Origin of the sequence: Methanosarcina horonobensis HB-1 = JCM 15518 (assembly GCF_000970285.1) — an archaeon.
GTDB classification, from domain to species: Archaea; Halobacteriota; Methanosarcinia; order Methanosarcinales; family Methanosarcinaceae; genus Methanosarcina; species Methanosarcina horonobensis.
The window spans coordinates 3,975,288-4,032,958 of record NZ_CP009516.1; the positions used below are offsets into that span (position 1 = coordinate 3,975,288).

General features: G+C 43.0%; 49 protein-coding genes and 1 pseudogene (2 of these 50 cut by a window edge). 29 read left to right on the forward strand and 21 right to left on the reverse strand.

Going from position 1 to position 57,671, the window contains the following annotated elements; genetic code table 11:
- From MSHOH_RS17375 to MSHOH_RS17405, 7 genes and pseudogenes are all read right to left on the reverse strand, one after another.
- On the reverse strand, positions 1 to 417 hold the 5' portion of the coding sequence (locus MSHOH_RS17375; protein WP_048141560.1) for an indolepyruvate oxidoreductase subunit beta. Its footprint begins 186 nt before the window's first position; the window shows 417 of its 603 coding nt (coding positions 1-417); its start codon is at positions 415 to 417; its stop codon lies beyond the left edge, outside the window.
- On the reverse strand, positions 414 to 2,216 hold the full coding sequence (iorA, locus tag MSHOH_RS17380) for an indolepyruvate ferredoxin oxidoreductase subunit alpha (protein ID WP_048141562.1): 1,803 nt from the start codon (positions 2,214 to 2,216) through the stop codon (positions 414 to 416). The genes MSHOH_RS17375 and iorA overlap by 4 nt, the downstream gene beginning before the upstream one ends.
- A 387-nt stretch (positions 2,217 to 2,603) precedes the next feature.
- Positions 2,604 to 3,419: an ATP-binding protein gene (locus tag MSHOH_RS17385; RefSeq protein ID WP_048141565.1), complete on the reverse strand. Its 816-nt coding sequence runs from the start codon at positions 3,417 to 3,419 to the stop codon at positions 2,604 to 2,606.
- A gap of 162 nt (positions 3,420 to 3,581) precedes the next feature.
- Positions 3,582 to 6,563, reverse strand: a complete 2,982-nt coding sequence (locus tag MSHOH_RS22345) for a PAS domain S-box protein (RefSeq protein ID WP_082089403.1) — start codon at positions 6,561 to 6,563, stop codon at positions 3,582 to 3,584.
- Positions 6,564 to 7,006: 443 nt separating this feature from the next.
- The gene (locus tag MSHOH_RS17395) at positions 7,007 to 7,279 is read right to left on the reverse strand and encodes a hypothetical protein (protein WP_162197653.1); all 273 of its coding nucleotides are present in this window, start codon (positions 7,277 to 7,279) and stop codon (positions 7,007 to 7,009) included.
- 108 nt (positions 7,280 to 7,387) lie between these two features.
- Positions 7,388 to 7,963: a TetR/AcrR family transcriptional regulator gene (locus MSHOH_RS17400; protein WP_048141569.1), complete on the reverse strand. Its 576-nt coding sequence runs from the start codon at positions 7,961 to 7,963 to the stop codon at positions 7,388 to 7,390.
- A gap of 72 nt (positions 7,964 to 8,035) precedes the next feature.
- Positions 8,036 to 8,568: pseudogene (locus tag MSHOH_RS17405) on the reverse strand (TATA-box-binding protein).
- A 255-nt stretch (positions 8,569 to 8,823) separates the two neighbouring features.
- On the opposite strand from MSHOH_RS17405, the gene MSHOH_RS17410 reads away from it, so the two are divergent.
- The gene (locus MSHOH_RS17410) at positions 8,824 to 9,402 is read left to right on the forward strand and encodes a MarR family winged helix-turn-helix transcriptional regulator (protein ID WP_239451038.1); all 579 of its coding nucleotides are present in this window, start codon (positions 8,824 to 8,826) and stop codon (positions 9,400 to 9,402) included.
- A 71-nt stretch (positions 9,403 to 9,473) separates the two neighbouring features.
- Positions 9,474 to 10,658, forward strand: a complete 1,185-nt coding sequence (locus MSHOH_RS17415) for an MFS transporter (protein ID WP_239451039.1) — start codon at positions 9,474 to 9,476, stop codon at positions 10,656 to 10,658.
- Between the two features lie 339 nt (positions 10,659 to 10,997).
- On the opposite strand, the gene MSHOH_RS26090 is transcribed toward MSHOH_RS17415, so the two are convergent.
- On the reverse strand, positions 10,998 to 11,477 hold the full coding sequence (locus MSHOH_RS26090; protein ID WP_048141573.1) for a DUF134 domain-containing protein: 480 nt from the start codon (positions 11,475 to 11,477) through the stop codon (positions 10,998 to 11,000).
- Between the two features lie 1,742 nt (positions 11,478 to 13,219).
- Between MSHOH_RS26090 and cdhA the strand changes: the two genes are divergently transcribed.
- The 6 genes from cdhA to acsC all read left to right on the forward strand — a co-directional run bounded on the left by cdhA (position 13,220) and on the right by acsC (position 21,372).
- On the forward strand, positions 13,220 to 15,637 hold the full coding sequence (cdhA, locus tag MSHOH_RS17425; RefSeq protein ID WP_048141575.1) for a CO dehydrogenase/acetyl-CoA synthase complex subunit alpha: 2,418 nt from the start codon (positions 13,220 to 13,222) through the stop codon (positions 15,635 to 15,637).
- Between the two features lie 2 nt (positions 15,638 to 15,639).
- Positions 15,640 to 16,152 carry a CO dehydrogenase/acetyl-CoA synthase complex subunit epsilon gene (gene cdhB, locus MSHOH_RS17430; protein ID WP_048137532.1) on the forward strand — a complete coding sequence of 171 codons (513 nt, stop codon included), beginning with the start codon at positions 15,640 to 15,642 and terminating at the stop codon, positions 16,150 to 16,152.
- A 24-nt stretch (positions 16,153 to 16,176) separates the two neighbouring features.
- Positions 16,177 to 17,580 (forward strand): CO dehydrogenase/CO-methylating acetyl-CoA synthase complex subunit beta, encoded by a 1,404-nt coding sequence (gene cdhC, locus MSHOH_RS17435; RefSeq protein WP_048141577.1) that lies wholly within the window; start codon positions 16,177 to 16,179, stop codon positions 17,578 to 17,580.
- 55 nt (positions 17,581 to 17,635) lie between these two features.
- Positions 17,636 to 18,397: an ATP-binding protein gene (locus tag MSHOH_RS17440; RefSeq protein ID WP_048141579.1), complete on the forward strand. Its 762-nt coding sequence runs from the start codon at positions 17,636 to 17,638 to the stop codon at positions 18,395 to 18,397.
- 248 nt (positions 18,398 to 18,645) lie between these two features.
- A complete protein-coding gene (cdhD, locus tag MSHOH_RS17445) occupies positions 18,646 to 19,959 on the forward strand; it encodes a CO dehydrogenase/acetyl-CoA synthase subunit delta (RefSeq protein ID WP_048141581.1) in 1,314 nt (437 codons plus the stop codon).
- Positions 19,960 to 19,962: 3 nt separating this feature from the next.
- Positions 19,963 to 21,372: an acetyl-CoA decarbonylase/synthase complex subunit gamma gene (gene acsC, locus MSHOH_RS17450; RefSeq protein ID WP_048141583.1), complete on the forward strand. Its 1,410-nt coding sequence runs from the start codon at positions 19,963 to 19,965 to the stop codon at positions 21,370 to 21,372.
- Positions 21,373 to 21,902: 530 nt separating this feature from the next.
- On the opposite strand, the gene pyrF is transcribed toward acsC, so the two are convergent.
- Together pyrF and MSHOH_RS17460 are read right to left on the reverse strand one after the other, a co-directional pair.
- Positions 21,903 to 22,565 (reverse strand): orotidine-5'-phosphate decarboxylase, encoded by a 663-nt coding sequence (gene pyrF / locus MSHOH_RS17455; RefSeq protein ID WP_048141585.1) that lies wholly within the window; start codon positions 22,563 to 22,565, stop codon positions 21,903 to 21,905.
- 4 nt (positions 22,566 to 22,569) lie between these two features.
- Positions 22,570 to 23,523, reverse strand: coding sequence for a deoxyhypusine synthase (locus MSHOH_RS17460; protein WP_048141587.1), 954 nt, complete (start codon positions 23,521 to 23,523; stop codon positions 22,570 to 22,572).
- Between the two features lie 456 nt (positions 23,524 to 23,979).
- On the opposite strand from MSHOH_RS17460, the gene MSHOH_RS17465 reads away from it, so the two are divergent.
- Positions 23,980 to 24,621, forward strand: coding sequence for an ABC transporter ATP-binding protein (locus MSHOH_RS17465; protein WP_048141589.1), 642 nt, complete (start codon positions 23,980 to 23,982; stop codon positions 24,619 to 24,621).
- A 147-nt stretch (positions 24,622 to 24,768) separates the two neighbouring features.
- Positions 24,769 to 25,614 (forward strand): ABC transporter permease, encoded by an 846-nt coding sequence (locus MSHOH_RS17470; protein ID WP_048141590.1) that lies wholly within the window; start codon positions 24,769 to 24,771, stop codon positions 25,612 to 25,614.
- A gap of 48 nt (positions 25,615 to 25,662) precedes the next feature.
- Here MSHOH_RS17470 and MSHOH_RS17475 read toward each other — a convergent pair whose 3' ends face one another.
- Positions 25,663 to 26,055: a thioredoxin family protein gene (locus MSHOH_RS17475; protein WP_048141592.1), complete on the reverse strand. Its 393-nt coding sequence runs from the start codon at positions 26,053 to 26,055 to the stop codon at positions 25,663 to 25,665.
- A 421-nt stretch (positions 26,056 to 26,476) separates the two neighbouring features.
- Positions 26,477 to 26,911 carry a hypothetical protein gene (locus tag MSHOH_RS17480; protein ID WP_204245348.1) on the reverse strand — a complete coding sequence of 145 codons (435 nt, stop codon included), beginning with the start codon at positions 26,909 to 26,911 and terminating at the stop codon, positions 26,477 to 26,479.
- Positions 26,912 to 27,365: 454 nt separating this feature from the next.
- Between MSHOH_RS17480 and MSHOH_RS17485 the strand changes: the two genes are divergently transcribed.
- Together MSHOH_RS17485 and MSHOH_RS17490 are read left to right on the forward strand one after the other, a co-directional pair.
- Positions 27,366 to 28,109 carry an RNA ligase partner protein gene (locus MSHOH_RS17485; RefSeq protein ID WP_048141594.1) on the forward strand — a complete coding sequence of 248 codons (744 nt, stop codon included), beginning with the start codon at positions 27,366 to 27,368 and terminating at the stop codon, positions 28,107 to 28,109.
- A 149-nt stretch (positions 28,110 to 28,258) separates the two neighbouring features.
- Entirely contained in the window at positions 28,259 to 29,491 is a 1,233-nt protein-coding gene (locus MSHOH_RS17490; protein ID WP_048141596.1) for a methionine adenosyltransferase, read from the forward strand.
- Between the two features lie 278 nt (positions 29,492 to 29,769).
- On the opposite strand, the gene MSHOH_RS17495 is transcribed toward MSHOH_RS17490, so the two are convergent.
- A complete protein-coding gene (locus MSHOH_RS17495; protein ID WP_048141598.1) occupies positions 29,770 to 30,639 on the reverse strand; it encodes a geranylgeranylglycerol-phosphate geranylgeranyltransferase in 870 nt (289 codons plus the stop codon).
- 638 nt (positions 30,640 to 31,277) lie between these two features.
- Here MSHOH_RS17495 and MSHOH_RS25375 point away from each other — a divergent pair.
- Both MSHOH_RS25375 and MSHOH_RS25380 read left to right on the forward strand, forming a co-directional pair.
- Positions 31,278 to 32,042: a hypothetical protein gene (locus MSHOH_RS25375; protein ID WP_239451040.1), complete on the forward strand. Its 765-nt coding sequence runs from the start codon at positions 31,278 to 31,280 to the stop codon at positions 32,040 to 32,042.
- 8 nt (positions 32,043 to 32,050) lie between these two features.
- A complete protein-coding gene (locus MSHOH_RS25380) occupies positions 32,051 to 32,683 on the forward strand; it encodes a PGF-pre-PGF domain-containing protein (RefSeq protein WP_275425592.1) in 633 nt (210 codons plus the stop codon).
- Positions 32,684 to 32,840: 157 nt separating this feature from the next.
- Here the strand turns inward: MSHOH_RS25380 and nadA are convergent, their stop codons facing one another.
- Both nadA and MSHOH_RS17510 read right to left on the reverse strand, forming a co-directional pair.
- The gene (gene nadA / locus MSHOH_RS17505; RefSeq protein WP_048141600.1) at positions 32,841 to 33,755 is read right to left on the reverse strand and encodes a quinolinate synthase NadA; all 915 of its coding nucleotides are present in this window, start codon (positions 33,753 to 33,755) and stop codon (positions 32,841 to 32,843) included.
- Positions 33,756 to 34,256: 501 nt separating this feature from the next.
- Positions 34,257 to 35,072, reverse strand: coding sequence for an aspartate dehydrogenase (locus MSHOH_RS17510; RefSeq protein WP_082089405.1), 816 nt, complete (start codon positions 35,070 to 35,072; stop codon positions 34,257 to 34,259).
- Between the two features lie 345 nt (positions 35,073 to 35,417).
- On the opposite strand from MSHOH_RS17510, the gene nadC reads away from it, so the two are divergent.
- From nadC to MSHOH_RS17540, 5 genes are all read left to right on the forward strand, one after another.
- Positions 35,418 to 36,251: a carboxylating nicotinate-nucleotide diphosphorylase gene (gene nadC, locus MSHOH_RS17520; RefSeq protein ID WP_048141606.1), complete on the forward strand. Its 834-nt coding sequence runs from the start codon at positions 35,418 to 35,420 to the stop codon at positions 36,249 to 36,251.
- 648 nt (positions 36,252 to 36,899) lie between these two features.
- A complete protein-coding gene (locus MSHOH_RS17525; RefSeq protein WP_162197655.1) occupies positions 36,900 to 38,117 on the forward strand; it encodes a BatD family protein in 1,218 nt (405 codons plus the stop codon).
- Positions 38,118 to 38,213: 96 nt separating this feature from the next.
- A complete protein-coding gene (locus MSHOH_RS17530) occupies positions 38,214 to 39,329 on the forward strand; it encodes an FtsZ/tubulin family protein (protein WP_048141608.1) in 1,116 nt (371 codons plus the stop codon).
- A gap of 256 nt (positions 39,330 to 39,585) precedes the next feature.
- The gene (locus MSHOH_RS17535; protein WP_082089406.1) at positions 39,586 to 40,413 is read left to right on the forward strand and encodes an ABC transporter ATP-binding protein; all 828 of its coding nucleotides are present in this window, start codon (positions 39,586 to 39,588) and stop codon (positions 40,411 to 40,413) included.
- Between the two features lie 786 nt (positions 40,414 to 41,199).
- A complete protein-coding gene (locus MSHOH_RS17540; protein WP_048141609.1) occupies positions 41,200 to 41,682 on the forward strand; it encodes a hypothetical protein in 483 nt (160 codons plus the stop codon).
- Between the two features lie 112 nt (positions 41,683 to 41,794).
- Here MSHOH_RS17540 and MSHOH_RS17545 read toward each other — a convergent pair whose 3' ends face one another.
- The 5 genes from MSHOH_RS17545 to MSHOH_RS25385 all read right to left on the reverse strand — a co-directional run bounded on the left by MSHOH_RS17545 (position 41,795) and on the right by MSHOH_RS25385 (position 45,312).
- Positions 41,795 to 42,253, reverse strand: a complete 459-nt coding sequence (locus tag MSHOH_RS17545; protein ID WP_048141611.1) for a 30S ribosomal protein S15 — start codon at positions 42,251 to 42,253, stop codon at positions 41,795 to 41,797.
- Between the two features lie 267 nt (positions 42,254 to 42,520).
- Positions 42,521 to 43,771, reverse strand: coding sequence for a hypothetical protein (locus MSHOH_RS17550; RefSeq protein WP_239451042.1), 1,251 nt, complete (start codon positions 43,769 to 43,771; stop codon positions 42,521 to 42,523).
- A gap of 116 nt (positions 43,772 to 43,887) precedes the next feature.
- Entirely contained in the window at positions 43,888 to 44,451 is a 564-nt protein-coding gene (locus MSHOH_RS17555; protein WP_239451397.1) for a hypothetical protein, read from the reverse strand.
- Positions 44,432 to 45,070, reverse strand: a complete 639-nt coding sequence (locus MSHOH_RS17560) for a hypothetical protein (protein ID WP_048141616.1) — start codon at positions 45,068 to 45,070, stop codon at positions 44,432 to 44,434. Before MSHOH_RS17560 ends, MSHOH_RS17555 begins: the two co-directional genes overlap by 20 nt.
- Positions 45,071 to 45,075: 5 nt before the next feature.
- Positions 45,076 to 45,312: a hypothetical protein gene (locus MSHOH_RS25385; RefSeq protein WP_239451043.1), complete on the reverse strand. Its 237-nt coding sequence runs from the start codon at positions 45,310 to 45,312 to the stop codon at positions 45,076 to 45,078.
- Positions 45,313 to 45,367: 55 nt separating this feature from the next.
- Between MSHOH_RS25385 and MSHOH_RS25390 the strand changes: the two genes are divergently transcribed.
- Positions 45,368 to 45,550 (forward strand): hypothetical protein, encoded by a 183-nt coding sequence (locus MSHOH_RS25390; RefSeq protein ID WP_239451044.1) that lies wholly within the window; start codon positions 45,368 to 45,370, stop codon positions 45,548 to 45,550.
- 1,145 nt (positions 45,551 to 46,695) lie between these two features.
- On the opposite strand, the gene hisS is transcribed toward MSHOH_RS25390, so the two are convergent.
- Entirely contained in the window at positions 46,696 to 47,937 is a 1,242-nt protein-coding gene (gene hisS / locus MSHOH_RS17570) for a histidine--tRNA ligase (RefSeq protein WP_048141618.1), read from the reverse strand.
- A gap of 478 nt (positions 47,938 to 48,415) precedes the next feature.
- On the opposite strand from hisS, the gene cobD reads away from it, so the two are divergent.
- From cobD to MSHOH_RS17620, 9 genes are all read left to right on the forward strand, one after another.
- Entirely contained in the window at positions 48,416 to 49,906 is a 1,491-nt protein-coding gene (gene cobD / locus MSHOH_RS17580; protein WP_048141622.1) for a threonine-phosphate decarboxylase CobD, read from the forward strand.
- Positions 49,903 to 50,889: a cobalamin biosynthesis protein gene (locus MSHOH_RS17585; protein WP_048141624.1), complete on the forward strand. Its 987-nt coding sequence runs from the start codon at positions 49,903 to 49,905 to the stop codon at positions 50,887 to 50,889. Before cobD ends, MSHOH_RS17585 begins: the two co-directional genes overlap by 4 nt.
- Before the next feature lie 329 nt (positions 50,890 to 51,218).
- Positions 51,219 to 51,761, forward strand: a complete 543-nt coding sequence (cobZ, locus tag MSHOH_RS17590) for an alpha-ribazole phosphatase CobZ (RefSeq protein WP_048141626.1) — start codon at positions 51,219 to 51,221, stop codon at positions 51,759 to 51,761.
- A 17-nt stretch (positions 51,762 to 51,778) separates the two neighbouring features.
- Positions 51,779 to 52,615 carry an adenosylcobinamide-GDP ribazoletransferase gene (gene cobS, locus MSHOH_RS17595; protein ID WP_048141627.1) on the forward strand — a complete coding sequence of 279 codons (837 nt, stop codon included), beginning with the start codon at positions 51,779 to 51,781 and terminating at the stop codon, positions 52,613 to 52,615.
- The gene (locus tag MSHOH_RS17600) at positions 52,600 to 53,211 is read left to right on the forward strand and encodes an NTP transferase domain-containing protein (protein WP_048141629.1); all 612 of its coding nucleotides are present in this window, start codon (positions 52,600 to 52,602) and stop codon (positions 53,209 to 53,211) included. The genes cobS and MSHOH_RS17600 overlap by 16 nt, the downstream gene beginning before the upstream one ends.
- A 45-nt stretch (positions 53,212 to 53,256) precedes the next feature.
- Entirely contained in the window at positions 53,257 to 53,964 is a 708-nt protein-coding gene (locus tag MSHOH_RS17605) for an ABC transporter ATP-binding protein (protein WP_048141631.1), read from the forward strand.
- On the forward strand, positions 53,964 to 54,926 hold the full coding sequence (locus tag MSHOH_RS17610) for a SufB/SufD family protein (RefSeq protein WP_048141633.1): 963 nt from the start codon (positions 53,964 to 53,966) through the stop codon (positions 54,924 to 54,926). The genes MSHOH_RS17605 and MSHOH_RS17610 overlap by 1 nt, the downstream gene beginning before the upstream one ends.
- A gap of 110 nt (positions 54,927 to 55,036) precedes the next feature.
- On the forward strand, positions 55,037 to 55,408 hold the full coding sequence (locus tag MSHOH_RS17615; protein WP_239451045.1) for a hypothetical protein: 372 nt from the start codon (positions 55,037 to 55,039) through the stop codon (positions 55,406 to 55,408).
- A 523-nt stretch (positions 55,409 to 55,931) separates the two neighbouring features.
- On the forward strand, positions 55,932 to 57,671 hold the start of the coding sequence (locus tag MSHOH_RS17620; protein WP_048141638.1) for a PKD domain-containing protein. The gene runs 3,258 nt beyond the window's last position; the window shows 1,740 of its 4,998 coding nt (coding positions 1-1,740); its start codon is at positions 55,932 to 55,934; its stop codon lies off the right edge, out of view.

The following is a 57,671-nucleotide window of genomic DNA, read 5'->3' on the forward strand; positions in this document are numbered from 1 at the left end:
ATCAGCATTAAAGGCTTTAACTACGTACTTTTCAGAAAGAACGTCAAGGATTTCCTGGACATCAGGATATTTTGCAAGACCTGAAGTAACCGTAACAGGTACAATTGGCTGTATGTTTACTATAATTACCCCGCCATCCTTAAGAAAATCGAGATACCTGACCGCTTCCATTGGCTCAAGGGCGAGCATAATGTCCGCTCCTTTTTTAGGGATCATTGACCCGAGATCGGACCCCAGCCTTATGTGGTTAACAACCGAGCCTCCACGCTGCGCCATCCCATGAGTCTCTGCCGCCCGGATCGGAAGCCCTGAAACGACTGCGGCTTTTCCGATAATATCCGAGGCAAGGATTGCACCCTGCCCGCCGACTCCAGTGATAAGGAGGTCGAGTTTCTTTTCTCCTGTTCCCTCGTTCATCTCTTCACCTCCTTAATAGCTTCAAATTTGCATATCTGCGCACAGACCCCGCACCCGCTACATATAGCAGTAATTACAGCGCATTTATTATCTTCATCAAACTCGATTGCCGGACAGCCGAACTTAACGCACTGCTTGCAGCCTTCACATTTTTCAGGGTCTACAATGTAAGGAACCCTTCTAATCCCTGCTCTCTTTCCAGAGATCACGCAGGGTTGTTTTGCAATGACCACGGCTGTGCCTTCAAAGTCCTTTGCGGCTTTGAAAGCTTCCTGGGTCTCTTCAAGTCTATAGGGGTCAACGACAGTTACAAATTCTGCGCCCATCGCCCGGCAGAGTTCGGCAAGCGAAACCTCAACTGTAGGCTCCCCTGTTACTGTAAAGCCGACTCCCGGGTTTGGCTGGTGCCCTGTCATAGCTGTAATCCGGTTGTCAAGAATTGTGACCGTGATATTCGCTTTGTTAAAAACTGCATTAAGGAGAGAGTTCATGCCTGTATGGAAAAAGGTCGAGTCTCCTATGGAACAGCAGATGGGGCGCTTTTCCCCTGCATGGTAAAGCCCGGAAGCAATACTTATGCTTGAACCCATGCAGAGCGTGGTCTCAACGGTCCCACTCTGGATACCAAGGGTGTAGCAGCCGATATCGCTCGGGTAGATAGCATCCTTTCCAAAGACCTTTTTCATGGAATAGAAAGTTGCCCTGTGAGAGCAGCCGGCACAGAGGGCAGGCGGGCGGGGAGCCAGTTCAAGAGAAACACCTCCAGTCTCGGGTTCAACCTCCAGATCAAAAGCTTTCTTCAGGGCTTCAAGGAAGGCATTTATATCCAGTTCTCCCTCCCGAGGAACAAATCCGCCTGTTTTTCCAATAATAGAGACCTCAAGCCCGGACTCCTGTGCAATCATCCTTACCTGCTCTTCAACAACAGGCTCGAGCTCTTCGAAAATAATAACCGTGTCAACTGTGCTGAGAAGTTCCAGAATAAGCTTTTTCGGGACAGGATAGGTTCCTATCTTCAGGAAAGAAGCTTCAAGCCCGAGCTCCTGCAGAGCCTCTTTTGCATATACAGAAGCAATGCCTGCCCCTATTACTCCAAGCCTTGCATCAGGTTTCAGTTCAAGGGAGTTCCATGGTGACTCTGCAAGGGCATCTTCAATTGGCTGCTGGATAGAGAGGAGATGGGTATGGCGGGGTCTGGCGTTTTTGGGAAGCATAACCCAGCGGTCGAGAAGTTTTTCAAAATGAGGAACCGGCTTGTCTGAAGGGACTTCCCCCAGCTCAATGTCAGACTTCCCGTGCGAGATCCGGGTCGTGGGTCTGAAAATTACAGGAATTTCAAACTTTTCCGAAAACTCAAAAGCATAAGGTATCATGTCCTTGGCTTCCTGGGGTGTTGAAGGGTCAAAACAGGGCACAAGGGCAAACCGGGCATAACGCCTTGTATCCTGCTCGTTCTGGGACGAGTGGCAGGAAGGGTCATCAGCTACGATTGCAATCAGTCCTCCTTTTGTGCCTGCATAAGCAAGGGTCATGAAAGGGTCGGCTGCAACGTTTAACCCTACGTGCTTCATTGTCACGACAGACCTGACTCCTGCCCATGCGGCTCCAACTGCAACTTCCATTGCGACCTTTTCGTTAACCGACCATTCTATATGGTAGTCCTGGTCCTCGCGGGAAGCAAGTGTGTCTATAATCTCCGAAGAGGGAGTGCCGGGATAGCCTGCAATAACCTGCACGCTGCCTTCAAGAAGTCCACGAGCAATAGCCACGTTTCCAAGCATATACTCACGCATTGTCATAATCAAGATCTCCACATATTAAACGATAAAACGCAATTCTAATAACAGTTTAAATTTAGTTCTCTGTCAATTAACATTAACAAATCAGAATTCCAGGAAAAGACAGCTCTGGCAAATAAAACTCGCTGTCTGTAAACTAGGTAAAACTTTTGCATTATTCAAATAACACGATCAATAATATACTTTCGGATAATTACCAGGAAATTTCTTCTGCAGAATGAGCTAACACAAGAAAGCCATTTGTAAAGAATTCGAAAAAAATAATAAAAAATTTCATGTTTACAAAATAAAGTTAAAGCTCGTTTTTTGAACTAATTTAAAACATAAAAAATAGTCGAGATAAGGGAAATTCCCATCAGCTTCCTGGAATCATAACTTGATGAAGGATCAATGAGTCAATGAACCGGCCTTCTCCAGAAACTCTGCAAGCTTCGCAATCTCTTCAAGATCAAGATCGAGTTCTTCACCTTTCAGGGACGCTTTGAAAAGCTCTCTTCTTGCAGGGATCTCAGCCACGACATTCACACAGTTCACGGAAGCCAGCATCTCCTCCCTTACGTCCGGCTCGACCTTATTAAGCACAAAATAAACTCCACACCCACATTGTGCACCGAACTCATCAAACTTCTTTGAAAGCTTTAGGGATTCGTAAGAAGGGTCGACAACCACAAGGATCAGGTCAAAATCTTTATCAACCCCGCGTCCGAAGTGTTCAGTCCCGGCTTCGGTATCCACAATCACAAAATCATCTTTCCCGAGGTCAAGATTTTCAAGAAACTCCCTTGTCAAGACCCCCATGGGACACGCACATCCTTCTCCGTAGTCTTTGATCTTTCCAACAGCCATGAGCTTTAGGTTTCCTTTTTCTTCCACAAATTCAGGAGGCAGGTCGGAAAAACTCCATCTCTCCTTGAAAAAACGGGACTGCTGCTGAACTGGTTGCCCTTTATTATTTTCAGCTGCAAGCCCCCAGAACTGCGTTTGCTTAGGAGCAGCCCTCTGTTTTTCTTTAAAGCCTTTCTTTCCTCCGAAATACTCCATGAGATCCCGTGGAGCTGCCAATCCGAGCTGGCTGTGAAGCCCGTAGTTGGACTCATCTATATCAAGCACAAGCACATTTTTTGTTTTTGCCATCTGCTTTGCCAGGAGAGCCGAAATAGTGCTCTTTCCGCTTCCTCCTTTCCCGCACACTGCTATTCTCATACAAAGTTCACCTAGCACAGTAATTTACCCAGGAGTTTTTAAAGTTATTTCCAGGATGGGAGAGTGAATAAAATTACCTCTCACTGAATCAAAGTACCCCCGGAAAGCAGGTATTTAATAGTAAAACATATGCTGATTCGTAAAACAGGCTCCGGACAATTTTCAGGAGAGATTTTTAGAAAAAACAGACTGCACGTTTTCTGGCAGGGTAAAAGTAAATGTACTTCCCTTTCCGAGCTCTGAACTTACTCGTACCTTTCCATTGTGCATTTCTACAAATTCTTTGACAAGAGTAAGGCCCAGGCCTGTCCCTCCGAATTCTCTGGAAGTAGATGTATCAGCCTGTACGAAAGGATGGAAGATTATTTCAATTTTGTCCGCCGGGATGCCGATTCCGGTATCAGTTACGTTGACTTCCAGGCAATTTTTCTCGCAGGTGGCAGTAACTGTAACTTTTCCTCCAGCCGGAGTAAACTTAATAGCATTGCTTAAAAGGTTGTAGAGAATCTGCTTGAACTTTATCCGGTCAGCCCTGATCATTTTTACCTCTTTGGCTATCCTAGTTTCCAGAAAAATGTTTTTTTCCCGGGCTTTTTGTGAGATGACTTCACTTACCTCGGCAATCACATCCGGGACCAAGACCTCTTCATAATACATTTCGGACTTCCCGGCCTCTATCTTTGAGAGGTCAAGGAGGTTATTTATGAGGTCAAGGAGGTGTTTTGCGCTTATGGAGATATTTTTTACGTGTTTCAACTGCTTCGGGTTGAGGTTTCCGAAGATTTCAAGCTGCAAGAGATCTGAAAACCCGATAATGGAATTTAACGGAGTCCTCAGTTCATGGCTCATGTTGACAATAAAATCGGTTTTTGTATTTCTGGCGACTTCAGACTCTATTTTTGCGTGAAGAATAGCCTCCTCGGCAGTCTTTCTCTCCGTGATATCACATAAATAGCCCTGATAAAATAGGATGTTTCCCTGATCGTCACGGATACAATGGAGGATATCATGGACCCAGCGGATCTCACCATTTTTTCTTATTATACGGTACTCCTTTTCAAGAGTGGATTCCGGATTTTCCTGCAGGAATCTTTCATCCATGTGGAGCTTTTCCAGATCTCTGGAGTCAACAAGATCCTCCCATCTTATTTTTCCAGAAGTAAAATCGTTTTCACTGTAGCCTGTCATTTCTTCTACTCTTCCCCGTGAAAAAACAGTATTGAAATCCTTGTCTACCTGGAAAGCGATTCCTGCAAAGTTCTGTAAAAAAGAACGGTGGAGTGCCTCACTTTCCCTTAACTTTTCCGAGGTAACCTTTATGGGAGTAATATCTTTTATTGTCCCTATAATTCTGCGAGGCTGCCCGGCTGCATCCCTTAGGATAATCCCGGTATCTTCCGCATAGAAATAGCTGCCGTCCTTTCTCCTTAACCTGTACTCTTCCCGGTACCTGTTAGCGGCTTGCAAGATTCTTTCATATTCTTTAAAGAATTTTCCTGCGTCATCAGGGTGGATTCCTTTCCATATGTCTATGGGAAGTGTATGAAGCTCCTCAGGACTATACCCTGTCAGCTCCTCAATTGCTCCTGACAAGTCAAAGGAGCCGGTCATCAGGTCACAATCAAATATGATCTGACCTGTCTGCTCTGCAGCTATCCGGAACTTTTCCTCACTTTTCTCAAGTTCCCGCCGGACTCGCTTTTGTTCGGTTATATCCCTGCTAATCGAGAGGATAGCAGGCTGTCCTTCATAATTTATTGCCCTGTTACTGATTTCATAGTGAAAAGTGGTTCCGTCTTTGCAACGACACTCGATCTCTATCATCATATACCCGCATTTTTTAAACTTTTCAATTTCCTCCTGAACCTGGACACCTGGACCTTTTAAGTCCTCAAGAGACATCTGGAGAAGTTCTTCGTATGTATAATAGCCAGTACGTTCACAGCAGACTCTGTTGACTTCCAGTATCCTGCCTTTCATGTCATAAACGATGATCGCATCATTGGAATTGTCAAATATGTTTCTAAACTTTTCTTCGGACTTTTTCAGAGTTTCAAATACTGCTCTTTTCTCGCTTACATCTCTGCCAATAGAAAGAATGGCTAGATTTCCCTCATACTCTATAACCCAGGTGCTAATCTCGTGAGAGACGACAGTCCCGTCCTTACAGAGGAGATCAACTTCAAAAAGAGCATGTCCTGAATCCAGGATTAGCTTTCTGTGTTCCTCAAACATTGCCTGGTACTCAGGAGTTTCCAGTTTCCATATCGGCATCTGCAAAAGTTCATCACAGGAATAACCAAGACATTCACAGCCTTTTTTATTTATTTCCAGAATCCTGCAGTCCAGATCACAGACAGCCACAACATCGTCCACGTTATCAAAAATGATTTTGAATTTATCGTCAGGACTTTTCAGGTTCTCAGAAGTCCACTTTTCTAAAGCCTGTTTAGATTCCTGTAAATTATGTGCCGGATTAACAGGAAAGCTGCTTCCAATCTTTTCATTCAGCAGCATAAAGGGGGCTATCCAGGCTCCTTTTCTTTTAATTATCATGTCATGGTTTTCCTCGAGAAGATCAAGAACTTCTGAGGTAGAAAATGCCTTAAGTGGGAAGATATTCAGGACAAAGGCCTTATTTTTGCGGAGAAAAAGATCCAAGTGCCTTTTAAGTTCATATATATAAGAGAGAGGATCACCATTTGCAGATACTTGGAGATCGATACCAACCCTTAAGCTTGAAAATCCCTTTGAAGATGCAAGTTCATATTTTTTTTCAAGGAATTTCCCTATGTTTAAAGGCAGGATTTCTTCCTTAAAATCCAACTGTTTTATGTGAATGATTTCCAATTGAGACGAGAATCCTTGAAGATTAATATCAAAGCAAGCTTTTTTTAATTCCGTTTCTGCGTTTTCATAACCTAGAGTACCAGAAACTATCCACACGTAATATTCGCTCTTTTCAAAACCCTCTTTAAAAAAAGAAGAAATTAATTCAAGTTTTTCTTCGATATTATTATATAGAGCGGTTAACTGGGACTCTGGGAAGCCTGAGGAAATTTGTGAAAAAAAGTTCAATGATAAATCTCCTTTTTGTATACCGAATTGAAAAATATTAGCCTTTTTGTCCCAGGACGGAGTCATTGAGAACGTGGATAATAGCTTTTTTTAGTAGAGCTATCCTGAAACGTATTAGAAGTCTTACCTATAAACATATATAATATATTTAGAGATTTAAACTTAACGATATTTGATTTTTTTAGAAAAATTATTGGATTTACAGGGATTACAGAAGCAGCTTTCGAAGTTTTGAACACAACCAGTACAACCAGAATATCTTTTTTGTGAGCATTATTATACAGTAGCAGTTACCCTTTTTCTTATAAAGCAATAGAAGCCGATCACCTGGACATAAGGAGGAAAAAACTGGAAAAGGAATTGAAGGAAATCTTGGAAAACAAAAAACTGGAAAAGAGTTGAAATCTACAGGATCAGGTTTGGTATTGGACAAGAGCATGTCTCCAAGCCCATAGTCTGCAAATAACAGAACGCGTAAATTAACTGCAAATCCACCCCATTATGTTGCCTCATGTATTGTTCAGTTCTTCAGCCTTTACCTGCGCTGCTTCCTCTGTTTCAAAGATCTTGATGTCTGAGGGATAGCAGTATAGATACACTTCATCAGTAACCTGCACAGTTTTGTATATTAGAGTGTACACAGGTTTGTCCATGACATCTGCTTTCAGGTAGCTGATTTCATGCTCACCAAAATTTACATATGCACACTGACACGTCCACTTTCTCATCTGGGTAATCAGAAAAGTTCGCGTTTCGAGACACATAGTCGTATACTGATTCATATGTTTGTATAATGATTCCATTGATCTCTATATTAGTTAACATAAGTTTCAACCCGTGAATTGCATAGACAGGTCTCTATATATAAAGTAAAAAATTTGAAAATTAAGTTATTTATCTTTTAATAGAACAGGTATTTTCTCAGCAGTGGCTACCAGCATAGTATTGTCATTACGAATTAAAGATATAGTTATCGCGCCTTCGATCATTAATTGAAGAATTAAGCTCAGTTCTTTTGCTTTTTCTGATGAGAGTCCACTGCTAACTAATTTCTGATAGTATGTATCAGTCCACATATCATAGACTTCAGTACAGGCTTTTCGTAAAGAATCGCTTATTGAAACCGTCTCTAATGCCAGCAAACCGATCGAAAAGCAGTTCTCTTGATCTTCTTTTTCATTAAATTTCCATGCCAAATCCAGAATAAACTCCTTGATAGCCTGAACTGGATCACTATTTTGTGCTAATTCTTCTTTAATATCGTGTTGAATTTTATCTCCCATCAATTTTATAGTGGCTGCTGCTAACTCCTCCTTTCCGTTTGGAAAATAATAATACAACGATCCTTTTGGCGTTGCGCTTTCTTTAATAATTTCATTTAACCCGGTAGCGTGATAACCGTTTTTCTGGAACAAAATAGCAGCCGTAGTAAGGATTTTTTCACGTGTATTCATTTTAGATTCCATATAGATTCCACAAAATCGTTGATAATATGCATGGCTATTGAAGATTTAATAAAGCAATCCTAAGTTGTCCAGCTATTTCTTAATGATCCGCAGGCCCTCTTCGCAATCCTCCGGACATTTTCCACCTGTAATTACACCAGTTTGCCAGTTCTGAATATAAGCACTGCTACCTTGGGAATCTCTAGTTTATAAACAAGCCCAGGAAATACTTCTGGTTCGTACTCGACGTTTTCCATACCAAAGACTGTCAAAATGGCATTCAGGTTTAAATTCGTCCTTAAATTTGCAGAGGCTACTACATTTTGAACATGAATCTCAGGCTCCAGATCTATTTCCTTGCAGCCGATTGAATTGAGTTCGTTAGCCAGATTGATCATAGCCATATGAGCTTTTTCGATACTCCTGGCTCCAGTGCATACCACTTTTCCGGAGTTGAAAATTAGAAAGGCAACCCTTGGATTCTCAATTCTGTATACGAGGCCGGGGAACTTCGTTTTGTTATACTCTGCACCTTCAAGCCCGGTCTCCATTAATTTTTGCAGGTCGAAATCTTCTGCCAGCTTTGTAGATGCCACTACGTTCTCTATAGTTATCGTGGGTTCCATACACATCCCATAGAATAACTGGTAATAGCCGTGAGTTATTGAAAAACGTAAACAAACAATATCTTTCCATTTATTACCAAACATGGAGGGATGTACTTTTTTTTAGAGGTGATCAGTAACTCACGGACATAACCGAATTATTTTTCTAGTGATTATAATGACTGGTCTACATATTATTTATATTTTACCAATACCACATGTCAAACAAATTTTTCTCATTGGTGTCTCAGCTACTAAAAGACGATCAAAGTTCTGATGTCAATTAGTTGTATCGACAACTATATATTATTTCAAGTGGTCGTGTACCCAACCAAGATAGTTGCGTTTGCAACTGTTTTAAATATACAATGCGGAAGTAATAAAGTGAGTACAATTGAATTCAATGGAAGTTCACATGCTAAAGAAATGTGTGGTAAAGAGTTCATTGGAAAAGCCATCTCATATCTTTACAGATATGAACAGATCTTTATTGGGAAAAAAATTGAGCCATATGGTATTGGAAGCGGACAGTTTCCTTTTCTTATGAGACTATATCGTGAGGATGGGATCAATCAGGAGAGTCTTTCTGACTATCTAAAAATTGATAAAGGCACTACTGCAAGGGCTATACAGAAACTTGTTGATGAGGGTTATGTTTTCAGACAGAGGGATGAGAAGGACAGGCGATCATACAGGGTTTTTCTTACCGAGAAAGGAAAAAAGTTAGAACCGGATATGAAAAGAATAGCTTCGGAGTGGGAGGACATTCTCTTCTCCGGTTTTGATGACAGTCAAAGAAAAAATATTACGAACTCACTTGGAATTATGTTTGAGAATGTATTGAAAATAATGTGAAATAACGAGACAAGACCACGAAATTCAAAAAACGAGACAAGATCATGCAATTTAAAAATATTCATCTTCTAATGCTTTGTGTTACTACATTTTTTGCAATGGCAGGAGGCTCTCTTTTAGCACCGGTATTGCCAGATATGGTGGAACCTCTGAAAACAACATCCCATGAAGTAGCACTATTGATATCAACGTACGCTATCTCAACAGCTATTTTCGCACTGGCAATTGGACATTTTATCGACCGTGTGAACCGTAAGAAGATACTTGTTCCCTGCCTTGTGATTTACGGTCTAACGGGACTTGTAAGTTATTTTACTTCTGACCTGCAATCACTTCTTGTCTTGAGGTTCATACAGGGCATAGGGGTAGCTGGGATGATGTCTTTGCCAATGCTGGTCATAGCGGACGTGTACAAAGACCATAGAAGTTTGCATGCCATGAATAAGGTTAGTCTGGCTCTTGCTATTGGCTCGGTATCTGCTCCTCTTATAGGCGGAGGACTGGCAAATCTGGGATGGAACTATCCGTTTCTTTTCTATGTACTTTCACTTCCGTTTGCCTTTGTTGTGATGGCCTCCCTTCCAGAGACAAGGGTTCAGAGGGACAATGACAATCATAAAGGCATATTAAATGGGTTTACAGCACTTAAGGAATTGAGAATATTGTACACGGTATTCCTGAGCTTTGCGGTTTTCTTTATACTATATTCGGTGCTTACCTACGTCCCCTTTATGCTTAAGAATGTATTAGGCTATACTGCAAAGGAAGCAGGACTTATACTGGCTATTCAGGGAATAGCTATCATGTTGATGGTACCCCGCGTGAAAACTCTGGCCGGTAAGCATTCAACGATACTAATTATTGCCACTGGTTTTGCACTTGATGGACTGGCAATATTTTCTATTTCATTTGCGCATTCAATTGTCGCAGTTCTTCTTTTAATACTGCTATTCGGAGCAGGTTTTGGGCTTGCTCAAACCACAATTGATGCACAGATAGTTAAGATTGCACCTTCAGAATCAAAAGGTGGTGTGTTGTCTATTCACAATACTATGAAATACATAGGTCAGAGTCTTTCTCCCTTAGTATTTGGTATAGTCCTGTCATATTTTGATCTTGACACGGTTTTCATAATATCAGGTTCCTTTGGGTTGCTTGTAGCTCTGATGACGTACCTGATGAAAAGTTCTTTTGAAAACTCAGGTGACGAACACAGAATAGAAAAAGAGGCTAAAATATCGTTGTCACATCAATAATTTGTTGAGTCATTTAGATGATATGGCATAAGAATAATTCCAGAACTTCATCTAACCTCACCATTACTACTAACATTACAACTTCAAGGTATGATGTTTCTTTGTTTGAGTGTATCAAACATCTGATTTTTTTGACAGATATTGAAATTTGTCGAAATGCCAGAGAATGCCTAAAAATCAGAAAATGCCCGAATTATTTCGTTGTTCCAGGAAGATATTCCAGTTTATCCAAAAGGAAGGAATCATGCCATATATGAACCAAAACGGACACATACATCAGATTCTAGTATCATTAATCGACGGTATAGCTATTATTATCACTTTTTTCTTCCTTCACAATTATTCCTGCTGCTTTCCTTTTTTAGGGCAACAGTAATCATTCTCAATAAATCTCTTTCCTTTTCCATCGCCGCCCAGTCGGAAAATTAGATTGGAACTACAATTCGGACAGCTTGTGGGGCGGTACTGATTGGACTTTGCTTCCCACACATGATCGCATTCTTTGCAGAGAAAACTGACCTTGCATTCACCAGTATTAACGTATTCTCCTCCAGAAATCTCAATCGCTTTTCCGTTAACGAGAGCATCAGCCACCTTCTGTCTTGCATTTTGGAGGTCGTTCCAGAAAGTTTTCCTGGATACCCCCATTCTGTCAGCGGCCTCGCTCTGCTCTATTTGAAGAAGGTCGCAAAGACGAATAGCCTCAAGCTCTTCTATGGATAGGTTGGTAATTTCCAGACAGCAAAGAGGGATTTCTCTGGGCTTGTAATAGGTGGCCTTTGGAAAACAAGATACCCTGCGCTTAACTTTATTGACCATCTAATTAACTAATGCAACACGTAATAAATATCTATCGATCGATATATATTACTTAAAGCGTTTAAAGTATTGACCTTAATATCGTCAATCTTCCATTGCCGAGTCTGAAAATTAGATTGGAACAACAGTTCGGACAACTTTTGGGACGATACTTGGAGGTCACTCAAATTTAACTGAGTTTGTAGTAAGTAGCTTTTAGGATTCTTTACTCCATTTAAATCAATCGTCAGTCAAAATACACAAAAGAGATGTTATATAAATAACTAACGCTGCAGTAATTTAACTATTAATAAATTAATAAGTTCGAGTTCCATAGTTAGGATTTTATACGGCAAATAAAAAAATCAATACCAATAGGTGTATAACTGTATAAAATAGGATTAGAATTATGATATTTACGATATTTACATAACAGCTTTGTACATATGCCCATCAGTTCTGTAGCTATTTTCTGTCGTTCACATATCATTTAACATAAAAGTTCTGTTAATCACTGATACTTTTGTTTTATTTCTTATTCTAATAGCTCCGTGTTCTTTTCTTAGGAAAAATAGGCACATGATGCCGTTTTCCATGATTCGTCAGGAGTCAACAATCTATAAAAGTCCATGTAGGATTTATAAAACGGATTTTTTTATTTTTATACATAAACAGAACAAAAGTGTAAATTATATATAGTACGTCGCTTATGTGTAATTTAAGAGTCTGTCCGAAAAGTGCTGTTAGCTATTGTAACTTCTACAATCAACGATCATAAATGAACGGATTCCGGATAATAAACACTAATTGTCCAATTGTAAATCTTACAACATGCATAGAACTTTTCGGATAGTCTCTAAGATCTCTTTTAGGATTCTTTACTCTACTTAACTAAACCGACAGTCAAAATGCACAAAAGAGATGTAATATAAATAATTAACGCCTTAATATTTAATTATGAGTAAATTAAAATCTCTGAATCCATTTTCAGGATTCTGTATTTTTTAAGTACAAAATCAACAGTAATAAACCCCTAACTGTATAAAATACAATTATAACTAGGAAGTCTATTTAATAGTTATATATCATACGTCCCTTAGTCCTCTGGCTATTTCTGCCTTTTACACCTGATTTAACGTAAAAGCTCTGCTAATCACTGGTAATCTTGTTTTGCCCTTACTCGAATAATTTCGTGTTCTTTTCTTATGAAAAATTGACACATGATGCCGTTTTTTTAGATTCGTCACGAGTCAACAACCTGTAAGAGATAATACAGAACTTATACAGGTGAATCATTTATTTTTATATTTAAACAGAACAAAAGTGTAAATTATTTATAACACGTCGCTAATGTGTAATTTAGGAGTATAATCCGAAAAGTGCTGTTGGCTATTGTAACTTCTACAATCAACGATCATAAATGAACGGATTCCGGATAATAAACACTAATTGTCCAATTGTAAAATTTACAACATGAATAGAACTTTTCGGATAGTCTCTAAGATCTCTTTTATTTTTCTGAGATCACAACGTTTACTAGTATAGGACTTACCCACTTGATGTTTAAATAAAAGCAGTGAACTCCCAACTCTTTAAAAATTCAAGTTTTAACTGCTTGATTTACTGTACTTAGTTTTGTAGTGTAAGTGTGTAAATTCTATAAAAAGTTAAAAAACGATCTCTAAAAATGTCATTTAGATAGCTGGAACTTTCAAGAATCGTCTGATAAATGACTTTAAGCGTATTTAGGAGGTAAAGCTGAAATGAGCAAATTAACTACTGGGAGTTTTTCTATAGAAGATCTTGAATCCGTTCAGATCACTATCAATAATATTGTAGGGGCAGCAAAGGAGGCTGCTGAAGAAAAAGCAAAAGAGTTAGGCCCGATGGGTCCCACAGCTCTGGCAGGCATAGCATCCTACCGAAGCTGGAATCTGCTTCTTCTTGACCGCTACGAGCCTGTTCTGACCCCTATGTGTGACCAGTGCTGCTACTGTACCTACGGACCATGTGACCTTTCCGGGAACAAGAGAGGTGCCTGCGGAATTGACATGGCCGGCCAAACAGGAAGGGAATTCTTCCTCCGTGTAATTACAGGTACTGCCTGCCACGCTGCCCACGGCCGTCACCTGCTTGACCATGTAATAGAAGTCTTTGGTGAAGATCTCCCCCTCAACCTTGGAGAATCAAATGTCCTGACCCCTAACGTCACAATCTGCACCGGGCTCAGTCCAAAGACCCTCGGAGAATGCAGGGCTCCAATGGAGTATGTTGAAGAACAGCTCACCCAGCTGCTTGCAACTATCCACGCAGGCCAGGAAAGCGCAGAGATTGACTACGACTCAAAGTCTTTATTCAGCGGCAGTCTAGACCATGTTGGTATGGAAATCTCCGATATCGCCCAGGTATCAGCATATGACTTCCCGAAAGCTGACCCCGAAGCCCCGCTCATTGAAATCGGTATGGGATCCATTGACAAGTCCAAGCCTCTTATAGTTGCAATCGGGCACAACGTAGCCGGTGTAACCTACATCATGGACTACATGGAAGAAAACAACCTGACCGACAAGATGGAAATTGCAGGGCTTTGCTGTACCGCATTCGACATGACAAGGTACAAGGAAGCTGACAGGAGAGCTCCATATGCAAAGATCGTAGGGTCACTGGCTAAGGAACTGAAGGTAATCCGCTCCGGAATGCCTGATGTCATTGTTGTAGACGAACAGTGTGTCCGTGGTGATGTCTTATCAGAGTCCCAGAAACTCAAGATCCCAGTGATCGCTTCCAACGAAAAGATCATGATGGGTCTGCCAGACCGCACAGACGCAGATGTGGATTCAATAGTCGAGGAGCTCAAATCCGGAGCAATTCCGGGTTGTGTAATGCTTGACTATGACAAACTTGGAGAACTCGTCCCGAAGATTGCCCAGACAATGGCTCCAATCCGCGATGCAGAAGGCATCACAGCAATTCCGAGTGATGAGGAATTCAAGGCATACGTCGAAAAGTGTGCCAAGTGTGGAGAATGCTTGCTGGCATGTCCAGAAGAGCTCGACATCCCCGAAGCCCTGGAATCCGCAGCCAAGGGAAGCTACGAGTACCTTGAAGCTATTCACGATGTCTGTATCGGATGCCGCCGCTGCGAACAGGTCTGTAAGAAGGAAATCCCAATCCTGAACGTCATTGAGAAAGCTGCACAGAAGGCCATCAGCGAAGAGAAAGGATGGGTCAGGTCAGGCAGAGGACAGGCAAGCGATGCAGAAATCAGAGCAGAAGGCCTGAACCTCGTTATGGGAACTACCCCAGGTATCATCGCAATTATCGGATGCCCGAACTATCCAGCCGGTACCAAAGACGTCTACCTCATTGCCGAAGAGTTCCTGAAGAGAAACTATCTCCTCGCAGTAAGCGGGTGTTCCGCAATGGACATCGGTATGTTCAAGGACGAGGATGGCAAGACCCTTTACGAGAGGTTCCCGGGTACATTCTCAGGAGGCGGACTGCTTAACACCGGTTCCTGTGTATCCAACGCACACATCAGTGGAGCCGCAGAGAAAGTTGCCGGTATCTTCGCAGGCAGAGTCCTTGCAGGAAACCTGGCAGAAGTTGCAGACTACACACTTAACCGTGTTGGTGCATGCGGACTTGCCTGGGGTGCATACTCACAGAAGGCAGCCTCAATCGGTACCGGATGTAACATCTATGGTATCCCTGCAGTGCTCGGCCCGCACAGTTCCAAGTACAGGAGAGCTCTGATTGCCAAGAACTATGACGAGTCCAAGTGGAAAGTGTTCGATGCCAGAGACGGCTCAGAGATGAACATCCCGCCAGCACCTGAATTCCTCCTGACCACAGCAGAGAGCTGGCAGGAAGCAATCCCGATGATGGCAAAGGCATGCATCCGCCCATCTGACAACAACATGGGAAGAGCCATAAAGCTGACCCACTGGATGGAGCTTTCAAAGAAGTACCTCGGTGTAGAGCCAGAAGACTGGTGGAAGTTCGTCAGGAACGAAGCCGACCTCCCGCTTGCCAAGCGTGAAGAGCTCCTGAAGAGGCTCGAATCAGAGCACGGCTGGGAAATTGACTGGAAGAGGAAGAAGATCATCTCCGGCCCGAAGATTAAATTCGACGTCTCAGCACAGCCAACTAACCTCAAGAGACTTTGCAAGGGGGCCTGAAAATGGTAGACACTACCAAGAACACCAAACTCTTTACCAGCTACGGAGTGACAACTGCCAAAGCAACCACCCCTGAGATAGCAGCCAAGCTAATTTCAAAGGCAAAGAGGCCGCTTCTTGTGGTAGGGACCAAAGTCCTTGACCCGGAACTCCTGGACAGGGCAGTAAAGATTGCACAGAAAGCAAACATTCCAATTGCAGCTACCGGAAGTTCTATGCCCGGCTTTGTGGGCAAGGACGTGAATGCCAAGTACATCAACCTTCACCAGCTGGGTTTCTACGTAACAGATCCTGCCTGGCCAGGACTTGACGGCAACGGGACATATGACACAATCATAGTCCTGGGGCACATAAAATACTACGTCAACCAGGTACTGTCCGGAACAAAGAACTTTTCCAGTGTAAAATCAATCGCAATTGACAGAAGCTACATCCAGAACGCAACAATGTCTTTCGGGAACCTTAGCAAGGCAGATCACTATGCTGCACTGGATGAATTAATTGAGGCATTATAATTTTATTTAGGAGGCGAAAGCACAATGGCAGAATTCCCATTTGAGATTTCCCCAATGTTTGAAGGAGAAAGAGTAAGGAAAGAAGGAATGTTCGTAGAGCTCGGTGGCCCCAAGTCTATCGGTCTGGAACTTGTCCGTGCAGCAGATATGGATGCAATCGAGGACGACAAAGTAACAATTGTCGGGCCAGACCTCAAGCAGCTCGAAGAAGGAAAGACCTACCCATGGGCAATGGTCTTTAACATTGGCGGAGAACTTGTCGAGCCTGACCTCGAATCTGTCGTAGAAAGGCGTGTCCACGACTTCATCAACTACTGCCAGGGCATTATGCACCTGAACCAGAGGTACGATGTATGGATGAGAGTTTCAAAGGACACAGCTGCAAAGATGGACTCCTTTGAGCCCTTCGGAAAAGCCGTTATGATGCTTTTCAAGACAGAACTGCCCTTTATCGAGAAGATGCAGGTGACATTCTACACCGATGAAGAAGAAGTAAAGAAGCAGCTCGAAGCTGCAAAGGAGATTTTCAAGGCAAGAGACGCAAGGACAAAAGACCTGCATGACGAAGATGTTGATGTCTTCTACGGGTGCACTCTCTGTCAGTCCTTTGCTCCGACCAACGTTTGCGTGGTATCTCCTGACAGAGTCTCACTCTGTGGTGCAATCAACTGGTTCGACGGCCGTGCAGCAGCAAAAGTCGACCCGGAAGGTCCGCAGTTTGAAATTGCCAAGGGTGACCTTATTGATGCCGAGAAGGGTGAATATTCCGGTGTGAACGATATTGCTAAGAAACTCTCTGCCGGTGAATTCGATAAGATCAAACTCCACTCCTTCTTCGATGCACCTCACACATCCTGCGGCTGCTTCGAAGTAGTCGGGTTCTATATCCCTGAAGTCGACGGTATCGGCTGGGTTAACAGAGAATACCAGGGAATGGCACCAAACGGTATCGGCTTCTCTACAATGGCCGGTCAGACCGGTGGCGGAAAGCAGATAGTAGGTTTCCTCGGTATTGGTATCAACTATTTCTACTCCCCGAAGTTCATCCAGGCTGACGGTGGCTGGAACAGAGTTGTCTGGCTCCCCTCGATGCTCAAGGAGAAGATTGATGAGACCATCCCTGCTGACCTCAAAGACAAGATCGCAACCGAGAAAGATGCAACTGACATCCAGTCCCTGAAAGCCTTCCTCGAGGAGAAGGGCCACCCGGTAGTTGCCACCTGGGCAGCAGCCGAAGAGGAAGAGGAAGAAGAGGAAGAGGAAGTAGCTGTTGCAGCAGCTCCGATGATGATGCCTGCAGCTGGCTTCCAGATGCCTGCAATGCCGATGATGTCCGGAGGTTCAGCTGGTGGAATAAAGCTGACCTTCAAGAACGCAAAGATCACAATTGACAGGATGATCATAAGCGAGAAGAAGGAAAAGAAGTAACTGAGTGACGACAGGCGATTGCCTAAAACCGAAAAACAATCCAAAGGGGTATTCTGTGACAAAAGTAATTGCAATAACGGGAAAAGGTGGGACAGGTAAAACAGCGGTAGCGGCTCTTCTGATCCGCTACCTTTCAAAAAAAGGGAAGTTTTTACTGGCAGTTGATGCAGACGCTGACACGAACCTGCCAGAAACTCTTGGCGTTGAGAACGTAAAAACAATCGGGGACGCAAAGGAGTTTTTACAGGCCGAAATTACAAAACCAAGGCCTGACAACCCCGATATGAATAAAGAGTCAGTACTAAAAAGTAAGGTCTACGAGATCATAGAGGAGATGCCGGGCTACGACCTGCTGGTCATGGGCCGACCCGAAGGTTCAGGCTGCTACTGTTACGTAAACAACCTCCTGAGGGGCATAATGGATAAATTGATCACGAACTATGATGTGGTCATTATTGATGCGGAAGCCGGGCTTGAGCATTTCAGCCGGAAGATTATTCGGGACATCGATGACCTTATTGTTGTGACTGACGCCTCACGCAGAGGATTCCGAACTGCCGAAAGAATTCATGAACTTGTGGATGAACTGGAGTCAAATGTAGGCAGAATTCACGTTATTGCAAACAAAGTCACGGATGCTAACCGCGAAGAGCTAGTTAAACTGGCAGGGGACCTGAAACTTAATATGATAGGTATGATACCTCTCGATCCTAAAATCGAGGAAATGGACATAAAAGGTATACCTCTCTTTGAAATCCCTGATGATTCAGTTGCTGCAAAAGAAATTGAAAACATTGTACAAAAACTGGGGTTCTGAAACCAAGCTTCTTTTTGAACCTGTGGATTGAGCAGAAAACTGAGCCGGATTAAGATAACAGGAACCATGGCCGGTTAAGAGCTTGAAACGGAATTTAAAGTCTGTAAATAACGGAGCAGGACTCCATTCCTGCCCCGGTCCCTGTTCCTATAAAGGGAAAAAGATCTGGAAACACATCCCGTACTTATATCTTAATTATAGCAGTCACTCACGAAAACGGCAAAAATTACGGAAACGGTGAGGTTTACATGGCAAAGAAAATGAAGTTATCAGATTTAACAAGCATGTTCGCGGGAATGGATGTAGAAGCCCTCGAAGGTGTGACTATTGAAGGGGACATTGAGATTGATCTCGGTGGACTCGGAGGCGGCTTTGACCCGATGCTTGCCGCAGCTCTAGGGCAGGAGAGTGCAATACTTGCCCAGCACTTTGCAAGACTTGCAGGCATGTTTGGCTACCCTGTTGGCATTGGTGCACCTGCAGCTGCTCCTGCAATCTCCCCAGCTCTGGCAGCCCCGAAACTCAAAGATCTCATTCCTGCAAAGTTTGATGTTGCTAATATCGCAGAATGGACAACTCAGATCCAGGAAGTACCCATAGGCAACACTTCTGCAGACGGCGGAAGCCGCGGCAAGAGAGTAGTGGTGGGTGGAGAAAAAGCCCTTCCGTTCTTCCCAGACGCCCCGATGCCGAACAGGAACCAGGTCACTATCGACGTGTTCGACATGAGGATCGGACTTGCAAAGGCTGTCAAGGAGAACTATGATGAAGTCATGGACAGCCCGGGAGAATGGGCAAAAAAGAACGTTGAGAAGTTCAACGCAGACATGATTACCATCCACCTGATCTCAACCGACCCGCTTATTAAAGACACGCCTGCAAAAGAAGCAGCAAAGACAGTAGAAGAAGTTCTGCAGGCTGTTGATGTGCCAATAGCAATTGGTGGATCAGGAAACCCACAGAAAGACCCCGAAGTCCTCGCAAGAGCAGCAGAAGTTGCAGAAGGCGAGCGCTGTCTCCTTGCATCTGCAAGCCTGAACCTGGACTATGCAGCAATTGCAGAAGCAGCAATAAAGTACGACCACGACGTCCTTTCCTGGACCCAGCTGGACATGAACGCCCAGAAGGAGCTTAACAGGAAGCTCATGAAGCAGTGCAATGTGCCAAGGGACAGGATCATCATGGACCCGACCACTGCTGCCCTCGGATACGGTCTGGACTACGCTTACACCAACATGGAGCGCATAAGACTTGCAGCACTCATGGGTGACGATGAACTGACATTCCCGATGTCTTCAGGTACCACAAATGCATGGGGTGCCCGTGAGTCCTGGATGGTCAGCTCACCGCTTAAGGAAGATTCTGACTGGGGCCCGAGAGAGTACAGAGGTCCTATCTGGGAAATCGTCACAGGTCTCTCACTTGCAATTGCAGGTAATGACCTCTTCATGATGATGCACCCAACATCGGTTGCTGTCCTGAAGCAGATCACTCAGACCCTCTTCGGTATGATCGACACCGAACAGGTTGACATTGCCAAATGGATCGGAGCGGAGGTGTAAAACATGAAAATAAACAGCCCATTAGAAGCTTACAAGTACCTGCCACAGACAAACTGTGGAGAATGTGGTGAAGCTACCTGTATGGCTTTTGCCTCCAAGCTGATTGACAGGTCAGGTAAGACGTCAGACTGCCCACCCCTGGTTAAGGAAAAGAAGTTTGCAAAGAAACTTGCAGAACTTGACAGGCTTCTTGCTCCGGAAATTCGCCAGGTAACCATCGGAGCAGGCGAAAAAGCAGTCAATATTGGTGGGGACGATGTCCTGTATCGCCACAAGCTCACATTCTTCAACAAGACAAAGATGTTCTTTGATGTGGCAGACAACATGGAAGAAGCTGCCCTTGTTGCCAGAGTCAAGCAGATAGCTGGCTACAAGAAGTTCTATGTCGGACGCAACCTCCTCCTCGACGGTGTGGCAATCCGAGCCGTTTCCAATGACCCGGTAAAGTTTGCAGCAGCTGTCAAGAAGGTTGCAGAAGTCGGTATACCCATGATTTTCTGTTCCTTCAACCCGGCAGTCCTGAAGGCAGGACTTGAGGTAGCAAAGGACAAGAACCCACTGCTCTATGCCGCAAACAAGGACAACTGGAAAGAAATTGGAGAACTTGCCCTTGAGTACAAGGTGCCTGTTGTTGTTTCAGCTTTCAATGACCTTGATGCCCTCAAGACCCTTGCAAAGACCTTTGCAGAGGCAGGAATTAAGGACATTGTCCTTGACCCGGGAACTTACCCGACAGGCAAGGGCCTGAAGGACACCTTCACAAACTTCCTCAAGATCAGGAGAGCAGGCATTATGGGCGACACCGAGATCGCATACCCGATCATGGCTCTCCCGTTCACTGCCTGGATGGCCGGAATTGCCGACCCTGTCAGCGCCTCCTACTGGGAAACCGTGATGGCTTCAGTCTTTACCATCAGGTACGGCGACATAATGATCCTTCATAGCATGGAGCCGTATGCCACAATGCCCGAAGTGCACCTGGCCGAGACCATCTATACCGACCCGAGGTCTCCTGTTGCTGTGGACTCGAAGATGTACAAGGTAGGAAACCCAACTGCGGACTCCCCGGTACTCTTTACCACAAACTTCGCCCTGACCTACTACACAGTAGAGAGCGACCTGTCCTCAAACGGAATAGACTGCTGGCTGCTTGCAGTTAACACCGACGGTATAGGTGTGGAAGCTGCGGTTGCCGGTGGACAGCTGACTGCTGACAAAGTGAAGGATGCATTTGACAAGGCAGGTTTCGACCTCAAGACAGCTGTAAACCACAACACCGTTATCACTCCGGGTCTTGCTGCCCGTCTCCAGGGTGACCTCGAGGATAAGCTCGGGGCAAGCGTCAAAGTAGGCCCAATGGACTCAGGAAGACTCCCAGGCTGGATGGAAAAGAACTGGCCTCCAAAGAAATAAATCGGAATAGAATTTGAATATAAATAAATTTGAAAACAATTTGAATATTAGTATTCCGTGTCAAAAAGACACGGAATAAAATTTATTGCAACTTTTTACAAAACGCAATTGTCGACTTACCGGATAGGCTCTGAATTGAAGAAAAAATAGGATAAAAATCAACTTTTTTGCCTTCTTTTATTGCAAACAGCTATATCTATATTTGGCCTGATAAAAGACTAAAGACTATCCAAAAAATATTGTAACCTACTGTAGCTTTTAAAACAGACCAGTGCACAATGGAATAGAGAATCAGATATTATGTTTCTTATAACTTCTACAATATGCCGTTTGACTTTTCGGGGAGCTCAGTATAGAAGTCATTGTGTACTCAATTTTCGTGCCTCAGGACTCATAGGGCTCATCATGGAATCAGCCAGATTTTTCATCACAGGCACGTGTTTGAGATTAAAAAGATTTTTCAGGGAATTTCTGTCAGAGAATTGTTCTTTCCCAAAATAAAAACTTTTCCAGAATAAAAATATTCTTCATTACTCTCCGCAAAGTTCAGCCCGAATCTCTTCAGCAATCTCACATGCAGCCTCTTTTGGGGACTCTGCTTTATAGATGCTTCTGCCTACAATCACCCAGTCTGCCCCTGCAGCAATTACATCCGAGGCTTTTCCTCCCTGAGCGCCAACACCAGGAGAAATAATGGTGAGTTTGTCTCCGATGATTTTTCTGATCTTTTTTACCCTTTCGGGACGCGTGGCTGGAGCGACAAGCCCGAAGGCTCCTGCTTCAAGGGCAATTTTTGCAATTGCTTCTGCTGCCGGCTGCAGGAACTCGGCTCCTCCGGGGTGGCTCATTTCACTTACAACGAAGACGTCCTTCCTGTATTCGGAAGCAATCTCGATGCAGGCGTCAAGGCTGTCCCTGCCTGTGAAGCCCTGAACGATTATTGCGTCAGCTCCGGCTTCAAAGACCTGGTCGCAGATAAGGCGGTTTGTGTTCGGGATATCGGCAACCTTGAAATCGGCTATGATTGGGGCAAATTCGGCAAGCTCTCTTATTATGTCAAGCCCCGTAGCAAGGACCAGAGGGTAGCCTACCTTTATTGCATCCACGAATTCCCAGACATCTTCTGCAATCTTGAGCGCCTCTTCCCTATCGGTTACATCCAGGGCAAGGATCATACAGGTATTCCTTTCCATCAAATCACCTCTTTGAAAGGCGTGTCCGCACAGCCGAAACAATTAGTGGGAGAGTGATGGTCGAATCTGCGTATACGGTTACTGATTTTGCATCCTCCCCGACCTTTCCCCAGGACTGGGCTTCGTCAAGTGTTGCTCCGCTCAGACCTCCGGTTTCCGGGCGGTCCATTGTTAGCTGGATTGCATAGTCAAAAGATTTGGGAGTCACAAGCATGGACTGCAGGATATAGTTCTTGGGAACCCCTCCTCCAAGCAGCATGGCACCTGCGCTTTCAGCCTCATAGCAGGTTTCCATGAACTCATGCATATCCGCAAAAGCGTCCACATGCAGAGGGTTTCCTTCTTTGTACAGCCAGGCCTGAAGTCCTATTACTGAGTCCTGAAGGGCAGGGCAGTAAACAGGCACTCCCATTTCAGCAGCAGTTTTCAGGATTGAGGAGTCATCGTCCAGGTTTTTTCCAATTTCGGTAAGGACCTGGCGGATAGAGAGTTTTTCCTGCGGAAGTCCTGAATAAATACTCTGCAGAAACTCTTCAAGGTCGGTAAAGTGCTGGTCCGGGAGGTAGACGTCGTAGATCCTGTCAATGCATTCATGCCTGAGCTGAATGTCGTTTGCGCAGTCCGAACCTTTATAATGGTGAAGACCAAGGGCTTCAACAGTATCATGCACCATATTCGCGCCTGTTGTAACAAGCACATCTATATATCCGTCCCTGATCAGGTCTGCAACAATACTTCTCATGCCTGCAGGTGTCATTGCTCCCGCAAGCCCGAAAAATTTCGTAGTGTTCTCAGAAGCCAGCATCTCATAATAGATATCCACGGCTTCAGCCAGCCTGCCTGCTCCAAAGGCACAGCCGCTGTACTCCTTTACAAGCTCGTCTACAGTCATGTTAGGTACTATCTTTGCCCCTTTGACCGGAGTTGTAAGGTTTTTAGCAGAAGCTTCAAAATCCATTTTTTTTCCTCATAGATTACAAGATTATAAGACATAACTGCATGAAAAACATAGACATATTGAAGAATAATTATGTTAAGATGCAGATATATTAAATTGTAATCGCGTTAATGCATAAATGTGTCGAAATAAGTATTTAGGTATAATAAGAAGATCTGTGAAGTTAGATACCTATTGAAGTTAGATACCTATAATTGATTTATATAAACAAGACTGGCATGTGACATTAAGGTCAGCACGTCATATATAGCATTTTATTTGAAGTTTATCTATCCTGCAATAATACACGGACTGATTTATGAGTTAATTTATGTGAACACCTCTGTATAAATAAACTTTCTCTTATCGAGACTACAGGAAAGAAACCTTTTCTACAAAAAGGAAAGAAAAAAGCAAAAACCTGCAAGAAATCTATTAGTAAAATCTATTAGTAGAGCGAGGAGATCAGAGGCAGAAATGCAGGATGAAATAATAAGATATGAAAAAGCCGGCATAGCCTTCGGGAACAAAAAAGTGCTTTCGAATTTTTCTCTTTGCATCCCGAAAGGAAAAAAGGTACTGATGAAAGGAAAATCAGGAACCGGCAAATCAACCCTGTTCAAAACACTTCTGGGGTTTGAAAAGCTTTCAGAAGGCTCGGTTTATTACAGGGGCATGCCCTTAAACCCGCAGGTAGCCTGGCAGGTCAGAAAAGAGGTAGCCTACATTTCCCAGGATACTGATCTCGGTGAAGGACCTGTAAAGGCCCTGTTTGAAGAAGTTCACTCTTACAGGCCTAACAGAGAAAAAATGGATTCTGAAAAGCTGCATACGTATATGAGCGAGCTCGAACTTGAAAAAGATATACTCGAGAAAAGCTTTGAAAATCTATCAGGGGGAGAAAAACAGAGAATAGGAATTTTAATAGCCCTGCTGCTTGAAAGAGATATTTTCCTTCTCGATGAAGCAACCTCGGCACTCGATTCCGGGCTTAAGAAAAAGGTTGCGGACTACTTCCTCAAACATGGAGACTGGACTCTTTTCATAATTTCTCACGACCGCGAGTGGGAAAGAGAGGAAGTGGAAATTGTAGATGTAGGGAAAAACGAATCTGACTGAAGGGTTATCCCTGAAAAATAGAACCTGTTCCAGAAGTGTAATGTTTTTCCCCGAAAATCCAAGCGGGCTGAGTCTTAAAAGACGTAGATAGTTGAGTAAGAAAAATAGTGAAAAGAACTGCACGGAAGTATAGAGAGGAATTATCAAATGGCAAGCCCCGATATATCGATACCTTCCCTGATATTCTGCTTTTTGCTGCTTGCAATTCCTCTGGCGATCAGTTACAGGATAAAACTCCATATTTCCAGGGCAACTATAGATGCAGTTGCTCGAATGACAGTCCAGCTTGTTCTGGTAGGCGTGTTTTTAACCTATGTCTTCGATCTGAACAATGGAGCTCTGAACCTGGCATGGGTTATGGGAATGGTTGTAATTGCGAGTTACACGACCATACGCAATATAGAACTCAAAATGGAAAAACTATTCCTACCAGTTATACTTTCTTTTGTGGCAGCAAACCTGAGTGTACTGCTTTATTTCAACGAATTCGTGCTTGACCTTGGAAACCTTCTGGAGGCTCGCTACCTCATCCCTATAGGAGGTATGATTCTCGGGAACTCACTCAGGGGCAATATTGTAGGCATGGGAGAATTTTATGAGGACATCCGCAGAAACGAAAATAGATACCTCTATAGCCTTTCTCTCGGGGCAAGCAGGTACGAAGCCCTCATACCTTATATTCGAAAATGCCTTCGCTCCGCTCTCAGGCCTACCCTTGCCAATATTGCAACTGCAGGAGTCGTCTTCCTTCCAGGGATGATGACAGGGCAAATCCTCGGAGGTGCAAGCCCCATGCTCGCAATCAAGTATCAAATATCAATTATGACCGCTCTTTACGTATCCACATCCATGAGTACTGCTTTCAGCATCTTCAGCACCATCCATACCACTTTTGATGATTACGGGCTGGTAAGAAAAGAGATATACAGAGAAAAAAGAAAGAGAAAAGAAAAGGGAAAAGGAAAAAAAGAGAACAGGTCACACTGGACCTGACCTGTATATTACATGTATCCTGTAATGTTTAAACACTATGGGTTATGTTTAAACGTAACCCGTGATATCCTGCCCTATTGGAGTACTTTTCCTTATGCACTCCTCCCCATACTGGACCATGTCCCTGACCGCGTTTTTAAGTATGGAAGGATAGATCTGGCCTACCTGTTCCCATACAGGTCTTCCATGGCAGAAAAATTTGAACGTAGGAGTTCCCTGGACTCCATATCTTTCTGCAGTCCACGGGTTCATTTCTATATTCATTCTTGCAAAAACTGCCGAACCCTCATATTCTCTGGCGTACTCCTGAAAATAGGGCTCCATAGCTTTACAATACGGGCAGGTAGGGCTATAAAACATTACAACAACAGGCTTATTAGAATCCTCCACCTGCTGTCCCCAGGTTGCATCCTCAAGTTCAATAATACTACTTCCGTTCAACACACTTCCCCCATTAAATTATAAGCCGAGATGAGTTAAATTAACGAATGAATCAGCTCTTGAGTTTAAAGAAATGCATTTTTTTATAATAGCGATATTTTGCGCTTTTACTGTAGCAATATTATACCTTCATAGAATTAAAGTCCACGCATCTCCTGAGAGAGTAGTTCTTATAATTTTAAAACGTAAAATGAAGAAAAAGAATAAAAGACAGAAAAAAGCTTCAAAAACCAGCTTGAACAGAGAATAACTAAAGAACTGAATTAATAGTTTTGTTTTAGAACTGAATTGACAGTTTTGCTTTTGACGGCAAATTCCGAATGCCTTAACAAAGTCAGAAATATGAACCCGATTTTAGCCAATATATTAAAAAGTGAGGGGGAGAATAGAACCCCACCGCAGGCGTTAGATTTAGACTTTTTCAGACTTCTTTTTCTTCATACTCAGGGTTCATGGTTTCATCGAAACATGTGCTGCAAATGTATTTGTCATCGAGGCATGTCTCTTTGAAATCTACTCTGGGACCACCCGGTTTTGTAGTTGCTTCCTTGAACACATAGAATTTTTCATTAAACTCAATAGGTTGTCCGCACCTTGTACACACAAAAGGTGGGTTTTCAACCGAATCAATTGCACATTCAATACATATCAGATCGGACTTATCTCCATGAACGTCCTTGAACTTGATCGGTTTCATATCGAGACTTGTATCCACGACTAGCACATCTTCCAGCAGTTCCCGACCACAGATATTACAGCATTCTTTCATTGTGTTGCCTCCTTTTTTCAGAGGAATCTTCACAAAGTTCTGTGCTGAGTCTACAAAAGTTTCTAAACTCTCCGTGTTTGCACTCATTTAATTCCCCAATTTAGCCTATTTTATCCATTTATACCGAACCGATTAATTTTCCTGCATTTCTACCCGGTTCAGTACCTTTCACACCTTTGATTTGAATTTTCACCCCGCCGGATAACTCAAGACTGCCGGCGATTCAGCCGAGAAGCTTTTCCCGGGACTGATGCAAAAGCAAAACGGCAAGGAACATATTTATTTTTATTACAATGTATTCCCGGAAAACACTTTACGCACTCAGACAAGAACAATCCGAGAAAACAAGTTACAAAAAAATGTGTTTCAAACCGCTTTTCAGCTCTGGTTTTAACTTCCCTATGTAAATATAGGTTTTAAAACTATATACAGTTATCCATTTTGATCGAATCAGGCAGATAATAACATAAAACAAAGAATTTTATTGCTCCATGATCAATACATAAGAAGGGTAAGAAGACTATAAAAGGACTAGAAAAAAATGCTCAAGCAGAGATTCGTGCTGGATACCACAGCACTAACGGACCTGCAGACCCGGGAGGTTATGGGCTATACATCCCTTTGTGAAGGGATGAAAGCAATACTCGATCTTATAGCCGATGCTCGCCTGCAGTTCGGGATCAGTTGTTATGTTCCCTATCCATCGGTGTACAAGGAGATGTATGAATTTGCAAGCCGCAACGGCTGTGACAGGGAGGTTACGGCAAAGATAGATACCTGGCTTGTAAAAAAATCTCCTGACCGTTATAGAGTTGATGTAACCTCACAGATCTTCCATGAATATGTATCTTACATGCGAGAGAGAATTAACCGGGGAATGGGGGTTGCAGAGGATGCAATATGGGAGGCAGCAACCGAATGCCTCTTTATGGAGAACCCGCAAAATAAGAAAAAAGAATACAGAGAAGAAGTTGAAAGAGAGGTTATTGGCGGGATAATCGGCAAATTCAGGAACAAGTACAGAGCAGCTCTCAGATATGGGATCCTTGACAGTGCACCTGATATTGATGTTCTGATCCTTGCCAAAGAACTTGATGCGGCTGTCATTGCAAGTGACTACGGAATTGAAAAATGGGCAGAACAGCTTGGAGTCCGTTTCGTGCCTGCGAATACCTTTCCTATGATGATCAAAGAGTATCTTAAGCACGGCCCAGAAGGAAAAAAAGAAATGGGATATGAGGATAAAAAGAAACAAGACCAGTCAGAGAAAGCAGATTTTAATTAAGAGACTCTAAGTAGTCAATTTTTCACGACAATACTTTATTGCCCAGTTTCTAGATATATTTATCGACAAAGTAAATGAGTTGTCTTCACTTACATTAATATCAATTCAGTATCATTCAAGCCCTTAAGGGCAATCTGGGGGGAAAGAGTTTGAGAAACGTTGTTATAGAAGAATTGAAAGCTTCGGAAGTTTACCGTCAGAAGGTAGAGGTTGTTGAAAGAAAGGGGCTCGGGCATCCGGACTATATCTGCGATGCGATTATGGAACAGATATCCGTAAACCTCAGCCAGAAGTACCTTGAGACTTTCGGAACTATCCTGCACCATAACATAGACAAAGGCATGCTTGTTGCAGGAGAGGTTGAAGGAAAATTCGGAGGGGGAAGAGTTGTAAGCCCTATGCGTCTGATCATTGGAGACAGGGCAACCTTCGAGTACGAGGGAGTTGAAATCGATGTTTCCAAGCTTGCAGTGGATACGGCAAAAGACTGGCTTTCGGAAAAGCTTCGTTTTGTAGACCCTGAAAATCTCATTTATCAGGTAGAACTTAAAAGGGGTTCTGCAGAACTTACGGACATTTTTAGCAGAGGAGGAAAAGTTCTCGGAGCAAACGATACATCCGCAGCAGTCGGATACGCGCCTCTTAGCCCTACGGAAAGGCTGATCCTCGAGACAGAACGTTACCTTAACTCAAAAGGGTTCAAGAAAGAATATCCGGAGTCAGGAGAAGACATAAAAGTAATGGGACTCAGGCATAAAGAGAATGTGCACCTTACGGTTGCTGCACCTTTTGTGGACAGATATGTTGAATCCGAAGAAGACTATTTTAAAAAGAAGATAGAACTGCACGACAGGATAGAGGAGTTTACTGCCGGGTTTGCAGAGAAAGAAAGAGCTGAGTTTGAAGCCTGCATGTGCGTGAGACCAACTGCTTCCCTTAACACCCTGGACATGCCTGGAAGGGGAATGGAAGGAATTTACACAACAGTTACCGGGACGTCTGCAGAAGATGCCGACTGCGGAGAGGTGGGGCGCGGAAATCGCGTAAATGGGATAATTCCTTTAAACCGCCCTGTCAGCAGTGAAGCTGCAGCAGGGAAAAACCCTGTAAGCCATATCGGAAAGATCTACAATCTCCTCTCCCACAGGATAGCGGCTGAGATTTACAGACAAGTCCCCGATGTTTCAGAGGTGTATGTATGGCTCCTGAGTGAAATCGGAACTCCGATTGATCAGCCTCAGATTGCAACTGCCCAGCTGATTATGAAAAAAGGTTTTGCAGGCGAGGTAGAAAAAGAGGCGGCAGAAGTTATAGAAAGAGAACTTGAAAATATTCACTCCTTCTCAATGGAACTTGTAGCAGGAAGGAAACCCATTTGCTGAATAAGCAGATCCGTAAAAAACGCAACTTCTGTCAAATTGAGTTTTTTAACAAGACATCAAATACCATACCGAATAGGAGTCCGGCAGATTTGGTCCTAAGATATAATTCCAAAAAGTGATATTGGAGTGGAAACTGATTTAAACGGTTATTATTCAGGATCTGCCTGCTGGACCTTTAAGAGGTAGGCAAGCTATAAAAGCAGGGTCTTGTAAAAAAAGAGAATCTTGTAAAATAAAGATATGATTTTATAAAATTATAACTCATACCTGTATGCAGTTCATACCCCGGCAATGAAAGCTATCAGAGCAAAGAACATGGCTATTTTAAACATTTTAGAGGATTTTGTAGGGTTATTCCGTAAAAGGAGCTGAGCAATGGCTGCTAGAAACCCGAGGTCTGCCAGAAAAACTATGTAAAGGTAGCGGGACCCGAGAATGTGCATAAAGTAAGGGAGAGGGCTTAAAATTACGGCAAGAAGCCCTATAAGCACTGCAAGATACCCTGCTTTTTTTGCCCCTATCCTGAGTGGAAGAGTGTCTGCTCCTTCCTTACTGTCCCCTTCCATATCCTCAATGTCCTTTACGATTTCTCGGGCTGTAATGGCAAGAGCCGCAAGCAGGAAAAGTACGGAGAGAGCTTCAATTCCTCTAAACCCGAAAACCGAAGCTCCAAATAAAAAGACAGAACCGGTAAGGTAACCTATACTCAGGTTTCCTAAAAGGGGAGTACCTTTAAGGGTTTTTGCATAGAGAATTAACAGCAGAGAATTAAAAAGGGCGATTAACCCGCAGACAGAGTTTATGGAGAAAGCCAGCAGGGTACCCAGGGAGAACAGAAGGTAAGAAAAATAAAAAGCCTCTTTTGCTTTTACTCGTCCGGATGGGATGGGCCTTTCAGGGCGGTTGATAGAGTCTATTTTTATGTCAAAGTAATCGTTAATCGTATTTCCTGCACCTGACACAAGAAATACTACCAGAAACACAAGCCCTGCATCAAGGAAAGGGAAAGATCCCGCAAAACCCGAACTAAAAGACCAGGAAATCAGGATATTAAAAGCTATCAGAGTTCCGATTACAGCTGCGAAACCTGCCATCAAGCAGTTCCCGTACCTCATAAGTTCCAGATATGTGCGTATTCCGGCAGACATCAGAAGAAACAGCATTATAAAGTATTAAAATTTTGCCAAAAATGTAACCGATCACTATGTTACTAATATCCTGCTGATTTAACTATCAACCTTTATCCAATCACTTTCTGATTTTGCTGCAAATAATAATGAATCGCTACTAGGAATAGTATCCAGATTTCTGCACAAGAGAAAAAAACTGTGCATTCCGGTTGTATTAGAGCAGATTTCACAAAGAGAGAACATTAATTTAAATAAGATTTGAATGCTTACAAGAAAAAATTCTACCTGTACAGGAAAGTGAAAAATTTAAATTAGTTGTCGATTGGGTATTATCTAAAAGGCATGATTTACCGTCGGTCTCATTTTTAAAGAGATTCAAAGCCAGTAACATATCCATAAAAAAACGTAACCTTTTTTAGATCTGCAGTTAAATCGGAGAAATATATTAAAAATAAATCCTAAATTTTGTTTATATGAATAATATAATAAATTGTTAATGACTTACCGTACAGCAGAGATTTCTAGTTACAGACGTGCGGGCGGAGGCCAGTAAAAAATGAAACCCCATTTTTTAATTTCTTTAATTTATGTATTGTTGGTGATATTATTAATTCCTGGAATGACTCCCCATATGGCGTCTGCTGCAGATGAAACTGATGGAGACAGCGGAAGTTCGGATGCAGGAGATGCTGGAGGAGATACCGGAGGAGATGCTGGAGGAGATACCGGAGGAGATACTGGAGGAGATACTGGAGGAGATGCTGGAGGAGATACCGGAGGAGATACTGGAGGAGATACTGGAGGAGATACCGGAGGAGATACTGGAGGAGATACCGGAGGAGATACTGGAGGAGATACTGGAGGAGATACCGGAGGAGATACTGGAGGAGATACCGGAGGAGATACTGGAGGAGACACCGGAGGAGACACCGGAGGAGACACCGGAGGAGATACTGGAGGAGATACCGGAGGAGATACTGGAGGAGATACTGGAGGAGATACTGGAGGAGATACTGGAGGAGACACCGGAGGAGACACCGGAGGAGATACTGGAGGAGATACCGGAGGAGATACTGGAGGAGATACTGGAGGAGACACCGGAGGAGACACCGGAGGAGATACTGGAGGAGATACTGGAGGAGATACTGGAGGAGACACCGGAGGAGATACTGGAGGAGATACTGGAGGAGATACTGGAGGAGATACCGGAGGAGATACTGGAGGAGATACCGGAGGAGATACTGGAGGAAATACCGGAGGAGATACTGGAGGAAACACTGACTCAGGAAATACTGGATCAGGAAATACTGGAGGAGATACTGAAGGAAATACTGACTCAGGAGATGACGGGAGTTCAAGTTCTGGTTCCAGTTCAAGTTCCGGCTCTAGCTCTGACTCTGACTCAGATTCCAGTAGCATAGGAAGCGGTATTTCCACAGAACCGGCTACTAATATCGAAATCAAGGAGCTTGCTACCAGAAACGTGATAAGTGGTTATCATATAGAATATCAGTTTCCGGAAAATGTTACATGCATAACATGTGTTGAGTATGATGCAAAGAGAACCTTCAGAAGGACAACAGCAATTGTAGAAGTACTTAAGGGTAAATCCATTCTTGTCTCACAACTTCCTGCTGGCAGAATATACAAACATGTGAATATCTGGATAGGAGAAAATGCAGCAGGACTCCCCACTTCCCTAAAAAATGGATTAGTAGGATTCAAAGTCGAAAAAGAATGGATTGAAAATAATAATGTCAATGAGTCCCTGATAACCCTTCAACGATACAATAAAGGATGGAAGTCCCTTGATACGGAAAAAGTCGGAGAAGACGATAATTACGTTTATTTTGAATCAAAAACACCTGGCTATTCCTTCTTTGCAATAACGGAATATGATGCAGAAGGAAATGAAACCCAGTTGCAGAAAACCCTGAGAAGCCTGGGAGAACAAAATGGCATAGTCAAAGAGCCTATGGAGGTAGCTAAGGTGCTTATTGCATTTTCTCTGCCTTTATTTGCGCTTCTTGTAGGATATGCTGTGTTGAAGAAAAAGATCTGAAGTTTACTATAGCATGAAAGTATGTGAGGTTCCCTGCCTCACTTACTCTAAATTACTTTTCCTATAAGATTCCAAAAAGGATAAATGAAGAATAAAACAGACCGCTCCTGAAGAAGTAGGGCACGGCAAGTGGCAACGAAAAAAAGAATTTAAATGGTTATTTTACTTTTACTGTGAGCATCCGGTCAAGAGCTTCTTTTGCCTTTATCCTCACGTCTTCAGGGACTATTACTACATGCTGCATCTTTTCAAGGGAAACCAGGACTTTTTCAAGGCTGATCATTTTCATACTTGGGCAGCAAGCAAATTCTGAAATGCAATAGTATTTCTTTTCCGGAGCTGCCTTAAGAAGCCCGTGAATAAGACCGCACTCCGTGCCTATTATAAATTCATGCGCAGGCGATTTTTTTGCGTATACGATCATACCCCGCGTGCTTGCCACATGGTCTGCAAGTTCAAGTACCTCGGGGCGACACTCGGGATGGGCTATGAATTTGGCCTGGGGATGTTTTTCCTTCATTCTCAGGACATCTTCCCTCAGGATCTGGTGATGTGTGGGGCAGTGCCCTTCCCAGGGAATAATTTTTTTGTCAGTGCGGGCTGCAACATAAGCGGCCAGGTTCTTGTCAGGCACGAAAATAACCTCATCGGCGTCCAGGGAGTTTACTACTTCTACGGCGTTAGCAGAGGTACAGCAGATATAGGATTCTGCTTTGACTGCAGCCGAGCTATTTACATAGGAAACGACCAGAGCTTCAGGGTGTTCTTCTTTCAGTTTTTTAAGGCCTTCTACATTTACCATATCTGCCATAGGGCAGGTAGCATCAATTTCAGGCAACAGTACCGTCTTATTCGGAGAAAGAATTGCGGCACTCTCCCCCATAAAATGGACTCCACAAAAAACGATAACTTCCGCATCCTGACGTACGGCTTCCTGGCTCAGGGCAAGGGAATCCCCGACAAAGTCCGCAATGTCCTGAACCTCAGGGCGGGAATAATAGTGAGAAAGAATTACTGCGTTTCGTTTTAATTTCAATTCTTTGATCCTTTTTATAAGGTCTGCTTGCTGCATGTGACCACCATAAACATTAGAGAAATTAACCTTAGACAAATTAATCTGGAGAAATTTACCTGAGATATTTTAAACGGAGAGATTCCCGAACTATGGGGATATTTAACTTAAGAATATTTTTGAGTATTTGAATAGAAGGGCATATTAAACGTAAAAAGTGCAGTAGGAAGATTTTATCCGTAAAGCTTTTTTCGCGTACATACGCTGCCTCCTGAGATGTACCTGCTTAACTCTTCCGTCCTATATAATATTTGTGAACACATCCAGCCTTCTATCCGAAAAATGTTACCGGAAAAAGGAGGAAGAGGAAAAAACGAAAATAAGGAAGAGTAAGAATGGAAAATTGAATAGAAATAATTTGAGAGATTTCTGAAACTTAAGATTTCTAATTTCCTGTAGTTGCAGACTCATACTCCAGATAAGACTAACGGTTCGGGTTAAGATTAAAAGTTTGAAAACTTTAAGTTTCAATGCTAAAGTTCAGCTTCAATATAAAAGGTTTCATGTCCCTATCTGGAAAGGATTCAGGATCTTTTTCAGGGTAGAAATTGCAGAGAGGGCTGCAAGATAACTTGTTTTAGGGTTATCAGGAGAAGGAAGATTTTCCACTCTTGTGCAGAATTTCCCGAATTCTCCTTCTACATTGACTTCGTGCACGTTTCTGGAAAGGGAAGGATCAGCTATGACTTTTACCGTCGTCCGCTCAAAACCTATGCCTGCAAGGCTTATGGTCGCTGCCACGTTAACGTTTGCAGGAAAGGCTTTTACGGCTTCCGAAGCAGGTCCTTCAAAGAGTAACATCTCTTTTTCAAGCTTTTCAAGCTCTATACCGTGCTCCACAACATAGGGAGCTCCCATAAGTCCTGACGGAGGCTTCCTTGTGGTCAGGGTAACAGAGGAAACTCCGGCAGCACATGCCGAATTTATCCCGTCAATTCCGACAACCGCACCAGAGGGGAAGTAAAGCCTGCAGCTATGCTGCTTTGCAAGCCCGAAAAGAGTTTCCCTCAGTTCTTTGTCTGCAAGGGCACCTACACTCAGAATCATCACATCCCGTCCTGCTTGAAGGGCCTGAGGGACAATGAACCTGACGGCGTTCTGAGAAGCACTTTCTATAACAAGGTCTACACTGCATATGAGTTCTTCGATCTTCATATATGCAGGCCTGCATGTTTTCAGGGAATTTGCAAGTTCAAGTGCTTTGCTTTCCGAAGAGTCGCAGAGGGCGTACAGCTCTGCATTAATCTCCCTGTTATCAATTGCCCTGCAAATCTGTCCACCAATGAATCCGCAACCAATAATTCCTATTTTCAGTATTCCAGGCTCCTGAGAATAATTAGTAAGTTTTTAATTGCCTCAACAATTTAGCTGGTATTTTTCGATCAACTATAATTGCTTATATATAATTTTCTTTATATGCCCGGCACAGAGAAACTCCGAGAACGGGAGTACTGTATTCCTTTCTCTATCTTTAAACCTTCTGTTCCTGCATCTTCTCTTTCGTCTCAAGAATCTTCACTTGAATTAGATCCGCTCTTTACTCTCTGTCCAGAATATCCAAATTGCATACTGTAAAGTAAAAACATGATGGAAGAAAAAACAGAAGGAAAATGCCCATATCCCTTATAAATACGGGAGACATAAAATAGCAAGGTAAAAATTATGTTTATCAGAGAAATTGAAAGCTTCATAGAAGAAGACCTGGGGTACGACGATGTTTCCTGTACTATTGTTCCGGACAGACCTGTTGAAGCCACTGTTTTTACGAAAGAGGACTGTACGGTTGCCGGGATAGATGAGGCAGCATCAATATATTATTACTTCGGAATTCAGGCGGAAACCGATTTTAAAGATGGAGACCGCCTCAGCAAAGGAGATGTGATTTTCAGGCTCAGGGGAGGAGCCGTATCCATTCTCAGGGCAGAGCGCATTAGCCTTAACTTCCTCGGGCACCTCAGCGGGATTGCCACCCTGACAAGAAACTGCACCGATATTGTGAGAAAGCACTCGGAAACTACAAGGGTTGCATGTACAAGGAAGACCACGCCGGGGATAAGGAAGTTTGAGAAGCTTGCTGTTGCTGCCGGAGGAGGAGATACTCACAGATTTAACCTCTCAGATGCGGTTATGATTAAAGATAACCATGTAAAACTTATGGGAATAGAAGCCGCGATAAAAGCCGCCCGAAAGACCAGCTTTACTCGGAAAATTGAGGTTGAAGTCGAGTCTGCAGAAGATGCGGTCTTTGCTGCAGAACTGGGAGCTGATATTATAATGCTTGACAATATGCAGCCCGATGAGATTAAAAAGACTCTTTCCATACTTAAAGAAAAAGAACTCCGAGAATCAGTTCTTATGGAAGCTTCAGGAGGAATTTCCCTCGAAAACCTCGAAGACTATGCAAAAACAGGAGTAGACATAATATCCATGGGCTCACTTATCCACAAATCAAGATGGATAGATGTCAGCCTGGAAATAGTCGGCTATGAGGCCTAAAATGTATTTAGACTGATTAAGAAATATTATATATAAATTTAATTTAAAGAATTTATCATTTCTTTTTTTATTTAAAAGATTTTCCTGTTGAATACTGTTTGTTTTTTAAATTCTTTACATCTTTGAGTGTACTTTTATTTATAAACGAATTTAATTTTTTACCGCAAATTTAAAAACACCGAAAAGATAAAAAGGAAGAAAAGAATAAAGATTACAAAGATAATAATAAAAAAATATGAGCTGATAATATGAGAGTAAATAGAAAAATCCAGATAAAAAACTGTAAAAATCCAGCCTTTTAAAGTCCACTTAATTTGGAATCTATGCTCTATAAGGAATCGAATATCACGTATTCATTCACAGAATTTACGAGTGGATGGGATATAAGAGTTAAAAAATATACAAACATTTAATCTGGTTTTTTTCTAAAAACTTAATGAAATAATTAATCAGTTTAAAACTATATTCATTTCGAACTTACTGATAATATTTAGCAGTCTAAAAAAGCTGATCTAAAAAGTATTAGTTTGAAAATAATTAGAAGGAGAATAACCTGCCGTAAATCGACTTTTTTATCAGGTTTTTGAGGTAGCAGAATTGAAGGTGAAAGGGTTTCATAGAACTATTTTATTTACGTTTCTCATCCTGTTGACGCTTGGCAGTACAGCATCGGCAAGAACTGCTGTATATGACGGAGACATTGAGGAAGGGGAGGTATATCAGCTTAACAATTACATAATAGAAATTACCGATATCTTTCCTGAAGCAGGTACAGCCTCATATTATGTGTATGAGAGAGACAAGAAAATAACAACAGGCCTGCTGGATGTGAACGAGAGCTTCGAGTTCGACTTTGAGGATGAGGGTAAAGTGCAGATGCGCCTGAAGTCCGTTCATACCGGAGGCGTATTACCCAGAGCTACAGTTGAGATTACCATGTCAAATTACAAGATAGGAGATCTTTACATTAACGAGGTCGTTGAAGGGGGGCGTTCCCAGGCAGCCTTTGCAGGAGATCCTAAACTTGTGATAACTAAAAGTGTCGATAAATCCGAAATAGAAGTGGGAGATTTAATAACCGTTACCGTAAACGCAAAAACTACCGGAAACGATGCTGCACATGATGTGCTGTTTACGGACCCGAAGCAGGAACATTTTGTCCTGAAGGAAACTACTTACGAAATTTCAACCACAATACCAAAAATTGATTACGGACAATCAATGCCTGAAACTCTTGTTTATATTTATAAATTGAAAGCAACCGAGGCAGGAACTTTCGATCTCAGAGCTGTGACTGCTACATACAGAAACAGTGCGAGCCAGACCTACCAATCATCTTCTAACACTCCCACAGTAACTGTACTTGAAGGGAATAAACTGAGGGCGGATGTTGAGACCACGATGGTTATGGATCTGCTATCTGTTAGAAGAAACGAAAAAGTCACCTCAACAATTATTCTGAGGAACACGGGAAGTGCTCCTGCTCAGGCTGTCCGTCTTGACATCATGGTTCCGGATGGTATGGAATATGTCAGCGGAGACGAAGGGATTGAAACCGTAGGTGGAAAACCCAGAATATACATAGAAACTCTGCAACCCAACAATGACAAAGAGTTCACGTGCACTTTAAAAGCAAAGGATGTGGGCACTTACAGTATAAACTCAGAGCTCTCTTATGAGTACAGTAACGGGGTAGATGCCCAGAAAGTTAAGCAAAACGGTAAATTTGCAACTTCCAACATCAATGTAAAAGAAGGAAAGTTCGACTTCATGTTGAAAAATCCGTTATACATCATAATTCCGGTAGCCATTCTTGCTGTTATTGGAGTTCATATATACAGGCGGCACAGGCAATACAGATATTAAAGAAAAAACTTAATAAATAATATAAAAAAGTGTGAAAATCCCGCTCAATCCGGGATAGAAAAATGGAAATTTACCTTTAAGATGGAGGAGTTTTTTTTGCTCAATATACTTGTAATAGGAAACGGGCAATGTGGAAACAGAATTCTGGATTCCATTAACCGGCATGCGATGGGAGGAGGAAAAAACTGCAACAGGCTTGCCAAATTCTATTCGAAGCAGAGATTTAAAAGCCATGTTGAAACCCTTGCTTTTAACACTGCTGTTAATGACCTAAAAGAGATGAAGTTTACAAAAGCAAGGGACAGAGTCCACATCCCCCACCTGCATGGAGTTGGTGCAAACAGGAATGTTGGAAAACAGGTCTTTGAAGAAAATAAAGAGATGATTATGCGGCAGGTTGAGGAAAGGGGTAATTTTGATATTGCTTTTGTACTGACCTCAGCCTCGGGTGGTACAGGCTCTTCTTTTACTCCTCTTCTCATAAGGGAAATGAAAAATCGCTACGACTATCCTGTTTATTGTGTTGTTGTCCTTCCTTTCAGGGAAGAAGGAACTCTTTACCTTCAAAACTCAGCGTTTTCGATCAGGGATATCCGTCAGAGCGGGGTAGACGGAATTATACTTGCCGATAACCAGTACCTGAAAAACATCGGAGGAAGTATTCAGGAAGCCTATAACGGTATAAATGACATGATTGCAGAGCGTCTTCTTTTCCTTCTTGATGCCCTTGACAGTGAAATGATGATGGTAACGGATCTCGGTGACTTCAAGACAGTAATGAGCGGAGGTGCAGGGCTTGCAACTATCGGTTTTTTCAAGGCTGATAAAGACATGCCTATCAAAACGACAATACAGAACTCGCTCTCCCCTTCAGGACTTCTGTTTTCAACCAATGTTTATGAAGAAGCAAGCAGAGCAATGATAGTAATCAAAGGTGACCGCAAATACCTGAGTATAGACGAGATCTCAACTGAGATCGAAAAACTTTCCGGAGCCGTGGGACATGTCTTCAAAGGAATAGTTGTGCGCGACGGCGAGTATCCTCAGATTCTTTCGCTCCTTACCCTGGAATCTGCTCATGAACTTGAAAAACTTTATAATGTAGCGGTTCAGGCTATTCATTACGAGAAAGCAAAAAAGCAGCGTGTTGAAGAAGGAGTCGAAATGAAAAGGACTTTTTCCCAGATTGAAGGGATGGAACCTGAATATTGAGGATTCAGGTTTTTCTCTTTAGAACCTTTTTTATTACTGATCATTTTTCTTCCGGTCTTTATGTTAAGGATCTTTACTCTGTTATAATAAATATTAGGAAAAATTAATTACTTTATGTAACACTCTTCCTTTAATAAACCAGAGGAAAGTAACATGAAAACGATTTCTGTGTTAAATTTAAAAAATTATTTTTATAGGAGTACTTATCCTTGCTCTGATCGCAAGCTCAGGGTGTACGAGCGAAGAGTCCAGTCTGATGAAAACGTGGAAGGTGCAGCCCCCGGTTGAGGCTGCCGGAGCCATCACAGGTACCGATAATTCAACAGAGTCTGCCGAGATCACAATCACTGACGGATGTGGTAGAGAATTAACCATACCCACAAATGTCGAAAGTACTATCTGCTCGGGGGCAGGGTGCCTGCGCTATCTTGTATACCTGCAGGCACAGGACCTTATTGTTAGAGTTGACAGCATAGAGTTAGAAGAATCTGAGTTAGAAGGTCGCCCCTATGCCCTTGCAAACCCACAGCGTGTTGAGACCGGAAGGCTGACAGCTTTTGATGCAGTCCTGCTAGGGCAGCGGCCTCATATCAAATGGGACGTAAGAGAAAAAAACCTTAAAATCGTTGATTCGGTCTTCAAGTTACTTTCAATGGAAAACCTGCGCCTGTTCTATATCGATGAGATGAGCAGGGGCGAACTTCAGAAAGTAGCAATAGCACGTTCCCTTGTCCAGGAGCCAAAAGTCCTCCTTCTTGACGAGCCTACAAGCAGCCTTGACCTGAAAAACCAGGTGGAGATCCTGACCACTATCAGGCAGATAGTTCTCGAGCACAGGATTGCGGCTGTAATGACAATGCACGACCTCAACCAGGCACTCAGGTATGCAGACCGGTTCATTCTTTTGAAGGGAGGAAAAATTCATGCCCACGGAGGAGTGGAAGTAGTTACCCCTCAGGTGATCGAAGATGTATACGGCCTTACAGTTGTCATAGGGGAAATTGCAGGTATGAGATGCGTAGTTCCCGGAAGCCCCTCATGGGATTGTACATATAACCAGCTGGAAAAAGCGGGACAAGAATAAAAGCTGTTCTGGGACAGTGTAGCACTGATTGAAATGCTAAAGATGCCTGTGAATTTATTCGCGGGGCTGCCATAACTGATCCAAAAAATCTATTTTTTATTATTAATCAACAAAATTTTCTTAAGACTGTTTTCACGATCAGAAACTCACTTAATTATTAAAAAAAGGAAAATTCAAAAAGCAGATTTTGAGTTTTAGGGTCGGCTCATTAATTGAGAAAGGAGCACTTGTATTGTAACCAGGATTGGATTGATATTTGGTTGTTGTAACTTGGTTGTTGTAACCAGAATCGGATTAATATTTGGTGTTATACCAAACAAGTTGGAAATATACCAAACATTAAACCGGTACTTTGATCCAGAGTAGATTTACGGACCTGAGCCTTTGAATAAATCGATAGACCCTTAAAACTGAAAAAACACTACCAATGAACCACATACATAGTTGAAAAAATTGAGCGATATACCAGATATAGTAGTAATTATTTGCTATTGATCCAAAATTATAAATATACCATATGAAAAATAGAATCGTAAGAGAAATCAACAATCAAAAAGGCAGCTCGCTGAAGTTTACTCATGAATCTTAATAGCCAGAAAGAAGCGCTGGGACGAAATGTTACAGGAAAGTAAAATGTACCTTTCCAGGCTATCAGAAAAAAATTCTAACCATGCTGTGGAGTGTGTACTGAAAAGTTAGGGGGAAATCTACAACCGGATTAGTCAGGATTCACAGCTAAACTAAAAATAAGAAACACGGAGATTCGCAAGAAAGAGAACAAAGGAAATGAAAGAAATGAGTTTTGATTCTTCAAATCTAAAACCCTTCAACAATGGAGTTAATACACTTGCCAAAGTTAAGGCTGAATTTGACTTTGAGCTTGATGATGAAATTGACGAACTTATTAAAAATCCAGATTTCAAGTCCAATGTTCTGAAGATGTACAGGTCCGTGGGTGAGGATATCTTGTTGAGCTTACGTGACTACCTAAAAAACGAAGACGCGGAATTTAAGGCAGCATTCTGCTATTACTATATAACGGAGATGGGAATGTCTCAATCAAATGTCTGTGCTATGATCGGAATATCCACCCGTAACTATCGCGAACTCCAGGACAAGTATGAAGCTGAATGGAAAAAATTTGCAACTGAATTGAAGAATAGTGAAATTCGAGAACATACCGCATATCTCGCTTATACTGCACTCTGGAATTATCTAAATATAGACAAGATTCTCGCAGATTTGGATTTATCATTGGTAAAAGAATAATAAATAACTTTAAAAAATTGGCTCATACCAGATTGGTTTTCGGATTTTTATCAAAAATAGTTAGAGGTACGGTTTGCAGATCGGGCAAACCGACCATAAAAAATTTCCAGGTTTATCTTGTAATCATCATTTCTGCGGTTTCAGGCTTGTAGAACCAATCCCTCGGAAGTACCTTTTCCTGCTTGTAGTATTTAACAAGCCTTCTAATTTTGGATTCGGTCAAGTTGAGGGAACGTTTGTTATGGACGTCTTTCTTGTTGGTAGAAAGGTGCTTTCTCAGTCCCAGAGCCTTTACGATGAGGTTGGTAAGGTCTTCTGGAATGTTAGGAGCAACGTTGTTTTCCTTGAGAATTGTTGTGATCTTCTTGCCTGTAATGAGCTTGGCATCAGGGACTCCGTAACGGTCTCTTAAAATCATGCCGATTTCGGCTGTGGAGACACCCTGTTTCCAGAGGTCCAGTGTAATTGTGGTAACTTCGTCTGCTCCAATCTTGCACCACTCTGGCGGTTCTGTTCTGTTAGGCCGGGTGGAAGAAGACTTGCCTTTTCTTTTGGTATGCATTTTTGCCATAATAACTCTCCTGATATCAATTGATCGATGCCCGGAAGAAAATTCTTCGGGCTGAAGTTATATCTTTACCGACTATAACGGACCAACACATCGATCGGGAGATTTTAATCCGCCACAACAAACTGCTGCGTGGCTTTTCAGGAATTCCTGCAAAAGCTTGAGTTTTTCGGTAAAAACATGACTAGAGAGCGCACCATATAATATATACTTTGTGTAGGAATCCCGGGGCCGGACAGGAAATGGTTTTTAAATAATTTTTAAATAATTTTAGTATGGTTTCCAGAGATAGAGGATTATACGTGCTCCTCCGGGGTTGATCTGCCTGTAAATTGCCTCTATCTGAGAATCCCTTAAAGCCTGAGCCTCGGAGAGGTCTTCAGTCTCAACTATGGCATGAATAGTCTCGTTAATCTTATCTGAAAATTCAGCTTCAAGTTCCGCTCTGATCTCTGCCCTGATATAGTCTGCCAGCAGGACTTGAAGTTGAGAAAATTCTGCAGTGGATGCATTTTCAGAAGAATTTTCGGATTTGAGTGCAAATCCCGTTTCAAGCAGGTCAGAGAGGTAGACATTAAATTTCTCTTCCGTTGAGGAGGAGTGTTCTTCATCCGGGTTTTCAGAAATTCCATAAAGCAGGGTCTCAAAGGACTCATCTGCTTCCCCACCGAAGACAGGTCCCGAATAATCAGATGGGAAAAGCAGCTCAACGGCTGTCTCCGCTCCTTCAAGGGCTGCAGCATCAAGAGAAACATTAAAAGCCTGAGAAAGTGCTGTTGAAGCCTCTTCGTCAGAAGAGTTAAGGGAATCTTCAAGCAAGGAATCATTTATGCAGGCAAGAAGAGAGTCCTTAGAAGGCGTACCCTCATAGAGTGGCATGGAAAGTTTTGCACTCTGCCGGATAGCATCTGCAGACGGCTCTTCTCCAATAATAAATTCGCTTCCCAGAGGGAAAGTTTCCACAGGATACCAGTAAGCTTCAAATCGGTAAGAGAACCTTCCTGCCACCTTTTTGTCCAGATAAGCAGCTATGGTTTCGGAAGCCTGATCGGAATAGTTCTCAGCTAGTGGGTTGAAGGAGAAGGAAGAGCTGTTTCTCTGCAACTTGAGGGAAATAGCCAGATATTCGGCTGTCAGGTCAGCAAAAGTCCTGTGCTTCTGTTCCTTTTCAAAAAGGGTGTGAGCAGGACTTTCCACAATTGAATCCTCCGGAACTGAAACATTAAGCACCGAAAGAGGTGAGATTTCATACTTAAAATCCTCAAGTTTGCAGGAAAGAAATGATTCAAGCAGATAGGTATCCAGTTCTGAAGAAGTCAAATATCCGGCTGCAGTATATTGCTCATCAGCCTGCTGAGATGGCATAAGAATAATACCGGAAAGTGAAATTAACACAAGCAAAAATAGGGCATCAAAAACTGTAGAGTAGCCAGAAGATTCTCTAACAGCGTCGATCTCTACTTTTTTACTTTTAATTTCTTGCATCTGTCCGGAGTTTTTAGAAGCTCTCAAGGATTTCACCTGTTTCACCTATTTACCGGTTTATTTTCCGAACCATCAGTTCCTTTCCCGAACCATATCTGATTTTCAGGATCAATCATCCCCACTTTCGACGTTTATACCACCAGAATTCTGTTTTACATCCATGGAGTGTTATAGAGAATTACAGTAAGGGTTCCCGGAACCGACTCTGCTGGACCTATCTTGACCACAACCGGCACTGAAGCCGCGACTTTCTCCTGTTTTCCCATGAGGTAACCGGGTTCTACAATCCTGGACTCTATAACCCACTGCCATCGCCCGTCATCTGTCCGGATTTCGACCAGAAACGGATAATTTCCGGAAAATGCTGCAAAAAATTTATTTCTCTCATCTTCTCCTTCATGACCTGAAAGCCTATCAAGGGCTGATGCAGAAAGAGTGCCCGGATTTTCTGCTTTCAGGACAGGTTCTTCTGCCACGGTTGCTGCAAGAAGGGAAGCACTTTCATAATTCTCAAGGGCAAAGGAGCGGTCTTCATATCCCAGATATGTCCTCGAAAGAAGGGCCGCAAGAACCACGAAACCTATAACAGCAAGAGCAGTGGCGATAAGATCTGAATGAGGTTCAAGAACTCCTTTTTCGTCCTGCAGAATTGTATCATCAGGCTTTTTCACAGTATTTTTCACAGATGCCATCCAGTTATTGATAAACGAGAACATACTCAAAAGCAGAAACCCCCTCACTACCCCTTATATAAACAAATTCTTTCTTTATTGAGATGTTTTCATCTGCGCTTAAAAGAGCCTCTTTGGTTCCTGATGCCCTGAGGAAATCAATGACTTCCTGAAAATTAGCTGTAAGGGGAGATTCTTTACTGCCATCAGCTCCAAACCTTGCATATAGTTTTCCCCTGAGTTCTGACTCGTTGAAAGGCAGTACTCTGAAGGTAAAGGGTCTTACAGCATTGAAATTTCTTCCATCTGATTCAGCCTTTAAATGGACATACTCTCCTGACACGTAAACCTCTATATTCTCCCCAAAAGGAGAGGTTAGAAAGACTTCATTTTCATCAAAACGATAAGAGATTTCCTGAGTTTCCCCTGTTTCCCCAGGAAAATTCTCTGCTCCGGCTTTATCTACTGCGGCTTTGAAATCCCTGGAAAGGAAATCCAGCTGCTCCTGTGCCTCAAGACCCTTAAAACCGGCAGCCAGTTGAAAAAGGGCTGCAAAAAGGACTACACTGGCGAGAACCAGTGCAGCTTTCGATATCAAAAAGTCAGCCCATGCAGACTCGTCTCCTGAGAGCTCCTTTACCGTACAGGTCTTTTCCAACTTCATGTTCTTCAGTCAACTCCGGTTTCGGAGATCAGGACAAAAAGCCTGCCTGACTCATGGTCAATTTTCGTTGAGAGAAGTAGTCTATGCCTGCCCGAACCAAGAAACACGGGCCCGTTAAACTCAGGGTTAGAAAAGGAAGCAAGTGCAGGATAAAATTTTGATTTTCCTTTAACTGTTGTGCCATAATTGTCCGCATCCTCAGGCCAATTACCCTCCCGACCCGGCAGAGCCCCAAAGACCACAGATGTTCCCTGCGGCACTTTTATTTCAAGGACAACTTCACTCCCTTCTCCGCGTATGGAAAGCTGTTCGGCAACACCTGTTAGTCTTGAAATCTCGTCAAAGGTTTCCCGTTCCTTTACCCCCTCCAGAAAACCGGAAAGGGAGACTGAAGAGATAAGTACAAGTACCGCAAAAAGAATACCTGTGACTGTAAGCCTGAAAGGAAGCCCGCATACTGCAGCCTCATCTCCAATCTGACAGGCTAAAGCCTGTGCCTTCCCAGCCGTAAATTTACCCCCTGAAGTCCAGATTCTGGAAAATTTTGGAGATTAAATGTAATAAAAATTAGGCTTTTTGACTATAAAAAGATTATAGTTTATTTATGGACAAAAGTTGGTCAATTTATAGACAATGGAGAATAGAATTAAAACGTAGAAGGTAGCTGAGAATCAGAATTTACCCGATGCACTTATGGAACACAAAGTCATTTTCGCCTCACTCGAAGATTAACTAAACTCTAACCAGTACAACCTTACTCACTATACCGAACCGTTCCTGTCACGCTCGACGAAGGAGAGCGGCCTGCAGACACAAAAATAAACAAAATAGGTTACTTTTCTGAAAATATCCTTTTTAAGATTCCTCTTTTTACTTCTTTCTTCCACTCCTTATTGCTTTTCGGGCAGGGCCACCAGACAAGCTGGCGGAGGCTCTTTATGCATCTGTAATGTGAACTACCCCTCCCTAAACTCTTCGCGAAGCTCAGAGTTTTGAGGGAGGAGCTTCCTGAGTCACCCCTCCGCCTAATGGCGACAAGTCATACAGGCTCTTCCCCGCGTTCCGCAGGTGATGGAATTTGAATTGGAATCTATGAGCGTGATATACTTGAGATGCTTTACAGCTTCCACCTTTCAGTGGCGTTATCTCCCGATCCCTTCAGGAGTTGCCATATCCTGTTTCCAACCGCCTTGCTTGGTTCTCGCTTCAGCTTGTGGTGACAATACAGCACTATATAATGGCCTTAATAATACAAGTAAGTTAGCAGAATCAATAACAAGAGAACGTGAGGAAGTTGACGGCTTTCATCCCCCACCTGTCGCTTCGCTCCGAGGAAGGGGACTTCCCGCCTTAAAGTTAAACGGATTTCCGGGGTAAAAGAAGTGTTTTTTCAGTCCCAGGGACATTTCTTCAGTGAATATTCTTTCTTAACTGCTTTCCAGGTTTTTAAGTCTCTTTTTTCTGGCTTGTAGGCTGGCCCCATCCCTGGCGGTGCAGTGAGAGAAAAAACGAAAAATTATCTTCGAGATTCCCAAATGGATTAACAATAAATCAGGGACTACCAGAACACATGCAAAGAGAAAAAGAGAGGAAAAAAGAGGCAGAAAAAGGACAAAGGGAAAATTTCAGTCCTGTTGTCCCTTAACCTTTTCAATAATTTCTTTCAGGGTAAGAAGTTCCTGTTCTCCGGAGACCATATCCCTGAGAGTCAGTTTTCCTGCTTCAAGTTCTTTTTCCCCTACAATTACCACATAATCAGCATTGATAGTATTCGCATATGTGAGCTGGGCTTTGAAGTTGCGCTCCATAAGGTCGATCTGGACCGGCAGGTAGTTCCTTAATTCGGTTGCAACTTTTACGGCTTCCAGATGAGTATCGGGCTTTGAGACCAGCACAAGGCTTTTGACTGCTGGCGGCACGAGAGGACAGATCTCCATTATCCTGTCAAAGCCGATTCCGAAGCCTGTTGAAGGCACATCACCGCCTCCGAAAAGCTGGATAAGCTGATAGGATCCACCTCCGCAGACTTGCTTCTGGGCACCGAGACCTTCTGCATAGATCTCAAAAACCATACCCGTGTAATAGTCAAGCCCGCGGGCAATTCCGAAGTCAAGTGAGTAATTGACGCCATATGCATCAAGAAGCTTAAGGGTCTTTTCAAAGCTTACAAGCTCAGGGATGTTTCCGACTATTTCTTTTACCTGTGGGAGAATATACCTGCCTTCGAGGTGTATCAGACGGAAAAGGTCAGACTTCAACTGTTCTTCTGCCCCGATCTCCTCAAGCAGAGCTTCAAGGCCTGCATACTCCTTCTTGTCCACAAGCCTCATGACCTTGCTCACAATCTCGGGTTCAAGCCCTTTCAAAAGAGTACGGATTACTGCAAGGTTTCCGAGCTTCATATCGCCCTGTATGCCTACAGCCTTTAGCAGGGCATCGGCAAGGGCAATAACCTCTGCATCAGAGTCTGACTTCCCGCTCCCTATGAGTTCGACCCCGAACTGCCAGAACTCCCTGAAACGGCCTTTCTGGGGGCGTTCATAGCGGAAACAGTTCTCGAAGTAGAACAACTTCAGAGGTTTGGGGAAAGGCTGGAGTTCATTAACATACAGCCGCATGACAGGAGCTGTGAGTTCCGGCCTGAGGGTCATTTCCCTGCCTCCTTTGTCCGTGAAGTTGTAGAGTTCCCCTACAATGCCTTCTCCGGACTTAAGGGTAAAAAGGTCCAGATGTTCAAACGTGGGCGTAATGATTTCACTGTAGCCCCAGTTACGGACAACATTTCGCATAACGCTTTCCACGTACCTTCTCCGGGCAGTATCTGCGGGTAAAAAATCCCGGGTCCCTCTTGGCCTGTTAACTGTCATTTTTTAATGCACCTGGTAGATATCGAATTTAGAGAAATATCGAAATTAGAAATTTATGTCGGAGGCATAATCTGCTGAATACACATCCACCTGTTCGGATAAATAATCCTATACATTCCACAAACAGGATATAAATTCTTGTAAATGCCCTATTCATGTACTATAAGGGATTTTCTAAGGAATTTATTCTATTCCTTTTCAGCTTTTCTGGATGTAGTTAAAAGCAAGCTATTTTACTTTTTCGTTATTTACTCTTCACAGACTGAAAATATGAATATAGAATTGGGCAGAAAAGCTGTTTTAGAAGAGGATAAAAAACAAAATTAATATATTTATTTTGTAAAATAAAGTAGAATGGATTCCAGAAGCTAAAGTTTTCGCAATCAAATAACCATAAAGCAAATAAAGGCAAGTTTGCACGGGCCAATATAATAAACAACTTAATATACATGATTCACGCTAAATATTTGCGATCAACGTGTCAGAGCAAAGAAGTGTACCTTTAAGGGAGCATCTGCTGGCCCTGAAGCCCTGCAGACATGGAGGGCTAATCCAGGAAACTTCGGAGACGTACGGGATCCCCGAAAACGAGATTCTCGACTTCAGTGCAAACTTTAACCCATTGGGAAGTCCTTTTGACTATCCGGAAACAGGGCTAAACTTTGAAGATATTATCAAGAAGAGTTACGGGAAACTCCTGGAATACCCTGACAACAGGTATGTAGAGTTCAGGGAAGCTGCTGCAAGATTCGTAGGACCTGGAGTAGCACCGCAGAGCATCGTTCCGGGTAACGGTTCAACGGAAATAGTCCGGCTTGTAGTTGAATCCATGATAGAAAAAGGGGATATTGTCCTTTTACCCTGGCCCACCTTCGGAGAATATGAAATGCAGTGCCGGATTATGGGAGCAAAACCGGTATATCCTGCTCAGGATGAAATAAATACACTCTCTGATGAGATGCTGGAAGAAGCAAAAATCCTTTTTATCTGCAATCCGAACAATCCAACAGGAAAACTCCGCAGCAGGGAAGAACTTAAAGCCCTTGCAGAACGCTGCCGGGAACATAAGACCCTTCTCTACGTAGATGAAGCTTTCATAGAGCTTTCCGACCCTTCTCAGAGCGTCGCAGACCTTCCTGCGGATAATGATTATGTCTTCGTCATGCGTTCCCTTACAAAGGACTTTGCAATCCCTGGAATAAGAATGGGCTTCGGAATAGCTTCTCCGGCCATGTCTGACATCCTGAATACGGCAAGGCTTTCCTGGAACCTCGGAGCTATTGCAAACACTACAGGAACTGCACTTCTCAATATAGAAGGCGGGATTGACAGCCCATACCTGAAAAAAGCCAGGGAAATGATCCTGAAAGAAGGAGAGACGCTCAAAGCCAAACTTGACAGGATAAGGGGTTTTGAAGCCGGAGAAGTGAATGTTAATTTTATTTTCGTTGATGTAAGCAAATTCATGCTTAACTCGAGTGAACTGGCTGCACGTCTTGCATCCCGCGGAGTCCTTATCCGGGACTGTGCTTCTTTCCACGGCCTTGGAAAAAATTACATAAGGATTGCGGTCAGGACCGAAAAAGAAAACGACAGACTCATTGCCGCAATCGGGGACGTCATCACCGAGTGGGGCAGAGAACAGGCAAAGAACGAACTGCAGCACGTAATAGAAAAAGCCAGTGAAGAAGGCATAGGAGGCAGGAAGACCTGTGAATATTACCCATGCCATTTTGAAGGCCAGAACTGCACCTTCTGTTTCTGTCCGTTTTATCCCTGTGAAAACGAAAAAACCGGAGGAAAATGGATCCAGAGCTCAAGAGGCGGCAGGGTATGGAGCTGTGTCGACTGCCACCTTGTCCATAAGAAAGAAATAGCCCAGAAAATCCTTGACTGCCTTATGCAGGAAGGAGATACTGACGAACTCGTAAAAGTAGCCTGGAAAAAAGTAATGGAGCCTATCTTATGATTATCCCGGACAGCGGGCACCTTGCTCTGGTACTTCTGTTAGCCGCAGTCATAGACATAGTTTTCGGGGAACCTCCTGCTGCTGTCCACCCCGTTGTCTGGATAGGAAAATTAATCAATTTTTTGAAAAATGCAGCCCCTAAAACCCACAGGAAACTTTACGGCACTGCAATGGCTCTTTGCTGCGTTCTCTTTGCATCTCTACTCGGATACTCCGTCCTCTACATTGCAGCCCTTCCCGGAATTCCCTGGATTTTAGCTCTCCTTATAGAAGCTTATTTCCTTAAAGCCACGTTTGCAATTAACTGCCTGCTGAGCCCTGCAAGAGAGATTTACAAACACCTTGAAGAAGACAGGCTGGAAAAAGTAAGGGAACTGCTCCCTATCTACGTAAGCCGGAACACTTCCAAACTGACAAAAACCCAGATGTCTTCGGCTGTTGTGGAGTCCGTATCAGAGAACTATGTGGATGGCATACTGAGCCCTATTTTCTATTATGCAATCTTCGGAGAACTCGGGCTTGTAGCAGCATACGCATTTAAAGCCATAAGCACGCTGGACTCAATGGTAGGATACAAAACCGAACCTTACAGGGAACTGGGGTATTTCTCGGCCAAGTCCGATGACGTATTGAACTGGATTCCTGCCCGGATTTCGGTTATCTTTATCCTTGCTGCAGCCTTTACAGTATCTTTATTCTCTAAAAAAGGAAGAAAAATCAATCCTTTTGACAGTGTAAAGATTGCATTCGAAGACGGGATGAAGACTCCTTCCCCAAATTCCGGTTATCCCATGGCTGCTACTGCCGGAGCTCTCGGGGTTAAGCTCGAAAAACCTGACACTTATGTTTTGGGAGCCTCGTACCCCCCTACCGAAGTAAAAGATATAAAACGGGTGTCCCAATTAATAGCAATTGCTTCAGGGTTTTCACTTGTTGCTTTTGTGGCAGTAATCCAGATGGCGGGAATCCACCTTTACCCGTAATTCGTGACATACATCCGTTAATTGTCCCCTTTAATTCAAACCCATCAATTTAAACCCATCAATTTAAACCCATTAATTGAAATTCGCTAATTTACAGAGTTCCGGTCAATTACAGTCCTGAGTTTTATGTGGAATCATGGACTCTGAGAAAACTAAGTGTGCCCGGCAGGTGATGCTGGAAGCATTAACCCATTACATTACCTGTATAGAAGTTTAAAACCAGGCTTATAAACCATTTTTCATTTTAAGCCTGGTTATTTCAAGACCGACCGTTTTAATAATTTAAAGAAGCCTGAAATGACCGTTTTGACAACCCCGGAGTGATCAGTATGAAATTATCAGATATTGAGGAAAAGGACCTGAAAAAAGTGCAGCCTGAAAAAATAGAGGAAAAAGCTACCACCGATATCCTTGACGTCCTGGCTGAAGAAGGCATAAGCGTCCAGGATCTTGCGGATACGGCTCTGGAAATGTATGTCCCTCACCCTGGACTTGAGACAAGGGAAAAAGCCGAAGCTCTGTTTGAAAGGGAACTCAGGTTCGCTCTTTCCGACCCCAATCTCTGCCTTTTGATCTATTCCGGGGTTCTGCTGGAAAGAGAAGGCAGAGCAGGAAACCTTCCTAACCTCAGCAAAAGTTCTTATGAAAAAGACCTGACTTTCATAATTGCTGACGAAGTTCTCGGAACAAGTATTGCAACATATATCAGTGGCTCCAAAGGTGCATTCGAGTTTGTCAGGTATGACAAGCAAAAACCCGGAATTCTTGCAAACCTGGGGCCTTTTATGGACGATGTCATAGGAGGTCTCATAGGAGGGGTATCTTCCAATATGTATTCAAGAGGTATGGCAGAGCTTGAAAGAAAAGACTGAAAAATAGGCGGTACATAATGAATTCATATTTACTTGCGTTTAAGTCAGGTTTTGGCTTCCTGTCCACGATCCCTGTAGGAATCAGTATGGAAGGGATCGACGAACTCATGAAAAAGATCTATTTTTACCCTGTAGTGGGAGCCGTACTCGGGCTTCTGATAGGGATAATTTCATATATAGGACAGCTTATATTTCCGGATTCTGTCCTGGCAGCTCTTATCATGGGAATCGTATATTACTTTACAGGCTTTAACCACCTTGATGGAGTCACGGACATGGGAGATGGCTTTATGGCCCACGGATCCCGTGAGAAAAAGATCAAAGCCTTAAAAGACACAACCCTCGGGACAGGAGGAGTTGCTTTCGGCATGCTTGTACTGCTCGCCTTTTACAGTTCCATAAGATCTGTGCAGGAAGAAGGAATTACCGCTTTTGGTTCAAACCTTCCGCTCCTTATGTTTGCATCCATGTTTATAGCGGAAGTCAGCGCCAAGCAGTCTATGTTAACAATTGCAGCTTTTGGAAAACCGCTCCCACGGCCGAAGGAGCAGACTTACCCTGGCCTGGGAGAAATGACAATAAACGGAGCAACTCGAAAAAATTACCTGATAGGATTTATTTTCGGAGCGGTTGTATGCTTCCTGCCCTTTGGGCTAATAGGACTGCTTCCATATCTTGCAGCATGCATCTCTGCTCTGGTACTCCTTAACAGGAGTTATGCCCACTTTGGAGGCTTAAACGGCGACGGAATCGGTACGGCTAACGAGATTGGAAGGATAACTGCCCTGATTGTTATCGCAGTTCTCCTCAAACTTTCATCAAACACCGGAGGTTTAGAATGGACGCTATTGTAATGGCAGGAGGGTTCGGGCAGAGGCTTGGGATGGGGGAAAAGCCCTGCGTTGAACTGCTCGGAAAGCCGCTCATTACCTATGTAATAGATACCCTTAGATCTGCAAAAAATATAGACCGCGTTTTCGTAGCGGTCTCCCCTGTTACCCCGAAAACCGAAATTATGATCCAGGAACGCTATAAAGGAGAGGTTCAGGTAATCAGGACCTTTGGCGGGAACTATGTAGGAGACATGATTCACGCAGTGGAAACTGCAAATACGACAGGTCCGGTAATGATTATCATGTCCGATCTACCTTTGATAAATCCTGAACTTATTGATTCGGTAATCGAGAAGTACAGGGAAGAAGGAAAACCTGCACTTTCCGTTTATGTCCCTATCAATGTCTGCAAAGGAGCAGGGACCAGGCCTGATACTGTATTTAACAAGGATGGAAAACTTATCGTGCCCGCGGGAGTAAATATCCTTGACAGTTCTCAAATCAGGAACGAACAGGAAGACTTTAATCTCATACTTGATAATCCCAGACTAGCAATAAACGTAAATACCGTTAAAGACCTGCAGCGCTGCAAAGATTTGCTGCAGTGCTCAAACTAAAATTTGCTAGAGGTGTCATAGATTCTATCCTTAAAAAACCTGATATTGAGCCGTGATGGGAAAAAAATTCTGCGTGGAATCAACCTTGAGGTAGGTGACCGTGAAATTCACAGCATCATAGGCGCAAATGGTGCAGGAAAAAGTACACTTGCCTATACCCTGATGGGGCTCCAGGGTTATGAACATGAGGAAGGCAGCATCATTTTTAACGGGGAAGATGTTGCAGCACTTTCGATAACGGAACGTGCAAGAAAAGGCATAACCCTTGCCTGGCAGGAGCCAGCCCGCTTTGAGGGGCTAAAGGTCAGAGATTACCTCGCAATAGGGGCAAGAGGTAACGGCGGAATCACGGAAGAAGAAATAAAGGAAGCCCTCAGAAAAGTCGATCTGAAACCCGAGAAATACCTTAACAGAGAAGTGGGCGAAGCGCTGAGTGGGGGCGAAAGGAAACGTATCGAGCTTGCCTCTATTATTACCATGAAGCCGAAACTTGCAGTCCTTGATGAGCCGGATTCCGGAATTGATGTGGTCTCACTAAAAGAAATTGTTTCCCTGATCCGGACTCTCAAAGAAAACGGCTCGTCAGTGCTCGTTATTACACACAGGGAAGAGATTGCAGCCGCCTCGGATAAAGCATCCCTGATGTGTGAAGGGGTAATCCTCAGGAGCGGGGACCCCGTGGAAATAAGTGAATTTTTCAAAAACAGATGCATACCCTGTGACAGCCGGGTATCTCCCCCGAAGGTGGCATAATGACTCAGATTACATTGAATGCGCTTTCAAGAGAAGCAGAAGATATAACCTCAGCTTACACGGCAGCCGGAGGAGATGCTGCAGTCCTTCATAACCATGAGCTTGCAAGCCTTGTGATAAGCGGGAACAAAGTGCTCAGTGCAAACGGGACCGAAGGCATAGTGCTTGAAAAAAAAGAGACCGAACATGGCGTGGATATCAAAATGATCATTAAAAAAGGTTATAAGATCCCTCTTCCTGTCCACCTCTGCTTCGGGCTCGTCCCTAAAGACGGACTTCAGGAAATCAAAATGGACTTCGTAGCTGAAGAAGACTCGGCTGTAGAACTTATCGCTCACTGCACTTTTCCTAACGCTGAAAAGGTAATCCACAAAATGGATGCCGAGATGGTTATCGGAAAGAACGCAGCCTTGAAATACACCGAGACTCATTTCCACGGCCCTCACGGCGGAATTCAGGTACTCCCTAAAGCCCACATAAAGATTGAAGAAGGAGGCAGCTATTACACGAACTTTTCCCTTATCTCCGGGAGAGTTGGGTACCTCGAATTCGATTACAGTGTAGATGCCGAGAAAGACTCGATCTGCGAGATGGTCACCAAGGTCTATGGAAAAGCGGACGATAAAATAAAGATCCTTGAGAGAATTTCTCTTAACGGGGAAAATGCTCGCAGTGTAATTAAAAGCCGGCTTGCCATAACAGATAATGCAGAATCCGTGTTCAGAGGAGTAACCGAAGGGCATGCCCCGAGAGCCCGCGGACATGTTGACTGTATGGAAGTTATCCAGGGCAATGCAAAAGCCGAAGCTGTGCCTATTGTAAGGGTGGACAACCCTCTTGCAAAAGTTACACATGAAGCTGCTATCGGCTGCGTGGACAAAAAAGAAGTAGAAACTCTTATGGCACGCGGGCTTGAAGAGGATGATGCAATAGACATCATAGTAAAGGGAATGCTGGCTTAAATTTACCTTTTATTCCTTTTTTATTTTAATCCGCCATCTTGATAAACCGGAGTTTTCATTTATATATAGTAGTTTATCAGGAAAACTCAGATATTTCTATATGGATGGAGGTGGAAAGTTTGGGTGAAATAATCATTCTTGAGAAAAAGTATTCGGAAAAAAACCTGCAGCTTATTACCGGAAAAAAGGATATTTGTTCGCATGCTATGGATATTCCCGAAGAAATGTTACTTTTAAGTGAAGTTATCGAAGATCCCAGAAAACTTCCTTACCTGCTGGAAACCTTTCATACTGCGCAGATAAAGAATGAAAAAGCTTTTCATTTTGCCCTGCTCAGGGTCCAGGTAGATTCGGATATAAGGATGCATGAAGACATCCAGAGATATCAGCAGAGAAAATACGTAGCTGAAACTCTTGAGAAATTGCTATATGGGGAGCTTATGCTTTCAGTCGGAGAAAACTCAGGGCTTGAGGATGACTGAGCTATCTGCGGGCAAAACTCATTCTTTTTACTGACTTTCACGTCTTATATACCTCATGCTATCAGGCCTAAATAGCCTGATATACTTTTTTGAAATTCGTTTTTATTAAAAACGGTAGTTTGATCAGTAGATCATACTTACGCTTTCTTTTCAGAAAACAAATTTTATTTTTGAGATCCATCCTTGAAAATTTTCATACTGTAGAGAGAAAAACTAGAGAATAAAAATCAAATTATATGCTATAAAGAAAGAATTTATTGTTTTTAAACCTATTAATAAAAGAAAGGTTATTATCTTTTAATTTACAACTATTTTACACAGTCTGTAATCTTCATTATTTAGCCGTTTTTATGAGCGCACTCGGTTGCGATAACTAACTTAACCTGAAAAATCCTGATTTCAATGAATTGCTGTAAAACTCTGACTTCAATAAATTGCTATATTATTTAATAAAAATCGATCAAATTTCAAGATTTTCCGAAATTTTCAACAAATTTAATGAATTATACATAAGGGGTCTAGAATGAAAAGAACGAAATGCAATAAAACATTTAGTAGGCAGACCTTCAATAAAGCTTTGGGGATAACGGTGCTTGCTTTTTTAATGTTGGTGAGTATCGCAGGCGCTTCGCCGTTTGCATACATCACAAATGGAGAGAGTAACAACATTTCAGTAATTGATACAACCACAAACAAAGTTACAGCTACAATACCTGTAGGACTCAATCCTATAGGAGCTGCAATTAATCCGAACGGAACAAAAGTATACGTGACAAATTCTCACAGCAACAGCATATCTGTAATTGACACGGCAACAAATACTATTATAGCCACGGTGCCTGTAGGAAGTTCTCCTCGGGGGGTTGCAGTCAGCCCGAATGGAAAAAAGGTATACGTGACAAACCTGGCCAGTAATACTATTTCTCTAATTGATACCAGCTCAAATACTGTTGAAAGTACAATGAAAATGGGAAAAGATCCAACTGGAGTAGTGGTAAGTCCGGATGGGAAAAAGGTATATGTAACAAATTACGGGGACAAAACCGTCTCTATAATCGACACTGCCACAAAAGCTGTTATAACCGCGGTATCCGTAGAAAAAGGCCCTAAGGAAATTGCAGTCACACCAGATGGAACTAAGGTGTACGTAGCAAACTCCGATGGTGGGAGCATCTCTGTAATTGACACGGCAACAAACAGTGTTACAAACACAGTAAAGGTAGGAGGAGCCCCTTTTGGAGTTGCGGTCAACCCGGCGGGAACAAAAGCATATGTGACTAATAATGATAAATATTTCAGCACTGTCTCTATAATTGACATTTCTACAGACAAAGTTACAGCCACGATACCTGTGGGACCCAATCCTGCGGGAGTTGCAGTCACACCGGACGGAACAAAAGTATATGTGGCAATCAACCCCTATAACGCTGTCTCTGTAATTGACACCGCGACCAACACTGTCACAGCCACGATGCTTGTAGGAAAAAGTCCTTATGCTTCAGGCCGGTTCATAGGTTCCATTCCGGTACAACCAGTTTATCCTTTAGCGAAATTCAGCAGCAATATCACATCAGATTATGTTTTCCTTTCCGTACCTGTGCAGTTTACAGATCTATCTGAGAATGCAACCAAATGGAACTGGGATTTTGGAGACGGGTCCGGTTCAACAAAACAAAATCCCATACATACCTATTCTGCAGCAGGAGTCTATACTGTTAGCCTGACAGTAAGCAATTCAAACGGCACAGATTCAAAGCTTGCTACGGTAAGTGTTGTACCAAAAGGTTCTCCTGCGCCTTCATATGCATTTATTACAAACCTCAACAGCAACACTGTTTCTGTAATTAATACCGGAAACAACACCGTTACAGCCACCGTGCCGGTAGGAAAAAGTCCTTATGGAGTTGCAGTCAGCCCGGATGGAACAAAAGTATATGTGACAAATGCCAACTATGGCTACCGTGGTACTGTCTCTGTAATTGACACAGCCACAAACAAGATTACAGCCACTGTGGATCTAGGACCTAAGTATAGTCCTTGTGGAATTGCAGTCACACCGGATGGAAGAAAACTATATTTGGCAAATCGTGATATCAATGGCGTCTCTGTGATTGACACGTCTACAAACACTGTTACAGCCACGTTGCCTGTAGGAATTAACCCATTAGGGGTTTTAATCACACCGGATGGGACAAAGGTATATGTGACAAATCGTTATAGCAACAATGTTTCTGTAATTGACACAGCAACCAACACTGTTACA

Excerpts from the sequence above, each read along its gene's own strand:
- cdhD (WP_048141581.1), top strand. The coding sequence starts at position 18,646 with ATGGCAAAGAAAATGAAGTTATCAGATTTAACAAGCATGTTCGCGGGA.
- nadC (WP_048141606.1), top strand. The coding sequence starts at position 35,418 with ATGTTTATCAGAGAAATTGAAAGCTTCATAGAAGAAGACCTGGGGTAC.
- acsC (WP_048141583.1), top strand. The coding sequence starts at position 19,963 with ATGAAAATAAACAGCCCATTAGAAGCTTACAAGTACCTGCCACAGACA.
- iorA (WP_048141562.1), bottom strand. The coding sequence starts at position 2,216 with ATGACAATGCGTGAGTATATGCTTGGAAACGTGGCTATTGCTCGTGGA.
- cdhB (WP_048137532.1), top strand. The coding sequence starts at position 15,640 with ATGGTAGACACTACCAAGAACACCAAACTCTTTACCAGCTACGGAGTG.
- MSHOH_RS25390 (WP_239451044.1), top strand. The coding sequence starts at position 45,368 with ATGGAAAGCTGTTCGGCAACACCTGTTAGTCTTGAAATCTCGTCAAAG.
- MSHOH_RS25375 (WP_239451040.1), top strand. The coding sequence starts at position 31,278 with ATGGAGACAGCGGAAGTTCGGATGCAGGAGATGCTGGAGGAGATACCG.
- pyrF (WP_048141585.1), bottom strand. The coding sequence starts at position 22,565 with ATGGAAAGGAATACCTGTATGATCCTTGCCCTGGATGTAACCGATAGG.
- MSHOH_RS17485 (WP_048141594.1), top strand. The coding sequence starts at position 27,366 with ATGCTCAAGCAGAGATTCGTGCTGGATACCACAGCACTAACGGACCTG.
- MSHOH_RS17415 (WP_239451039.1), top strand. The coding sequence starts at position 9,474 with ATGCTTTGTGTTACTACATTTTTTGCAATGGCAGGAGGCTCTCTTTTA.
- MSHOH_RS17555 (WP_239451397.1), bottom strand. The coding sequence starts at position 44,451 with ATGTTCTCGTTTATCAATAACTGGATGGCATCTGTGAAAAATACTGTG.
- MSHOH_RS17460 (WP_048141587.1), bottom strand. The coding sequence starts at position 23,523 with ATGGATTTTGAAGCTTCTGCTAAAAACCTTACAACTCCGGTCAAAGGG.
- MSHOH_RS17400 (WP_048141569.1), bottom strand. The coding sequence starts at position 7,963 with ATGGAATCTAAAATGAATACACGTGAAAAAATCCTTACTACGGCTGCT.
- cobZ (WP_048141626.1), top strand. The coding sequence starts at position 51,219 with ATGAAATTATCAGATATTGAGGAAAAGGACCTGAAAAAAGTGCAGCCT.
- MSHOH_RS17410 (WP_239451038.1), top strand. The coding sequence starts at position 8,824 with ATGTCAATTAGTTGTATCGACAACTATATATTATTTCAAGTGGTCGTG.
- MSHOH_RS17545 (WP_048141611.1), bottom strand. The coding sequence starts at position 42,253 with ATGGCAAAAATGCATACCAAAAGAAAAGGCAAGTCTTCTTCCACCCGG.
- MSHOH_RS17600 (WP_048141629.1), top strand. The coding sequence starts at position 52,600 with ATGGACGCTATTGTAATGGCAGGAGGGTTCGGGCAGAGGCTTGGGATG.
- MSHOH_RS17585 (WP_048141624.1), top strand. The coding sequence starts at position 49,903 with ATGATTATCCCGGACAGCGGGCACCTTGCTCTGGTACTTCTGTTAGCC.
- MSHOH_RS26090 (WP_048141573.1), bottom strand. The coding sequence starts at position 11,477 with ATGGTCAATAAAGTTAAGCGCAGGGTATCTTGTTTTCCAAAGGCCACC.
- MSHOH_RS17465 (WP_048141589.1), top strand. The coding sequence starts at position 23,980 with ATGCAGGATGAAATAATAAGATATGAAAAAGCCGGCATAGCCTTCGGG.
- MSHOH_RS17540 (WP_048141609.1), top strand. The coding sequence starts at position 41,200 with ATGAAAGAAATGAGTTTTGATTCTTCAAATCTAAAACCCTTCAACAAT.
- MSHOH_RS17610 (WP_048141633.1), top strand. The coding sequence starts at position 53,964 with ATGACTCAGATTACATTGAATGCGCTTTCAAGAGAAGCAGAAGATATA.
- cobS (WP_048141627.1), top strand. The coding sequence starts at position 51,779 with ATGAATTCATATTTACTTGCGTTTAAGTCAGGTTTTGGCTTCCTGTCC.
- hisS (WP_048141618.1), bottom strand. The coding sequence starts at position 47,937 with ATGACAGTTAACAGGCCAAGAGGGACCCGGGATTTTTTACCCGCAGAT.
- nadA (WP_048141600.1), bottom strand. The coding sequence starts at position 33,755 with ATGCAGCAAGCAGACCTTATAAAAAGGATCAAAGAATTGAAATTAAAA.
- MSHOH_RS22345 (WP_082089403.1), bottom strand. The coding sequence starts at position 6,563 with ATGACTCCGTCCTGGGACAAAAAGGCTAATATTTTTCAATTCGGTATA.
- MSHOH_RS17395 (WP_162197653.1), bottom strand. The coding sequence starts at position 7,279 with ATGAATCAGTATACGACTATGTGTCTCGAAACGCGAACTTTTCTGATT.
- MSHOH_RS17560 (WP_048141616.1), bottom strand. The coding sequence starts at position 45,070 with ATGAAGTTGGAAAAGACCTGTACGGTAAAGGAGCTCTCAGGAGACGAG.
- MSHOH_RS17495 (WP_048141598.1), bottom strand. The coding sequence starts at position 30,639 with ATGTCTGCCGGAATACGCACATATCTGGAACTTATGAGGTACGGGAAC.
- cdhC (WP_048141577.1), top strand. The coding sequence starts at position 16,177 with ATGGCAGAATTCCCATTTGAGATTTCCCCAATGTTTGAAGGAGAAAGA.
- MSHOH_RS17385 (WP_048141565.1), bottom strand. The coding sequence starts at position 3,419 with ATGAGAATAGCAGTGTGCGGGAAAGGAGGAAGCGGAAAGAGCACTATT.
- cdhA (WP_048141575.1), top strand. The coding sequence starts at position 13,220 with ATGAGCAAATTAACTACTGGGAGTTTTTCTATAGAAGATCTTGAATCC.
- MSHOH_RS17470 (WP_048141590.1), top strand. The coding sequence starts at position 24,769 with ATGGCAAGCCCCGATATATCGATACCTTCCCTGATATTCTGCTTTTTG.
- MSHOH_RS17480 (WP_204245348.1), bottom strand. The coding sequence starts at position 26,911 with ATGAGTGCAAACACGGAGAGTTTAGAAACTTTTGTAGACTCAGCACAG.
- MSHOH_RS17535 (WP_082089406.1), top strand. The coding sequence starts at position 39,586 with ATGAAAACGTGGAAGGTGCAGCCCCCGGTTGAGGCTGCCGGAGCCATC.